Source organism: Bacillus sp. BHET2, assembly GCF_005938125.1.
Taxonomy (GTDB): domain Bacteria; phylum Bacillota; class Bacilli; order Bacillales; family Bacillaceae_B; genus Rossellomorea.
Genome location: NZ_VCQN01000001.1, coordinates 1,554,456 through 1,611,793 on the forward strand (window position 1 = coordinate 1,554,456; position 57,338 = coordinate 1,611,793).

The 57,338-nt window shown below is 39.7% G+C and carries 65 protein-coding genes, 1 tRNA gene and 1 riboswitch (2 of these 67 cut by a window edge); of the genes, 22 read left to right on the plus strand and 44 right to left on the minus strand.

What is annotated here, in order from left to right; translation table 11 throughout:
* A protein-coding gene (locus tag FGG79_RS07900; RefSeq protein WP_240794217.1) for a peptide MFS transporter crosses the window boundary here: on the plus strand, positions 1-227 show its 3' portion. It extends 1,165 nt beyond the left edge of the window; 227 of the gene's 1,392 nt are visible here — the last part of the coding sequence; its start codon lies beyond the left edge, outside the window; its stop codon occupies positions 225-227.
* A gap of 69 nt (positions 228-296) precedes the next feature.
* On the opposite strand, the gene FGG79_RS07905 is transcribed toward FGG79_RS07900, so the two are convergent.
* Positions 297-1,109, minus strand: a complete 813-nt coding sequence (locus tag FGG79_RS07905) for a YihY/virulence factor BrkB family protein (RefSeq protein WP_138777163.1) — start codon at positions 1,107-1,109, stop codon at positions 297-299.
* A 162-nt stretch (positions 1,110-1,271) separates the two neighbouring features.
* Positions 1,272-1,820 (minus strand): GNAT family N-acetyltransferase, encoded by a 549-nt coding sequence (locus FGG79_RS07910; protein ID WP_138777164.1) that lies wholly within the window; start codon positions 1,818-1,820, stop codon positions 1,272-1,274.
* A 217-nt stretch (positions 1,821-2,037) separates the two neighbouring features.
* On the opposite strand from FGG79_RS07910, the gene kynA reads away from it, so the two are divergent.
* The 3 genes from kynA (at position 2,038) to FGG79_RS07925 (ending at position 3,874) form a co-directional block, all read left to right on the plus strand.
* Positions 2,038-2,877 carry a tryptophan 2,3-dioxygenase gene (gene kynA / locus FGG79_RS07915; RefSeq protein ID WP_138777165.1) on the plus strand — a complete coding sequence of 280 codons (840 nt, stop codon included), beginning with the start codon at positions 2,038-2,040 and terminating at the stop codon, positions 2,875-2,877.
* 245 nt (positions 2,878-3,122) lie between these two features.
* A complete protein-coding gene (locus tag FGG79_RS07920; protein ID WP_034763568.1) occupies positions 3,123-3,323 on the plus strand; it encodes a cold-shock protein in 201 nt (66 codons plus the stop codon).
* Between the two features lie 107 nt (positions 3,324-3,430).
* Positions 3,431-3,874 (plus strand): SACOL1771 family peroxiredoxin, encoded by a 444-nt coding sequence (locus FGG79_RS07925; protein ID WP_138777166.1) that lies wholly within the window; start codon positions 3,431-3,433, stop codon positions 3,872-3,874.
* A gap of 54 nt (positions 3,875-3,928) precedes the next feature.
* Here FGG79_RS07925 and FGG79_RS07930 read toward each other — a convergent pair whose 3' ends face one another.
* Complete coding sequence (locus FGG79_RS07930; RefSeq protein ID WP_138777167.1) at positions 3,929-4,258, minus strand: DUF3243 domain-containing protein; 330 nt, start codon at positions 4,256-4,258, stop codon at positions 3,929-3,931.
* Positions 4,259-4,441: 183 nt separating this feature from the next.
* On the opposite strand from FGG79_RS07930, the gene FGG79_RS07935 reads away from it, so the two are divergent.
* The gene (locus FGG79_RS07935) at positions 4,442-5,170 is read left to right on the plus strand and encodes an SDR family oxidoreductase (protein WP_138777168.1); all 729 of its coding nucleotides are present in this window, start codon (positions 4,442-4,444) and stop codon (positions 5,168-5,170) included.
* Between the two features lie 301 nt (positions 5,171-5,471).
* On the opposite strand, the gene FGG79_RS07940 is transcribed toward FGG79_RS07935, so the two are convergent.
* The 3 genes from FGG79_RS07940 to FGG79_RS07950 all read right to left on the minus strand — a co-directional run bounded on the left by FGG79_RS07940 (position 5,472) and on the right by FGG79_RS07950 (position 9,671).
* Entirely contained in the window at positions 5,472-6,509 is a 1,038-nt protein-coding gene (locus FGG79_RS07940; protein WP_138777169.1) for a ribonucleotide-diphosphate reductase subunit beta, read from the minus strand.
* 16 nt (positions 6,510-6,525) lie between these two features.
* Positions 6,526-8,772 carry a ribonucleoside-diphosphate reductase subunit alpha gene (locus FGG79_RS07945; protein WP_240794218.1) on the minus strand — a complete coding sequence of 749 codons (2,247 nt, stop codon included), beginning with the start codon at positions 8,770-8,772 and terminating at the stop codon, positions 6,526-6,528.
* Positions 8,773-8,917: 145 nt separating this feature from the next.
* Positions 8,918-9,099, minus strand: a riboswitch (cobalamin riboswitch).
* A 161-nt stretch (positions 9,100-9,260) separates the two neighbouring features.
* Positions 9,261-9,671 carry a VOC family protein gene (locus FGG79_RS07950; RefSeq protein ID WP_240794219.1) on the minus strand — a complete coding sequence of 137 codons (411 nt, stop codon included), beginning with the start codon at positions 9,669-9,671 and terminating at the stop codon, positions 9,261-9,263.
* A gap of 529 nt (positions 9,672-10,200) precedes the next feature.
* Here FGG79_RS07950 and FGG79_RS07955 point away from each other — a divergent pair.
* Together FGG79_RS07955 and FGG79_RS21710 are read left to right on the plus strand one after the other, a co-directional pair.
* Positions 10,201-10,974: a SurA N-terminal domain-containing protein gene (locus tag FGG79_RS07955; RefSeq protein WP_138777172.1), complete on the plus strand. Its 774-nt coding sequence runs from the start codon at positions 10,201-10,203 to the stop codon at positions 10,972-10,974.
* Positions 10,975-11,103: 129 nt separating this feature from the next.
* Positions 11,104-11,280, plus strand: a complete 177-nt coding sequence (locus tag FGG79_RS21710; protein WP_171050835.1) for a hypothetical protein — start codon at positions 11,104-11,106, stop codon at positions 11,278-11,280.
* Between the two features lie 46 nt (positions 11,281-11,326).
* Here FGG79_RS21710 and gndA read toward each other — a convergent pair whose 3' ends face one another.
* The gene (gndA, locus tag FGG79_RS07960) at positions 11,327-12,739 is read right to left on the minus strand and encodes an NADP-dependent phosphogluconate dehydrogenase (RefSeq protein ID WP_138777173.1); all 1,413 of its coding nucleotides are present in this window, start codon (positions 12,737-12,739) and stop codon (positions 11,327-11,329) included.
* Positions 12,740-12,896: 157 nt separating this feature from the next.
* Here gndA and FGG79_RS07965 point away from each other — a divergent pair, with 157 nt between their 5' ends.
* The gene (locus FGG79_RS07965) at positions 12,897-13,757 is read left to right on the plus strand and encodes a MurR/RpiR family transcriptional regulator (protein ID WP_138777174.1); all 861 of its coding nucleotides are present in this window, start codon (positions 12,897-12,899) and stop codon (positions 13,755-13,757) included.
* A gap of 120 nt (positions 13,758-13,877) precedes the next feature.
* Positions 13,878-14,804 (plus strand): nucleoside hydrolase, encoded by a 927-nt coding sequence (locus tag FGG79_RS07970; RefSeq protein ID WP_138777175.1) that lies wholly within the window; start codon positions 13,878-13,880, stop codon positions 14,802-14,804.
* Between the two features lie 137 nt (positions 14,805-14,941).
* Here the strand turns inward: FGG79_RS07970 and FGG79_RS07975 are convergent, their stop codons facing one another.
* Positions 14,942-15,142 (minus strand): cold-shock protein, encoded by a 201-nt coding sequence (locus tag FGG79_RS07975; protein ID WP_034763533.1) that lies wholly within the window; start codon positions 15,140-15,142, stop codon positions 14,942-14,944.
* Between the two features lie 339 nt (positions 15,143-15,481).
* Here FGG79_RS07975 and FGG79_RS21715 point away from each other — a divergent pair, with 339 nt between their 5' ends.
* Complete coding sequence (locus tag FGG79_RS21715; protein WP_167562135.1) at positions 15,482-15,655, plus strand: hypothetical protein; 174 nt, start codon at positions 15,482-15,484, stop codon at positions 15,653-15,655.
* A 189-nt stretch (positions 15,656-15,844) separates the two neighbouring features.
* On the opposite strand, the gene FGG79_RS07980 is transcribed toward FGG79_RS21715, so the two are convergent.
* Positions 15,845-15,916, minus strand: a tRNA-Val gene (locus FGG79_RS07980).
* A 146-nt stretch (positions 15,917-16,062) separates the two neighbouring features.
* Between FGG79_RS07980 and FGG79_RS07985 the strand changes: the two genes are divergently transcribed.
* Positions 16,063-16,287 (plus strand): hypothetical protein, encoded by a 225-nt coding sequence (locus FGG79_RS07985; protein ID WP_138777176.1) that lies wholly within the window; start codon positions 16,063-16,065, stop codon positions 16,285-16,287.
* A gap of 52 nt (positions 16,288-16,339) precedes the next feature.
* Here the strand turns inward: FGG79_RS07985 and FGG79_RS07990 are convergent, their stop codons facing one another.
* The 4 genes from FGG79_RS07990 to FGG79_RS08005 all read right to left on the minus strand — a co-directional run bounded on the left by FGG79_RS07990 (position 16,340) and on the right by FGG79_RS08005 (position 20,809).
* Positions 16,340-18,325, minus strand: coding sequence for a TRAP transporter permease (locus FGG79_RS07990; RefSeq protein WP_138777177.1), 1,986 nt, complete (start codon positions 18,323-18,325; stop codon positions 16,340-16,342).
* Entirely contained in the window at positions 18,312-18,833 is a 522-nt protein-coding gene (locus FGG79_RS07995; protein WP_138777178.1) for a DUF1850 domain-containing protein, read from the minus strand. Before FGG79_RS07995 ends, FGG79_RS07990 begins: the two co-directional genes overlap by 14 nt.
* A 121-nt stretch (positions 18,834-18,954) precedes the next feature.
* Positions 18,955-19,950: a TAXI family TRAP transporter solute-binding subunit gene (locus FGG79_RS08000; protein WP_138777179.1), complete on the minus strand. Its 996-nt coding sequence runs from the start codon at positions 19,948-19,950 to the stop codon at positions 18,955-18,957.
* Positions 19,951-20,254: 304 nt separating this feature from the next.
* On the minus strand, positions 20,255-20,809 hold the full coding sequence (locus FGG79_RS08005) for a phosphatidylglycerophosphatase A family protein (protein ID WP_138777180.1): 555 nt from the start codon (positions 20,807-20,809) through the stop codon (positions 20,255-20,257).
* Between the two features lie 153 nt (positions 20,810-20,962).
* Between FGG79_RS08005 and FGG79_RS08010 the strand changes: the two genes are divergently transcribed.
* The 4 genes from FGG79_RS08010 (at position 20,963) to FGG79_RS08025 (ending at position 23,585) form a co-directional block, all read left to right on the plus strand.
* A complete protein-coding gene (locus FGG79_RS08010) occupies positions 20,963-21,688 on the plus strand; it encodes an alpha/beta hydrolase (RefSeq protein WP_138777181.1) in 726 nt (241 codons plus the stop codon).
* A 160-nt stretch (positions 21,689-21,848) separates the two neighbouring features.
* A complete protein-coding gene (locus FGG79_RS08015; protein ID WP_138777182.1) occupies positions 21,849-22,373 on the plus strand; it encodes a YjcG family protein in 525 nt (174 codons plus the stop codon).
* Entirely contained in the window at positions 22,370-22,792 is a 423-nt protein-coding gene (locus FGG79_RS08020; RefSeq protein WP_138777183.1) for a GNAT family N-acetyltransferase, read from the plus strand. Before FGG79_RS08015 ends, FGG79_RS08020 begins: the two co-directional genes overlap by 4 nt.
* A 115-nt stretch (positions 22,793-22,907) precedes the next feature.
* The gene (locus FGG79_RS08025; RefSeq protein WP_138777184.1) at positions 22,908-23,585 is read left to right on the plus strand and encodes a DUF421 domain-containing protein; all 678 of its coding nucleotides are present in this window, start codon (positions 22,908-22,910) and stop codon (positions 23,583-23,585) included.
* Here the strand turns inward: FGG79_RS08025 and FGG79_RS08030 are convergent.
* The 10 genes from FGG79_RS08030 to FGG79_RS08075 form a co-directional block, all read right to left on the minus strand.
* Positions 23,576-24,475, minus strand: coding sequence for an MBL fold metallo-hydrolase (locus tag FGG79_RS08030; RefSeq protein WP_138777185.1), 900 nt, complete (start codon positions 24,473-24,475; stop codon positions 23,576-23,578). The genes FGG79_RS08025 and FGG79_RS08030 overlap by 10 nt on opposite strands.
* A gap of 27 nt (positions 24,476-24,502) precedes the next feature.
* Entirely contained in the window at positions 24,503-24,781 is a 279-nt protein-coding gene (locus FGG79_RS08035) for a hypothetical protein (RefSeq protein ID WP_138777186.1), read from the minus strand.
* Between the two features lie 244 nt (positions 24,782-25,025).
* Positions 25,026-25,286: a sporulation-specific transcription regulator SpoVIF gene (gene spoVIF / locus FGG79_RS08040; RefSeq protein WP_138777187.1), complete on the minus strand. Its 261-nt coding sequence runs from the start codon at positions 25,284-25,286 to the stop codon at positions 25,026-25,028.
* A 182-nt stretch (positions 25,287-25,468) separates the two neighbouring features.
* Positions 25,469-25,594 carry a YjcZ family sporulation protein gene (locus tag FGG79_RS08045; protein WP_138777188.1) on the minus strand — a complete coding sequence of 42 codons (126 nt, stop codon included), beginning with the start codon at positions 25,592-25,594 and terminating at the stop codon, positions 25,469-25,471.
* 79 nt (positions 25,595-25,673) lie between these two features.
* Entirely contained in the window at positions 25,674-26,366 is a 693-nt protein-coding gene (locus tag FGG79_RS08050) for a DUF421 domain-containing protein (RefSeq protein WP_138777189.1), read from the minus strand.
* 15 nt (positions 26,367-26,381) lie between these two features.
* Positions 26,382-26,738: a stage V sporulation protein AE gene (gene spoVAE / locus FGG79_RS08055; protein ID WP_138777190.1), complete on the minus strand. Its 357-nt coding sequence runs from the start codon at positions 26,736-26,738 to the stop codon at positions 26,382-26,384.
* Between the two features lie 20 nt (positions 26,739-26,758).
* A complete protein-coding gene (gene spoVAD / locus FGG79_RS08060) occupies positions 26,759-27,775 on the minus strand; it encodes a stage V sporulation protein AD (RefSeq protein WP_138777191.1) in 1,017 nt (338 codons plus the stop codon).
* Positions 27,775-28,245 carry a stage V sporulation protein AC gene (gene spoVAC, locus FGG79_RS08065; RefSeq protein ID WP_138777192.1) on the minus strand — a complete coding sequence of 157 codons (471 nt, stop codon included), beginning with the start codon at positions 28,243-28,245 and terminating at the stop codon, positions 27,775-27,777. Before spoVAC ends, spoVAD begins: the two co-directional genes overlap by 1 nt.
* Before the next feature lie 12 nt (positions 28,246-28,257).
* The gene (locus tag FGG79_RS08070) at positions 28,258-28,725 is read right to left on the minus strand and encodes a sporulation protein (protein WP_138777193.1); all 468 of its coding nucleotides are present in this window, start codon (positions 28,723-28,725) and stop codon (positions 28,258-28,260) included.
* Between the two features lie 262 nt (positions 28,726-28,987).
* Positions 28,988-29,344 (minus strand): DUF1360 domain-containing protein, encoded by a 357-nt coding sequence (locus FGG79_RS08075; RefSeq protein WP_138777194.1) that lies wholly within the window; start codon positions 29,342-29,344, stop codon positions 28,988-28,990.
* A gap of 134 nt (positions 29,345-29,478) precedes the next feature.
* Between FGG79_RS08075 and FGG79_RS08080 the strand changes: the two genes are divergently transcribed.
* A complete protein-coding gene (locus tag FGG79_RS08080; protein ID WP_138777195.1) occupies positions 29,479-29,973 on the plus strand; it encodes a CotY/CotZ family spore coat protein in 495 nt (164 codons plus the stop codon).
* A 50-nt stretch (positions 29,974-30,023) separates the two neighbouring features.
* On the opposite strand, the gene FGG79_RS08085 is transcribed toward FGG79_RS08080, so the two are convergent.
* The 5 genes from FGG79_RS08085 to mgtE form a co-directional block, all read right to left on the minus strand.
* Entirely contained in the window at positions 30,024-30,557 is a 534-nt protein-coding gene (locus tag FGG79_RS08085; RefSeq protein WP_171050836.1) for a CotO family spore coat protein, read from the minus strand.
* A 140-nt stretch (positions 30,558-30,697) separates the two neighbouring features.
* Positions 30,698-31,474, minus strand: a complete 777-nt coding sequence (gene fabI, locus FGG79_RS08090) for an enoyl-ACP reductase FabI (protein WP_138777197.1) — start codon at positions 31,472-31,474, stop codon at positions 30,698-30,700.
* An 80-nt stretch (positions 31,475-31,554) separates the two neighbouring features.
* On the minus strand, positions 31,555-32,040 hold the full coding sequence (locus tag FGG79_RS08095) for a DinB family protein (protein WP_138777198.1): 486 nt from the start codon (positions 32,038-32,040) through the stop codon (positions 31,555-31,557).
* 118 nt (positions 32,041-32,158) lie between these two features.
* On the minus strand, positions 32,159-34,021 hold the full coding sequence (locus FGG79_RS08100; RefSeq protein ID WP_138777199.1) for a monovalent cation:proton antiporter family protein: 1,863 nt from the start codon (positions 34,019-34,021) through the stop codon (positions 32,159-32,161).
* A gap of 21 nt (positions 34,022-34,042) precedes the next feature.
* A complete protein-coding gene (gene mgtE, locus FGG79_RS08105) occupies positions 34,043-35,386 on the minus strand; it encodes a magnesium transporter (RefSeq protein ID WP_138777669.1) in 1,344 nt (447 codons plus the stop codon).
* A 495-nt stretch (positions 35,387-35,881) separates the two neighbouring features.
* Between mgtE and prpE the strand changes: the two genes are divergently transcribed.
* Positions 35,882-36,619: a bis(5'-nucleosyl)-tetraphosphatase PrpE gene (gene prpE / locus FGG79_RS08110; protein WP_138777200.1), complete on the plus strand. Its 738-nt coding sequence runs from the start codon at positions 35,882-35,884 to the stop codon at positions 36,617-36,619.
* Positions 36,620-36,677: 58 nt separating this feature from the next.
* On the opposite strand, the gene FGG79_RS08115 is transcribed toward prpE, so the two are convergent.
* The 4 genes from FGG79_RS08115 to FGG79_RS08130 form a co-directional block, all read right to left on the minus strand.
* Positions 36,678-37,517, minus strand: a complete 840-nt coding sequence (locus tag FGG79_RS08115) for an RluA family pseudouridine synthase (RefSeq protein WP_240794220.1) — start codon at positions 37,515-37,517, stop codon at positions 36,678-36,680.
* Between the two features lie 75 nt (positions 37,518-37,592).
* A complete protein-coding gene (locus FGG79_RS08120) occupies positions 37,593-38,390 on the minus strand; it encodes an NAD kinase (RefSeq protein WP_138777202.1) in 798 nt (265 codons plus the stop codon).
* Between the two features lie 18 nt (positions 38,391-38,408).
* Complete coding sequence (gene yjbM, locus FGG79_RS08125) at positions 38,409-39,071, minus strand: GTP diphosphokinase (protein ID WP_138777203.1); 663 nt, start codon at positions 39,069-39,071, stop codon at positions 38,409-38,411.
* 26 nt (positions 39,072-39,097) lie between these two features.
* A complete protein-coding gene (locus FGG79_RS08130) occupies positions 39,098-39,472 on the minus strand; it encodes a UPF0738 family protein (RefSeq protein ID WP_138777204.1) in 375 nt (124 codons plus the stop codon).
* A gap of 128 nt (positions 39,473-39,600) precedes the next feature.
* Here FGG79_RS08130 and FGG79_RS08135 point away from each other — a divergent pair, with 128 nt between their 5' ends.
* The 4 genes from FGG79_RS08135 to FGG79_RS08150 all read left to right on the plus strand — a co-directional run bounded on the left by FGG79_RS08135 (position 39,601) and on the right by FGG79_RS08150 (position 42,974).
* A complete protein-coding gene (locus tag FGG79_RS08135) occupies positions 39,601-40,182 on the plus strand; it encodes a CYTH domain-containing protein (RefSeq protein ID WP_138777205.1) in 582 nt (193 codons plus the stop codon).
* A gap of 570 nt (positions 40,183-40,752) precedes the next feature.
* Complete coding sequence (locus FGG79_RS08140; protein ID WP_138777206.1) at positions 40,753-41,394, plus strand: lytic transglycosylase domain-containing protein; 642 nt, start codon at positions 40,753-40,755, stop codon at positions 41,392-41,394.
* A gap of 319 nt (positions 41,395-41,713) precedes the next feature.
* Positions 41,714-42,115, plus strand: coding sequence for a globin domain-containing protein (locus tag FGG79_RS08145; protein ID WP_138777207.1), 402 nt, complete (start codon positions 41,714-41,716; stop codon positions 42,113-42,115).
* Positions 42,108-42,974, plus strand: coding sequence for a ClpXP adapter SpxH family protein (locus tag FGG79_RS08150; protein WP_240794221.1), 867 nt, complete (start codon positions 42,108-42,110; stop codon positions 42,972-42,974). The genes FGG79_RS08145 and FGG79_RS08150 overlap by 8 nt, the downstream gene beginning before the upstream one ends.
* 574 nt (positions 42,975-43,548) lie before the next feature.
* Here the strand turns inward: FGG79_RS08150 and pepF are convergent.
* The 6 genes from pepF to FGG79_RS08185 all read right to left on the minus strand — a co-directional run bounded on the left by pepF (position 43,549) and on the right by FGG79_RS08185 (position 50,681).
* Entirely contained in the window at positions 43,549-45,372 is a 1,824-nt protein-coding gene (gene pepF, locus FGG79_RS08160; RefSeq protein WP_138777209.1) for an oligoendopeptidase F, read from the minus strand.
* Between the two features lie 88 nt (positions 45,373-45,460).
* Complete coding sequence (locus tag FGG79_RS08165; protein WP_171050838.1) at positions 45,461-46,645, minus strand: competence protein CoiA; 1,185 nt, start codon at positions 46,643-46,645, stop codon at positions 45,461-45,463.
* A gap of 88 nt (positions 46,646-46,733) precedes the next feature.
* Positions 46,734-48,239, minus strand: a complete 1,506-nt coding sequence (gene cls, locus FGG79_RS08170) for a cardiolipin synthase (protein WP_138777211.1) — start codon at positions 48,237-48,239, stop codon at positions 46,734-46,736.
* 147 nt (positions 48,240-48,386) lie between these two features.
* A complete protein-coding gene (mecA, locus tag FGG79_RS08175; protein WP_138777212.1) occupies positions 48,387-49,058 on the minus strand; it encodes an adaptor protein MecA in 672 nt (223 codons plus the stop codon).
* Between the two features lie 352 nt (positions 49,059-49,410).
* Complete coding sequence (gene spxA / locus FGG79_RS08180; protein ID WP_138777213.1) at positions 49,411-49,806, minus strand: transcriptional regulator SpxA; 396 nt, start codon at positions 49,804-49,806, stop codon at positions 49,411-49,413.
* A 302-nt stretch (positions 49,807-50,108) separates the two neighbouring features.
* The gene (locus FGG79_RS08185; RefSeq protein ID WP_138777214.1) at positions 50,109-50,681 is read right to left on the minus strand and encodes a GNAT family N-acetyltransferase; all 573 of its coding nucleotides are present in this window, start codon (positions 50,679-50,681) and stop codon (positions 50,109-50,111) included.
* A gap of 293 nt (positions 50,682-50,974) precedes the next feature.
* Here FGG79_RS08185 and FGG79_RS08190 point away from each other — a divergent pair, with 293 nt between their 5' ends.
* On the plus strand, positions 50,975-51,202 hold the full coding sequence (locus FGG79_RS08190) for a hypothetical protein (protein WP_138777215.1): 228 nt from the start codon (positions 50,975-50,977) through the stop codon (positions 51,200-51,202).
* A 421-nt stretch (positions 51,203-51,623) separates the two neighbouring features.
* Here the strand turns inward: FGG79_RS08190 and FGG79_RS08195 are convergent, their stop codons facing one another.
* From FGG79_RS08195 to FGG79_RS08220, 6 genes are all read right to left on the minus strand, one after another.
* Positions 51,624-52,820, minus strand: coding sequence for a putative glycoside hydrolase (locus FGG79_RS08195; RefSeq protein ID WP_481747270.1), 1,197 nt, complete (start codon positions 52,818-52,820; stop codon positions 51,624-51,626).
* 236 nt (positions 52,821-53,056) lie between these two features.
* Positions 53,057-53,992, minus strand: a complete 936-nt coding sequence (locus FGG79_RS08200) for an ABC transporter ATP-binding protein (RefSeq protein ID WP_138777216.1) — start codon at positions 53,990-53,992, stop codon at positions 53,057-53,059.
* A complete protein-coding gene (locus FGG79_RS08205; RefSeq protein WP_481747257.1) occupies positions 53,992-55,062 on the minus strand; it encodes an ABC transporter ATP-binding protein in 1,071 nt (356 codons plus the stop codon). The genes FGG79_RS08200 and FGG79_RS08205 overlap by 1 nt, the downstream gene beginning before the upstream one ends.
* A gap of 19 nt (positions 55,063-55,081) precedes the next feature.
* The gene (gene opp3C / locus FGG79_RS08210) at positions 55,082-56,107 is read right to left on the minus strand and encodes an oligopeptide ABC transporter permease (RefSeq protein WP_138777218.1); all 1,026 of its coding nucleotides are present in this window, start codon (positions 56,105-56,107) and stop codon (positions 55,082-55,084) included.
* Positions 56,107-57,036, minus strand: a complete 930-nt coding sequence (opp3b, locus tag FGG79_RS08215) for an oligopeptide ABC transporter permease (RefSeq protein ID WP_138777219.1) — start codon at positions 57,034-57,036, stop codon at positions 56,107-56,109. Before opp3b ends, opp3C begins: the two co-directional genes overlap by 1 nt.
* A gap of 171 nt (positions 57,037-57,207) precedes the next feature.
* Positions 57,208-57,338, minus strand: partial view of a peptide ABC transporter substrate-binding protein gene (locus tag FGG79_RS08220; RefSeq protein ID WP_138777220.1) — the 3' portion only. The gene runs 1,522 nt beyond the window's last position; 131 of the gene's 1,653 nt are visible here — the last part of the coding sequence; its start codon lies beyond the right edge, outside the window; it ends in the stop codon at positions 57,208-57,210.

Genomic DNA, 57,338 nt, shown 5'->3' on the forward strand with positions numbered 1-57,338 from the left:
TCAGTAAGGTTGCTCCTGTGAAAATCGCCTCCCTCCTAATGGGGGTTTGGATGGCTGCTATTGGAGTAGCTAGTTTACTTGCGGGGCAACTTGCTTCCCTTACTGCCACACTTGGGTATTTAGAAATATTCGCTGTCATTGGGACAACTGCGATTATCCTTGGCTTTGTCTTGCTTGCCATATCGAAGAAACTGGTCGTTATGATGAGGGAAGAAAACCACTTATAAGGCCACTTACATTTGGACCAAATCGTTTATAATAATAAAAAATCGCTTGGCTCAACCGCCAAGCGATTTTTATTTCAGCTTTTTCTCCGCTATACTTCCATTTAACAGTCCACCAATCAATAGGATCGTGGAAGATATATAAAACCAGACCACCAACGTAATAACACTTCCAAGCTGACCATAAAATTGAGAGTAGTCGTTTAATTTAACATATGTACCATACAACCACGATACACCCTGCCATCCAAAGGTAGCAACCAGGGCACCAGGAAGGACATGAAGAAACGATATCCTTTTACTCGGGACGACCATATACAGAAAGACAAAGAGAACGAGCATAAAGATCGAACTCAGCCCCCATTTCCCGATAACCCAAGCCTGACTCCATTCTCCATTAATCTTTCCTTCCGTGAATCGCGCATGATGAATGTACTCTTCAACAAGTGGAACAATAAGGGAAAAAGATATAAGGACCATAAATCCTACGGTCAATAAAAGATCATACAGCAATGCGATTAAAAATGGTTTCTTCCGTTCAATTTTATATGCCTGATTTAATGAGCGAACCATCGATTGAACCGCCATTGACGCTAGCCAGAAGGTGAAGAAAATCGAAATGGATAAGACATCTCCCCTTTGGTCATAAAGGATGCGTTCTATATTGTTTTGAATAATGGCGTACGATTTATCCGGAGCAAAGGGTTTGATTAAAAGTAATACATTGGTTTCTGAAATAGGCAAGTAGCTGATCAGTGAAAACACAAAAATTAAAAACGGAAAAATCGATAATAATAAATAATAAGCCAATTGTGCAGAGTGATCAAAGAACCTCTCCCGGAAAAACCGAACCGTGACCACCTTGCAATGATGTAAAATTTTCATATGAGTAGACTCCTATATAGGAAAAGATATTACTATTTTCCCCACTTCCTTCCAGTTCAACCCCTTTGGAACCGTTTAGATTACTGAGAACCTTTACGAGTGCTTCCAAACGGTACTTAGAAATGTAAGTATTCTCCATTCATATACGTGTTTGTCGCTTTCCTAATGATCATTTCTCCATTCATTTTCTAATAATCCATATATCAGCGAATCTCTCCATCCATCTTTCATTTTCAAGTGATGGCGGATTTCTCCCTCCAATGTCATCCCCATCTTTGTCAACACCCTTTGGGAGGAAAGGTTTTCTGGATCGCATGTCGCTTGGATCCTGTGTAAATTGAGGACAGAAAATCCTCTTTCAACCATGGCCCCTCCTACCTGTGTCCCTATCCCTTTTCCCCAATAATCCGGATGAAGAATATAGCCGACCTCCCCTGAACGATGAACAAAACTCTTAATGATAATTTCCCCAGCACCAACTACTCGATCGCTTCGCTCATCGACTACCACCTGAACAAATCGGGTTTGAGGAGTCACTTTTTCATCCTTCAATACGCCCTCTACATATTCGAGCGTATCTAGTTCTGTATTTGGTCCCCAAATCTGGTACTGTGATACCTTTTCTTCCACAGCATATTGATGAATATCCTTCCAATCTTTTTTCTTTATGCTACGTAAATATAAATGGGTGGAAAGATAGATTTTTTCCACATACCTCACCTCACATGCAATATAAATTGGTTTTATTTTAACATAATTTTCTAGATAAAATGGTATCTATCAAATATCATTCACTGCTTTTATGCTGTACAAAAGAACAGGTTGTTTGTGAATAAAGGTATTCCCTTCCCCTTTAAAGAATTGAATAACAAGGGATATTTTCATAACCGCTCTGTATCCAAACAGACGAAAGAAAGGGAGAAGCAAAATGGTAAACAAGAAGGACACGATGGGAAATGAAGATGTATATACGGACTTTATCAATAGAATGACTTATGGTGAATACCTTGGATTAGATACTTTATTGGACAGCCAGAAACGATTATCCGGTCATCATGATGAAATGCTTTTTATCATCATCCATCAAGTAAGTGAACTTTGGATGAAATTAATCCTCCATGAACTCAAGGAGGGGATTTCATCGATTCAAAGAGGAGAGCTTTCTCAAGCATTTAAAATGCTTGCCCGAGTTTCAAAGATCCAATCACAAATCATTCATGCCTGGGACGTATTATCCACACTTACTCCATCAGAATATGTGCAATTCAGGGACAGCCTGGGTCAAGCTTCAGGGTTTCAATCATATCAATACAGGATGATTGAATTTGCATTGGGTTATAAGACCAAGCATGTTCTGGAAATTTATAAAAAGGATCCCGAGTTATCTGTTCAACTGAATGAAGCATTTAAAGCCCCTTCCTTATATGATGTTTCCATCCAGGCTTTAAAGAGTGCTGGGTTGCCAATTCAAGAAGAAGTGCTTCATCGTGATTATAATGAACCGTACACGGAAAATCAGTCTGTACTGGAAGCTTGGACGACTGTTTATCAGAATCCCGAGAAATATTGGGACCTATACGAATTAGCGGAAAAATTAATCGATATCGAAGATTGGCTACAGCAGTGGCGTTTCCGTCATATGAAAACCGTGGAACGGATTATTGGTCATAAGATGGGTACCGGTGGTTCTAGTGGTGTGGGTTATTTAAAAAAAGTGCTTGATCATCGTTTCTTTCCGGAATTGTGGAATGTTCGAACCGCTCTTTAAACCCTTTTATATCAGGTTTTTTAGTCGTAAATAGAAGGGACTAAATCTTCACATATGGATCAGCCTATTTTCATTTCAGCCTCTCCTCGAAGGTTGCCTTTTCGAATGTTACCTGATATTATGTAAGAGAATTATTTTTGTTCGGAATGGAAGGATAGACAAAGTTTTTTAAGCTTTTCGCCTTGAAGTTACATGAGCAAGAATAGTAATACAATTGTGTGGAGAACACACGAGGAGGTAACAATATGTTAGAAGGTACAGTTAAATGGTTTAACGCAGAAAAAGGTTTCGGATTCATCGAGCGCGAAGGTGGAGACGACGTGTTCGTACACTTCTCAGCTATTCAAGGCGAAGGATTCAAAACTTTAGAAGAAGGTCAAAAAGTTTCATTTGAAATCGTTCAAGGAAACCGTGGCGACCAAGCTGCCAACGTTACTAAAGCATAATTCATGCCATCCCAAAAGACTCTACTCTGTAGAGTCTTTTTTCTTTGCCTTCGTTTAAAAATGTGTTTACAATTACCATAACACGCTTTAGAGGAGGCTTACCTGTTATGGCTAGACATTCGTTTCATATAACGACGGATTGGCCCGGGCTTAGGAATGATGTAGGTACCTTAAGTTCAGAGAATTTCCATACAGAAATCTCGATTCCGCCTGAAATGGCTGGTCCCGGAGTTGGTACCAATCCTGATGAAATGCTCTTGGGAGCGGCTGCGACCTGTTATATCATCACACTAGCTGCCATGCTCGAGCGAAGTCATATCGAGAAAAAAGACTTGACCATGACATCAGAAGGGATAGTGGAAGTTGAAAATGGAATCATTACCTACAAAGAGATCATTCATCGCCCTGTCCTCACATTGGATATTACCGCCACTGAAAAGGATATCAACCTTACGAAGAAATTACTGTTGAAAGCAGAGCAATCATGCATGATAACCCGTGCCCTCAAGGGCAATGTGACTGTTAGAGTAGATCCAGAAATACATATGTAAGAATCAAAACAAAGGGCATCCAAACCGGATGCCCTTTCTCTCATAAGATCCCAATCAGGATTCTGAATGTACTAGCTTCACCAGCATATGAGAAAGCATATGCTGCTCCTCCTTGGTACCCGCTTTCCATAATTCACTTAGCAACTTTTCTTCCCGGTTCTTTGGTTCTTCATGAGCGGCAAGGTAATCCCCTACCTTCTGCGCTGCCTTCGCCTGAAGTTCTTCATTCATCCCAAGTTTATCAGCCAATGAAGCTTTATTACCTAAGTATTGTTTGAAGTGATCAAAGTTTGAAAGAATATCTTCTTTCTTGTCCTGAGACATATTGCCTAACGTGTTGTCTACCTTTGATCCAATTTTTTCTTCTGTCGAATGCTTTGTCATTTAGAAACCTCTCCTTTTCTTAATCTAATATGTATATTCCCAAAAGATGAATCATCAAACATTTTTATTTCATTTATTTGGTAAATGGTCCACAACTCTCTGTCGCCAGTTTAAAACAGTTGCTGAGTGTGTAAACAGAATAGAAGAATGCGATTTACACACTCTAAAGGAGGACGAATTTATATGAAAGTAGCAATCATTACAGGAGCAAGTAGCGGAATCGGCCAAGCCACAGCAAAGGAGCTGGCTTCTAAAGGAATGACCGTAATGCTTGCGGCAAGACGAGAAGAACGGTTAAAAGAATTAAAGAATGAAATAGAAAAAATGGGCGGAACAGCACACTATCAAATTACAGATGTGACAAGCGCAGAAGAAATGGAACAACTGGCCAAGAAGACCGTCGAAGTCGCTGGACGCATTGATATATTGATAAACAATGCCGGACTCATGCCCCTCTCATTACTCAATAAAAGAAAAGTTAAAGAATGGGATCAGATGGTTGATGTAAATATTAAAGGAGTACTCTACGGTATATCCGCTGTCCTCCCCTATATGGAAGAGCAAAAGTCGGGACACATCATTAATATTTCATCCGTAGCAGGCCACAAAGTCATGCCAGGAAGTTCAGTCTATAGCGGAACGAAATACGCCGTCCGTGCAATAACTGAAGGGTTGAGACAAGAAATGAACGCTTCTCACAATATTCGTACGACGATCATCTGTCCAGGAGCGGTCGCGACAGAACTAACTGAAACGATTACAGATGAAGATATACTATCCGCATTCAATGAACGGAAAATGAAGCCACTAGATAGCGAAAACATCGCGAAATCCATTTCTTACGCTGTGGACCAACCTGACCATGTAGATGTCAATGAAATCGTCGTTCGACCGACACAACAGGATATGTAAACGACTAGGAGGGACTAGTATGAATACTGAATGAAGTAGTCATTAAACAGTCTACAAACTTGTAACTTGAGGACTTTTATTCGCAAGCATTTTGAAAAAGCGGGACTTCCTAAAGAATTATTAAATGTGGTCGGGTAGCCGTTCAACACAAGCGAAGAGATTATTGTCCTTTTATTGAAAAAAGATAACATAAAAAGCGAGTCGTCACGACTCGCTTTTTATTATTCGTTCGTTTCCATTCAAGTTATGTCCTAATAACAGCGAAAACATCCTTTTATCAACAAGAGGGTATTCATAGAATTCACAGTTCATCAAACCCGTTCGCATCCGATGTTTTCGTATATTGCCTTGATTTTTGTTCAAAGAAATCGGTCTTCCCCATATCCACTTCTTGATAGGCAATTATCCATTTAAGGGGATTCGTTTTATATCCTTGAAATGGCTCTTCAAAACCCAATTGCTTGGACCGTTTATTTGCCATGAATTTAATGTAATCTTCAAGATCGCTCATCAAAAGTCCTTCTACGTGGGATCCAATGATTTCTCTCCCCCACTCTATTTCGAGCATAGCCGCCTGTTTGAACGTTTCCCTTCCGAAGTTATACAACTCTTCCGTTCGATGCGACGGGTTCTCACTAAGAACTTCTTTGAAAATCTTTTCAAACAAACCAACATGCAATTGTTCATCCCGATTGATATAATTGATCATCGTACTTGTGGCAACCATTTTTTGATTTCTGGCTAAATTGTAGAAAAAGGCGAAACCAGAATAAAAAAACAGTCCTTCTAAAACCACATCATAAATCATTGACCTTAATAAATTCTCAACATTTGGAGATTCCACAAATCCCTTATATCCATTTGTTATAAATTCATTTCGCTTCTGAAGGATAGGATCATTCTTCCAGAAATCAAACACTTCATCCTGCTTTTTCTTCGAAACGATGCTCGATAATACATAACTGTAAGAGTGATTATGCACAACCTCTTGTTGCGCCAGTATAATCATCAAAGCATTTAGACTTGAGTCTGTCAGATAGTCCGCCACTTTACCTGCATAATCAGTCTGGACACTGTCAAGGAGAGCCAATAAGCCGATGATTTTCAAAAAGGATTCTTGCTCCTGGACTGAAAGTGTCGGGAATTGTTTGATATCCTTGGCCATATTGATTTCAAAGGGTGTCCAGAAATTCCCAAGCATTCTTTTATATTTCGGGTATGCCCATGAAAAACGCACATCGTCCCAGTTTAATATATTAGAGCTTTCTCCATTAATAATCCCTGTCGATTTATTCGGTGCTGTCGGGTCTACAAGTATACGTTGCTTTAATTCATTCATTTTCCCTTATCTCCTTCTAGCTGTGGCAGCTTTCACATTCTTCAAAATTGGATATAGACGTCGATCTCACATAATAGGTAGTTTTCAAACCAGACTTCCAAGCATCTATATGAAGCTCTAGTAAATCTTTTGCTTTAATATCATTTCTTACATAGAGGTTAAAGGAAATACCCTGATCGATATGCCGTTGTCTCTTCTCGTTCTGTTCCACACTCCAGTGCTGATCCACATTATACGCCGTTTTATAATACCAGGTCGTCTTCGGAGATAGATCAGGAGCAGTCACAGGAATCTTATAGTCTTTCTTTTCTTCCGAATACTCAAGCCTGAAGATCGGGTCGATACTCGCAGAGGAACCGGCAATTAGAGAAGTAGAGGAGTTCGGTGCAACGGCCATTAAATAACCATTCCGAATTCCTTTTGAAGAGACAGCACTCCGTAATTCATCCCAACGCCAACTAGAATAATTCCGTTTGGTAAAATACTCTCCCGTTGACCAATCCGAACCGTCAAAATAAGGATATGCCCCCTTCTCTTCGCCCAATTCTTGGCTAGCTTTTATCGTGTAATATGCCATTTCTTCATAAAGGGAGTCACAATAATCGACTGCCTCTTTCGACTCCCACTTCAAACCTTTTAAGGCAAGAAGATGATGCCATCCGAATGTGCCCAGTCCGATCCCCCTGTAACGTTGATTGGTAATCTGCGCCTGAAGAACGGGAAGATCATTTAAATCAATCACATTATCCAGCAATCTCACTCCGATGGATACCACCCGTTGCAACTCATCATCCATCACGGTTTTAGCTAATGATATGGAAGCGAGATTACATACGACGTAATCTCCCGGAGATTTATACGTAATGATTTTCCCGTTTTTAATTACCTCTTCTTCCAGAATGGTTGCGCTCATATTTTGAGCAATCTCCGTACACAGATTACTGCAATAAATTATCCCCTTATGTTGATTGGCATTTAATCGATTGACCGTGTCGCGATAAAACATATACGGTGTGCCCGTTTCGAGCTGGGAAATCATGATCCGCTTGAAAATCTCAATTGCTGGCACCACTTTCCTTGAAAGAACCTGTTGATTTACACACTCCCAGTACTTGTCGCGAAACGAGCCACCACCTTTGAATTCATCATAATAATCTTCCAAGGAATAGCCCATGACTACCTTCACTTCATGAGGATCGAATAAGTACCAGTCCCCCCGATTTTCCACTTGTTCCATAAATAAATCCGGTAAACAGACTCCAGTGAAAAGGTCATGAGTCCGCTGTCTTTCATCCCCATTGTTTAATCGTGTATCAAGAAAAGGGAAAATATCTTTATGCCACACATCTAAATAAACGGCGATCGCACCTTGACGCTGACCTAATTGATCGACGGATACCGCTGTATTATTTAATTGCTTCATCCAGGGGATAACACCGGAACTGACACCCTTAAAGCCTTTAATATTACTCCCCCTGCTCCGCACCTTCCCTAAATAGATGCCAAGTCCCCCACCGTTTTTACTCAGTGTGGAAACGTCGGTGTTGCTGTCATAAATGCTTCTTAAATCGTCGGCAACCGTATCGATAAAGCAACTGGATAACTGACCATGGCTTTTCCCTGCATTCGCAAACGTCGGGGTTGCAACAGTCATATACAAATTGGATAAGACCCAGTATGCCTCTTCTATCAGTTCGATTCTCTTCTCCCTTGGTTCGTTCCTCATAAGGGTCATGCTGATAATCATAAACCGTTCCTGAGGTAACTCAAGGATTCTCCCTTCATGAGACTTCGCTAAATATCTCTCAGATAATGTGACAATGCCTATATAAGTAAAGAGATGATCCCTTGTTGAATCCATAATCGATCCCAAATAATCGATTTCCTCTTTACTGTAAGAACCAAGTAACTCAGGAGTATATAATTGTAAATCAGTTATCCCTTTAATATGCTCATAGAATGACCCGTAAAGCTTGTCTTCGGACACTCCCCTCGTCACAGCCATTGTCCCATATAGATGCTTTATATATAGATTTGAAGCTACATATGTCCAATCCGGCTCAAGTGCCGTGACCCGTTCAACAGCGGTTAGAATCATGAAATGATACAACTTCTCCTTGGTTGAATCTGGTTGTTGAACTGAAAATAATCGGATTTTCTCATTGAATTCATTGAAACACAGTTGAGGAAATTGTTTATGCAGATTTTTCAAAATCTGTTCTGTTTCCTCTTTGTTGTGATGACGATTTGCTACGATTGACATCCTTATTCCTCCCATTTTTTACAACGGGGAGGGAGTTCAAAAAAGCCCATCCTTCAAGAAGGATGGGCTTAAGACATTACGGAGATATGTGAACAGGCGAAAGCCTATTCCTATCCTCGCTTATCCTCCCAATTCCCGAAGAAGATAACACGTGATAAATAAGGCAGGTCTCCTGACTCGTGCTTTCAACCTACTCTAAGGCCTTCCCATCATAATTGACAGTGGCAGTTCCTTATTTCGTCAACACTTACAGTTGCGGGGACAGCTCCGGATTCACACCGGATTCCCTTTTAAGTCTCAATCGACACCCTATTCACAGGTTATAATCAATATGTAGTTAATTTTAAAATTCAAAACACAAAATATTGTGTTCCGTTCTATCATAAACGATTCAAAATGGATTTACAAGTAAATCCATTAACCATTTACCAGAATCCCTATTCTAACATTTTGAAGTCAATACCTGCTAGGAATTTCATATGAACATGTTAGACATGATAGGCTTTTTTGAACTGTGGACTTAGTTCACTCCACACATCGAAAAGGTTTCCATCACAGTCTGAGAAAACAAAGTTCCTTCCACCATGGCCTCTATTTTCCATCTCCCCCACCTCTACCTCATTACTCATAAATTGTTCTCTCAACTCTACTAATTCACTAATTCCGTCAACTTCAAATGTGATTGAAAATCGTTTATTATGATGCCTATCCATGAAATTACTGCTTTCTCCTTCTAATGATTTTACTAAAAAGATACTCTGATGGGCTAAATCCAAGATTGCCTTATCACTATCTTGGAAATTCAGTTCTGCGTTTAATTTTTCCTGGTACCATGTACTCGATCTCGAAACATCGCTTACTGGAATATACGTGGACCCGACTCTTATTAATTGTTTCAATTTCTCTCCCCCTATTCATTTAATCTGTAACTAATTCAACAAAACGAAAAAAATCCCTTTCTAAAATATGCTTATAATTATTAATTTCCATGAAAGGGAAAGGAGATGGCCATATAGCACAACCAAATGGACACTAGTCCGTCCTCACATCCCAAAACATAAGTTGAGAGATGATTAATTACTCTTTATAATTCGAGTAGAAGGTTGTTTGACAGTATTCTTTGGTCCCCAATATCTTTTACGGGTTGTTTAAATGGAGGGTGAATTCTATTTAAACAACCTCTTTTTTTATGAGATATTTATGTAATAAATTTTCTTGCCCTCTTCATATTCCCATGAGCTGTTTCCTTTATTATAATCGCATACATAATGATGAAATGAAGGGTGATCTAGTGACCTTCTCTGTTTCAGCCTTATTACAATCAATACTTTTTAGCCTAAATACTTTCTTTTTACGCGTTTATCCTTTAAAATGCGCATTAAGTGATTTTTTTACACAATCACACTTTAGTTCTGAAAGGAGTCTATTATGAAGAAACTATTAACGACTTTACTATTAGTATTATTGACAATTGGACTAGCCGCTTGCGGTTCAGATGAGGAGAGCCAAAAACAAGCTGACAATAAAGCGAAAACAGAAGACAATGATAAGCAGTCCCAAGAAGAGCAAGCGAAGAAAATGGAAGAAATGCAAAAGAAAATGGATGAACAAAAGGTTCAGAAAGATAAAATTGTTGCCATTGTGAACGACGAAAAAATCAAAGGTGATGATTTTAACACAGTCTTATCTCAATCTCAAATGCAGTATCAGCAAATGGGTCAAGATCCAACAAGCAAAGATGCGGCAAAGAAGATTAAAGACCAAACCATGGATAGCTTAGTTGGGCAAACTCTTCTAATGCAGCAGGCCGACGAAAAAGGCTACAAAGCAACTGAAGATGAAATCAATAAACAACTTGAAGAAGTGAAAAAGCAATATGAAGATGAAAAGAAATTTGAAGCGGCAATGAAAAAAGCTGGATTTACGATGGATGAATTGAAAACCCAAATTGCTGAAAATATTAAATACACAAATTATGTTGAAAAAGAAATTAAAGTTGAAGATGTAACTGAAGACGAGATGAAAAAGTACTTTGATCAGTACGCAAGCCAACAAGGTCAGGATCAATCAAAGGATGCACCAAAATTTGAGGACGTAAAACCTCAGATCAAAACTCAATTAGAACAGCAGAAAAAACAGGAAAAACTTGTGCAACATGTAGAAGATTTAAAGAAAAATGCGAAAATTGACGTGAAAATCTAACTTAAGTAGTAAAGAGAGCCACCTAATCCATTAGGTGGCTCTCTTTCGTTCTATTTACAGTAATTTGTTTTTTCTTTAGCTTCAAAGGGTACAGTACATCAACTGCTTATGATGAAAGGATGAAACCAATTGGCGAAAGAATCTAATGATAATCCGGAACAACTCAATGGAGACCAAGAGAGCATCCTCGATCAGCATGAAAGTGAACAAAACGTTGATGCCATACCACTTGAAGATTTAAAGAAAGAACAGCATGAAGAAAAGAATAAACACCATACTAAAGATGAATCTTCAAGCCAGGAATAATATGAAAATCAAACGCCCTGTGCAATGGCACAGGGCGTTTGATTTGTTATTTTGAGAGCCAATCTGTGTGGAATGTGCCTTCTTTGTCTATACGTTGATACGTATGGGCGCCGAAATAGTCCCGTTGTGCTTGTAACAGATTGGCTGGCAGCGACTCAGAACGATAGCTATCGTAATAGGCTAATGCACTGGCAAGACCTGGTACAGGAATACCCAGTTTAATGGCCGTTGCCACTACTTCTCTTGCTTCATCCTGATAATTCTCTACAATCTCCTTAAAATATGGATCAAGGAGTAAATTTGTTAAGGAAGGATCACGATCATAGGCATTCTTGATTTCCTCAAGGAATCCTGCACGGATAATACATCCACCTCTGAATATCATGGAAATTTCACCAGGTTTTAGGTTCCATTTATACTCGTCAGATGCAGATTGAAGTTGTGCAAACCCTTGTGCATACGAACAAATTTTGCTTAGGTAGAGTGCTTTTCGGATCATCTCGATGAATTCTTCTTTGTTGCCAGAGAAGTCTTTATTCTTTGGTCCTCTTAATAGTTTACTGGCTTTTACCCGTTCTTCTTTCATGGCAGAAATGAAGCGAGCAAAAACAGATTCAGTAATGATCGATAAAGGTACTCCTAATTCAAGTGAGCTTATGCTTGTCCACTTACCGGTCCCTTTTTGACCTGCAGTATCTAATATGACTTCAACAAGCGGTTTACCTGTTTCTTCATCCACCTTCGTGAAAATGTCCGCTGTGATTTCAATCAAGTAGCTATCGAGTTCGCCTTCATTCCATTCTTTGAAAATTTTATGAAGTTCTAATGCACTTAATCCCAACACATTCTTCATTAAATAATAGGCTTCACAAATAAGCTGCATATCACTGTATTCGATTCCATTATGTACCATTTTAACATAATGACCAGATCCGTCAGGACCGATATATGTACTGCATGCATCCCCCTTTACCTTTGCGGCAATAGCTGTTAAGAAAGGCTCTACCAGGTCGTATGCATCTTTCTGGCCACTCGGCATAATAGCTGGTCCGTATAGAGCACCTTCTTCTCCCCCAGAAACTCCGGCACCGATGAAGTTGATTCCCTTCTCGTCGAGCTCCTTATTGCGACGGACAGTGTCTTCAAAGTACGCATTTCCACCATCAATCAGGATATCCCCTTTATCGAGATGAGGAAGCAGGGATTCAATTGCTTTGTCGGTTATATCACCTGCAGGAACCATAATTAAAATTTTCCTTGGTGTTTCTAAAGATTGAACGAACTCCTTTACGTCATGGGTACCTATCATTTGCTTATCTTGATGCCCTTTCAGTACTTCTCTTACTTTTTCATCCGAAACATCATATATCGAAACCGAATAGCCTCTGCTCTCAAAGTTTAAAGCAAGACTCTTCCCCATCACTCCGACGCCGACTACTCCTATTTGTTGTTTTGTCATAACAATCATTCCTTTCTATCCGAATAAAAATATCTTTTCTCGATTATTATTATAATACGAAATAAATTTCCATGGTGGGTTTTTATGAAATAATATTTTTTTATTTAATGAAGTGGGTTAAAATTATTTTCATAACCGTCTTATAGGAGGAACTTTCATGATAAAGGACGAAAAATCTCAGACCTGCTTACCACGAATCCGATCCCATTACACACAATTCAGTCAGAAAGAAAAGATGATTGCAGATTTTATTATTGCTAATCCTGAAAAAATTATCCATTCTACCATTAGTGGAATAGCAGAAGATCTTGGAATTGCAGATGCTACTGTTTTCCGTTTCTGTAAACGCATGGGCTTTAAGGGCTACCAGGCTATGAAGATTTCATTAGCTTCCGATCTTGTTACACCCATTAAGGATATACATGAAAGCATTCATGAGCAGGACTCTGAAGGAGTTATCGCCCAAAAAGTGTTTCGCTCCAATATTAGGACACTGGAGGACTCATTGGGAATCTTGAACGAGGAAACCTTCACGAGAGCTGTGCAAGCGATGTTGATTGCAGGAAGAGTCGAATTTTACGGGACAGGCGGATCAGGATTTGTTGCCATGGATGCCCATCATAAGTTCCTTAGAACAGGTATGACGACTGCAGCCTACAATGATCCCCATATGCAGCTCCTCTCAGCTTCCCAACTGACAAATGAAGATGTGATTGTGTTCATATCCCATTCAGGTGCTAATAAAGATTTATTAGAGGTGTTGGATGTGGCGAAGAAGAATCAAATAAACACAATTGCCGTTACCCATTTCGCTAAGACTCCTTTAAGTAAACTAGTTGATATTCCTTTATACACGCTATCTCAGGAAACTGATTACCGTTCTGAAGCCCTTGCTTCTAGAATCAGCCAACTGAGCATAGTGGACGCTCTTTACGTTAACATCATGATGAAAAGAAAAGATCAATCAAAGGCCTCCCTGCAAAAAATGCGTGACGCGATCTCTATTAAAAGAATTTAAATTCTGTCTTTTGATTCTTTATTTAATAGCTTTCTTTGAATTCTGGATATGAATGATACAAAGCATAAAAATCTTTTCCATACATATATTGGAACAAATCGAACCCGAGGGGATAAGGTCATGAAGAACATACTTCTTTTTGCAGATCCAGGAATCGATGACTCCATTGCAATTATGTACGCACTCTTACACCCTGATATTCACTTAATCGGCATCGTATCTGGGTATGGGAACGTAGATAAAAGTCAGGCAACCGACAATGTTGCCTATTTGCTTCATCTGGCGAATAAAGAAAATATCCCGATCATCGGAGGCGCCACCCGTTCCTGTACAGGGGAATTTCCCCTTTACTATCCTGAAATTCACGGAAAGGACGGGTTAGGACCGTTACGACCACCTGATACCATCAAAGGAGAACTTTTAAACTTCTCGGAAATTTTTCAGCTGGTTGAAAAATATGAAGATATCGTGGTAGTCGACGTTGGTAGAAATACATCCTTGGCAGTAGCATTCATTTTAGATGATAAATTCGCTGATAAAATCAAGGATTTTTATATTATGGGTGGTGCCTTCTTAGTTCCGGGCAACGTTTCAAAAGTTGCGGAAGCGAACTTTTTTGGCGATCCCGTCTCCAGTCATTTTGTCATGAGCATCGTAAAGAATGTGACGTGCGTCCCTTTAAATGTGACCAATCAAGCGCTCATTACAAAAAAGCAAATCCTGGAGATTCAGAAAGCTTCCTCGAACCCTTTGGTCAAAATCCTTGATAAAGTATACGATTACTATTTTGAGGCCTATCAAAAGCTCGTTCCAGGTATCAAGGGAGCTCCTCTTCACGATGTACTGTCCTTATCCCTCGTCATGAACCCAAATTTGGGCAGTTATTTAATAAGAGATGTGGTTGTAAGTAATCTTGGAGAAGCCCGTGGTGAATCAATTGCAGACTTCCGTGTCGGTTCAGAAAATAACCATTCCACTACTAAAATCTACATGTCGCTTGATTACCCTGCATTCATAGAAGATTTCGTAAGGATAATGAGCAAGTAGAGGGACGGACCATGAATGGTCCGTCCCTCTACTTACATTCCATGTTTCATGCATCATTTTCCTTATCGGACTCTGATATGAGCATATAAAAAAAACAGACTCACGAATGAGTCTGTTTTTGAATGTGTAAAGTTAGATTATGCTTTACGTACGTTAGCTGCTTGTGGTCCACGAGCACCTTGTTCAACGTCGAAAGATACTTCTTGACCTTCGTCAAGAGACTTGAAACCTTCACCTTGAATCGCTGAGAAGTGTACGAATACGTCGTCTCCACCTTCTACTTCGATGAATCCGAAACCTTTTTCTGCGTTAAACCATTTTACTTTACCATTTTCCATGTTTGTTGCCTCCTAAAGTGCGTTACACACAATGTATTACTATTCTTGCGATATCAGGTGAAAACCAAATCTTGTTCTTCCCTCGTATACCGGACAAAAATAATTCTTCTATAGAATAACAGGTATAGTACAAATAAGCAAGTTCTTGAAGAAGAAGTTTTAAAAGTCAGACCTCTAACAGGCAGACACCACTTAATACCCTTCCCTTGTTTCCTGGCCTCCATTCTTCCATATAGTCCATTGGAAGGATTCAGATGCTTTATAAACAATATCATTCATGAGATTCTAAATTGAAGGGAAAACTATGTTATAATGAGTAAATATGAAAGGGAGTGCCCAATGAAGTCCACAAAAAATCGGTTTAGTAATGGTTCCATGGTGACGATAAAAGAAACAGGCGAAACAGTGACAATATTAAAATGGCAATACGTTAAAAACATGAAGCGATACTCTTACATCGTAAAAGAGCATCCTGGCACGTTTTATTTTGAAGAAGAATTAGAGGTCAACTAAAGCCGCAATCATACTTTTTTAAAAAAATATGGTTTTGACAAGGACTCTTACCTCATGAACCGGAGTCCTTTTTCATATTTCTAAAAACGCTACGATAATAGATCAATACATGTGCCTTTTCTTCTCTTCCCATGGAAATGCCAATGAAAAAAGCCTGCATCTAGAAAGATGCAGGCTTTTTTCTATGTATGACCTGTGAGGGATTCGAACCCACGACCCCTTCCCTGTCAAGGAAGTGCTCTCCCACTGAGCTAACAAGTCGCAATGGAAGGTATATATTCTATTATATTCAGTAATATGAGAATGTCAATGGTTTTCTTGAATTATCCTCCTCATTTTAGCATCCAAGTATGAAGGAACATTCGTTCGCATATACTGTGAGTACATTGGATGAGAGGAGCTTTACGATGGATACATGTCTACTGCGTTCTTTAATGGATCAACGCCCTATCGAGATCATTTATATGACTTCTAAAATGAAATGTACGAAAAGAAGAATCCTTGTGAAAAAAGTGGAGAAAGAATATATTATGGCCTACTGCTTTTTAAGAGAAGATATAAGAAGGTTCAACATACAAGATATATTAGCTTCTTCACTTCTCCTTCCTCATCAAGATCGTACGATATCCTAACATTTCTATTCTATGAAAGAGGCTGGACTCTAACGGTCCAGCCTCTTTTATTTTATGCTGTTACTCTTGTTGGAGTTTTATCTTCTCTCTTAATAAAGAATTGGAGCGCAAGCATCACACCGAATAACACTATCCCGATTACATCTGACATACCTTCTGGATAAATCAGAAGTAGACCTGCAGCTACACAGAGGAACCGTTCAATGACAAATACTCTTCTATACCAATATCCGATCATTCCGGCACCAATGGCCATCATACCGGTAATTGCCGTAAAAATCACCCAAATTAATCTGGGAATCGTCGTATCAATCATTAACAGTTCAGGGGACAGTACAAACATATACGGAATGATAAAGGCGGCAATGGCTAATTTAGCCGAATTAACACCTGTCCGTATCGGTTCTCCCCCAGATACCCCCGCGGCGGCAAAAGCAGCCAGCGCAACTGGTGGTGTGATATCAGCAATGATCCCGAAATAAAATACGAAAAGGTGAGCAGCTAATTCAGGTGCCCCTAACAGGATAATCGCAGGAGCAGCAATTGTGGATGTAATAACATAGTTCGCAGTCGTCGGAGACCCCATGCCAAGAACAATCGACGCAATCATAGTGAACACTAACGTTAGGATCAATTTAGCCTGCGCAGAATTTGTAAGGTCAGCAGCAAGATCAACTAAACCATTCGCAAGGGTTAATCCTAAGCCAGTTTTGGTCACCACCCCGACAATGATTCCGGCTGCAGCAGTTGCCACTGCTACAGATAGAGCAGTTCTGGCCCCATCTACCAATGCATCCACTGCATCTTTGAATCCGATTCTTGTATCTTTTCTTATCGCACTAATGGCAATTGTCGCAACGATTGACCAAAGTGCAGCACGCATGACGCTCATTCCACTTACCAACAAAATGATAACAGTGAGGATGGGAAGCAGAAGATATATCTTCTTTAGTACTTCTTTACGATTAGGCATTTCCTCATCTGATAATCCCCGAAGACCAATACGTTTGGCTTCAAAATGAGTCATGATCCAAATCCCTGTAAAATATAGGAGTGCAGGGATCGTAGCCGCTTTAGCAATATCCCAATACGATATCCCGCCGATAAATTCAACCATAAGGAATGCAGCAGCCCCCATGATCGGCGGCATAAGCTGACCTCCTGTAGAGGCAGCTGCTTCCACTCCACCGGCAAATTCTTTCCGATATCCAAGCTTTTTCATCATCGGGATCGTAAAGGAACCTGAAGTTACAACGTTCGCTACCGAACTCCCACTAATTGTCCCTTGAAGGGCACTTGAGAAAATCGCTACCTTGGCAGGACCTCCGACACGCTTACCTGCGATCGACACCGCCAAATCATTAAAATATTGGCCGACACCTGTCTTGACGAGGAAAGCTCCGAATAGTAAGAACAAGAAAATGAAGGTGGCTGAAACATATAACGGTGTTCCAAGGATCCCTTCACTAGTAAAGAACATCGTCTTTACGATATCATCCCAGTCGTATCCTCTGTGAGCAAGAAAACCTGGCATTAATCTGCCATAGTACATATAGAGAATGAAAGCAGAGGCAATGATCGTGATCGGTAAACCAACTGCACGACGTGTGGCCTCCAACACTAAAATCATAGCAGCGAAACCAACATAGAAGTCCAGTGAGGTCATTAACCCCACTCTATTTACAATGTCGTCCTGCATAATCGGCCAGTAAGCACCAACGCCGATCGAAATGATAGATAATACGACATCATACCAGGCGATTTTTTCCTTCTTTAAATTCTTCTTTCGCGCTGGAAATAATAGAAATACCAAGGAAAGGGCAAATCCTAAGTGAATGGATAATAATAATTGCCTAGGTATAAATTGAAAGATGGATGCTACTAATTGAAATAATGAAAAAGCTAACAGCCCAAAGAATATAACCCACTTAAAAATTCCATTATGAAATTTTCTAGTAGAGGATTCAGGATCGTATTTCTCTAGTAACTCTTGTTGTTGCTCTGCAGTCAATGATTCAAATTCTTTATCTTTCTCCAACTACAGTCACTCCTTTCCATTGATCATAAAGTGATTGTTTCTTCACTTGAACCCGAACGACAGACCCTTTATCGAAATAGTCAGCTAATGGATACTCTTTCTCATCAATGACGAGACGGTGATTGGCTACCACTTGTCCGATTCGAATATCAATGTATGGAAACAATTTATTCATATTAGAAATTCTATATTTGCCTTCCTTTGTTACTTCAAAGATTTCATTTCCTTCTGCATTGGCCGGCATACCAATCGCAGTATCTTCATAAAGTAATTCGGTTTGTTGAATTTGATCTGTTGGTGTTTGTTGATAAAACTCCTCTACTTCAGATAAATGAATAGAGTGAGTGTAACGAACTGAAAACGAATGGTTTTCGGGGAGACCGAAGAGAACCGACTCTCCATCTGTACTCCTCGGTTCTATTACCAAATACGTATGAAATGGTATAAAGAGAATGCCGAGAAGAACAACAATTAGGAGAATTGCCCCTACGAATGTAAATTTCTTCATAAACCGATGCCCACCATTCCACTAATTTTACCTCATTGATTTAAGTGAATTAGCTTAAACCAAAACAAAAGAATAGACCGTTGTAAGCGGCCTATCCCTTCGTCCATCTGCTGGTGTAAAACTATTCCATTGAAATTCCTTTTTCATCAAAGTATTTCTTTGCACCAGGATGTAATTCAATTCCCATACCTTTTAATCCATCTTCAGCTTTGATTATTTCACCTTTTGCATGGGTAATTTTATCTGTGTTTTCAAAGATGGCTTTTGTTACATCGTAAATGACATCTTCTGGAATGTCAGCATTTGTTACTAACATCGCACGAACCGCCACAGTCGTAACTGCATCGTCGACTTTACTGTAAGTACCTGCTGGAATTTCTTCCTTAGAGTAGTATGGATACTTCTCGATCAACTCATTGATCTTACCAGACTCAACTGGTACGATCGTGATATCCTCAGTCGCAGCCAATCCTTCAACGGCGCCTGTTGGAGTACCTGAAGTAATGAATGCAGCGTCGATTGTACCATCCTGAATACCCGTCGTTGAATCATCAAATGAAAGGTTACGAGCTTGTAAATCTTCCAATTTAATTCCATGAACTTCTAAGATTTGCTTTGCGTTAAGTAATGTTCCTGATCCGGCTTCACCGACAGAAACAACTTTGCCTTTTAAATCTTCAACAGATTTAATGCCAGAATCTTTCGTTGTAACGATTTGAATCGTTTCAGGATACAGAGTTGCAATTCCTCTTGCATTTTCTACTTTATTATCGCTGAACATCTCAGTTCCTTCCGATGCATAAGACGCGATATCCGTTTGTGTAAAAGCGATTTCAGTCTTGCCATCTTTAATGGCTGCCATATTTTCAGCAGACGCCCCTGAAGTGGAAGCCGATGATTTGATTCCAGTTTCATCTTTAATAATATTAGCGAATGTGCCGCCTAACGGGTAATATGTACCCCCTGTTCCACCTGTTGCAATTCCGATGAAGTCAACCTCTTTATTATCTTCACCATCAGATGATGATCCTCCACCTGATCCGCCGCCACATGCAGCAAGAATGACAGATAGAACTAGAAGTAGTGCAGTACCTAGAAATAAACTGCGTTTTTTCATATTCTAATTCCCCCTATACAATTTTATACTTTAACGAAATAATTGTAACACAGTCTGTAACAATTTTGTCAAATCAAATACATAAAATGTTAACAATTTTCATAAAAAACCTGCAATAGGTTTAACAGGCCCCTGACACAGCTTACTTCTATCCTTACAACATTTTATCACATGTATATAAAATGTATAAACCGCTTTCACACTATGGCTCTTTGTTACATACATGACGTATGTTTGTCCACATCAAAAGGACTGAAGAGGAAACCCTTCTCTTCAGTCCAACTGTTATATATCAGATTGATTATTATCCTATTAATTCTTCATCTTCCAATTTCAGCTTTTCTTCTTCAGACAGGTTCTCTTCTCTGTCCCTCATGGTATGGGCAATTCTTGAAGAAGCATTTGCTGCAATACTTGCAACAATATCATCCAGGAATGTGTGGACACCCGTCCCATTTTTCGTATCTAGTTCACGAATGATCCCAATCTTATTCTTATCAAGATGACCAAAAGTTGTCACCGCTATGCTTCCGTATCCCAGGGCTGCGCCAAGTGCTATCGTTTCATCCACTCCAAAAAGACCTTCATCTGTCTCCACAATGGTTTGAAGAGGTTCAGAAAGTTTTTTCTCTTCAGCAAGCTGATCTAATTCCACGCCTACAAGGATGGCATGTTGTATCTCTCTTTTTAACAAGACTTTATTCACGCTGTCCACACAATCTTCCATTGTCAACTCTTGATTATATGGAAACTGCATTTCATAGACGATTTCTGCGATATCCTCTATTAATACGCCTCTATCTTTAAGCCTTTTTAATGCAGCCTTAGTCACATCTTTTGAATGTACTGGTTTATTCATTTCGGGTACCCCTTTCTTGTCAATCGCTTTATGTAAGTAAATTATAACATTCTTTTGAATTTTCGTATTGCAATCCGCTTTAGGGAAATCTATATGAGAATATGATACAATCTTCCTGTAACCGCTAACACTGAAATATAGGAGGACTTTGTCATGACAACCGCAAGAGGGACCGTTACCGAATTAAACCTCTTTAGTAAAGAACTAAATGAAGAGATTAAGATGCTCGTTTATTTACCGGCAACTTTTTCTCCCCTATATAAATATTCGCTCTTGATTACACAAGATGGTAAGGATTATTTCCAACTTGGGAGAATACCTCGCCTTGCAGACGAGCTTCTTGAGAATAGAGAAATCGAAAACATGATTATTGTCGGAGTACCATACAAAGACGTTGAAGATCGAAGACGAAAATATCATCCACACGGTGAAGAAAATGATTCTTACATCCGCTTTTTAGCACATGAATTGGTGCCATATCTGGATGAGCATTATCCAACCTATCACATGGGAATGGGACGGGCACTTGCGGGAGATTCTTTAGGTGCAACCGTGTCACTAATGACCGCACTAAAATATCCAAACACCTTTGGAAAGGTTCTTCTTCAATCTCCATTTGTCAATGAAAAGGTGTTAGAGGCCGTAGATAACCTTAAACAACCTCACCTATTGAGCATTTACCATATCATCGGTAAGCAGGAAACCGAAGTAAAGACGACAGATGGACAAGTTAAAGACTTCTTAAAACCAAACCGGCAGCTTCATGAACTTTTCGATCAAAAGGGATTCTCATCTTTCTATGATGAATTCGATGGTGATCATACCTGGAAGCATTGGCAACCAGATTTAAAACGTGCATTAAAGATGATGTTCAGCTAAGAACAGGGGAGGCGGACTTCACTCTCCCTCCCGTTAAATCAATGTCAAGTTCTTAATTAAACGTCCGTTTCCTCTTTCGTTCGCCCTATATTAAATTTTTGAAAAATTTGCTATACTAGTAGTATGACAAAGATAGTGAAAAAGAGGAGGATTGAAGAAAATGAATTATGGTATAGTCATTTTCCCATCGAAAAAGCTTCAAGATATCGCGAACTCTTATAGGAAACGTTATGATCCTCATTATGCATTGGTTCCGCCTCATTTGACCTTAAAAAACGTCTTTAGTGCAGATGATGATCAAATTAAAGATATTGCCACTAAACTAACAGCAATCTCAAAAAAATACGACCCCTTCAATCTTAAAGTATATAAAGTAAGCTCTTTCCAACCTGTAAACAACGTAATTTATTTCAAGGTAGAGTCAAAACCCGAGCTACAAGGTCTTCACGATGACATGCATAACCAGAACTTCATGGGCGATGAGCCTGAATTTGCCTTCGTTCCTCACATTACGATCGCCCAGAAGCTTTCGAATGATGAGCACTCGGATATTTTTGGATCCCTGAGCATGCTTGGAATCAACCATGAAGAAACAATCGACCGCTTCCACTTACTTTATCAATTAGAAAATGGCTCTTGGACCGTTTACGAAACATTCCGTTTAGGAAAGGATAATAAGTTGTGAATGTAGAAGTTGCCAAGACAGAAAAGCAGATTCAAGACGTCTTTAACATTCGAAAAAAGGTATTTGTTGAAGAACAACAGGTTCCTCTTGAAGAGGAAATCGATGAACACGAAAATGCTTCAACACATTTCGTCCTTTATGATCAAAACCATCCGGTAGGAGCCGGCCGCTTCCGTATCCTTGATGGAGTAGGCAAAGTTGAACGGATTTGTGTCCTTAAAACGGTCAGAGGAAAAGGAGCAGGACGGAAATTAATGGTTGCGATAGAAGAATACGCGCAGCAACAGTCCTTATCTCAATTAAAATTAAACGCTCAAACCTATGCTATCCCTTTTTATGAAGGGCTAGGATATGAAGTGACGTCGAATGAATTTTTGGACGCGGGTATCCCTCATAAATCAATGAATAAGGTCATCTAAAAAGAACAGGATTCTAGTTTTCGAACTAGATACCCTGTTCTTTTTTTGTTGCACCAATCGTATATTCATCTCTCAACTCGTCGATAATGGTACGTGTATGAAAAGGGGGATCCTCATGGAAATCAAGTCCATTGCCATTGAACTGATTGTTGGTTATTTCGCTTTGCTCATTTTGACCAAAATCCTTGGAAAAACACAGATCACTCAAATCTCCGCCTTTGACTTCATATCTGCATTAATACTTGGTGAACTTGTGGGAAACTCCCTGTATGACGAAAAAATAACGGTCATTCCAATCCTAGCCGCCATTACGATTTGGGGAAGTTTGATTTTCTTCACCGAATACATTACTCAAAAATCAAGGCGATTTCGACATATTCTTGAAGGAACTCCTTCATTGATTATTAATAAAGGTAGGATTAGCTATGAGGAGCTCAAGAAGAACCATCTGGATTTGAATCAGCTTCAGCATCTTCTCCGTGCAAAGGATATTTTTTCGGTTAGGGAATGTGAATATGCCCTACTTGAATCTAACGGTACGTTGAGTGTTATCAGAAAACCTCTTTATGACATGGTACAGCGACAGGATCTGCAATTACCATTCAAATCTGCGACACTTCCTCTTTCTTTAATCGTTGATGGAGAAATTGTTTATGATAATTTGACTCTGGCCGAACGAGAAGAGGCCTGGCTCTTGGATGAAATCAAAAAACAAGGCTTCCAATCCTCCAAGGACGTACTCTATGCCGAGTGGGAAGATGGAAAAACCATTTTGGTTCAAGGCTATGAATGAGGGATGATAACCAGCTGGTTATCTTGAATCGTAAATGATAGTAGCTTGCTTCGTTCCAGACTGGTAAGGTATGCCGTTACGGATGTTCTGAACAAGAGCCACTGTCCAATGTTCGATACAATTATATTATGTAAATCCAAATATTCTTTCAGAATTTGTTCGAGGGATTTCCCTCCTGGATTCAATGTTACCAATTTCAAGAGAGAATTTAACCTCACTTTGTGAAGTTCAATATTCTCCTTTACGGTACGATGAATATTTTCTTCAAATTCACCATGACCTGGTATCGCTCCTTTGCATGAAATGTGAAGGAGTTTTTCCAATGATTCCAATGTTTGATCCGCATCCACAATGAATGGAATGATATGCTTCTTCAACACTTCGAGTCCAAAATAACTGTCGGCTGCAAATAAAATCTCATCCACCAGAATCCCTACCTGCCCGTATGAATGTCCTGGTAAATCAATGACCTCCAAAGAGAACGGCCCAACTCTGCACTCCCCTGTTCTTATTTCTTCAACCATATCCACAGCCTTGCCTTCAAGAAACTTATTTCGCAAATCATTGATTGGCATAGACCCATTGAACAAATATATAGGTTCCAACAAAGGGTTCTCCATGATGGCTTTTTCAACTTTGGGTGCAAACAAGGGTATTCCAAATTTTTCTTTGAGGTAGTGCGCCCCCCCAAAATGATCTGCATGGGCGTGGGTGACCACACAATAATTCAAGGGAAGTCCTTCCTGTGTCAGTATTCTCGTTACTTTCTTCGAAGTTGAAGCATCCAGCCCACTATCAATGAGAAGTCCTTTTCCATCTTTTACACAATATCCAATCGTAACAGCGCCGGTAAATGCAAAACAATGTTCAGTGAATTTCTTAAGTTTCAAGTCGATACCCCCAAATGAATCGGTTCACTAAACATATTCGTTAAAGAGTTTTCCTTTTCCTGTTAGCTGAGCTAATAAGTTCGAAGGAATAGGTTGTTGACTAAGTTCCTGGTATGAAGATCCCTTATTGCCTGTTGGATGGGTAAGATAGCTTGATTCCGATTCCTCGGAATGAGATTGTAATTTATTTTTCAACGGTTGAACAGGTTGAATGGGGAAAAAGCTGAACGGGTGTTTTTCTACTTTCAATTCTCTTTCTTGATATTGTTTATATTGATGGTGGGGAATTGGAGCAATGTATCCCATAATTATTACCTCCTTGGTTTTAGTTACCCATTACGGTCCTTTTGAAAACTTATTGAAGGTGTTTTGGTTTTCATAATTGTGGAGAGCTTGAGGTTTTGTGCAAAGTTGCAGACTGGCAACCTATTCGGTGCATCTGTGAAGAATTTACATTTTTTCAGACGATAAAAAAAGAAAGAAGAATTAACATAAAATACGTGTCGGCACGCATTTTTATGTCCATCCTTCTTTAATTTTTTGAAAATTCTTATTTCTTACCTTTGTTTAACATATTGGAAATGGTCCCAAAATCCAATTGCTTTCCGTCATTTATGATTGATTGGACGATTTTATCTTCCATTTCTTTATTCACAGGTTTATTGGCAATTTTGGATACCCGTTTGATGACGCTTCTAACCGTTGCCTCATCTTTGAAGTTTGCATTTTGTAATGAGTTCGCAAGCTCTAACACTTCGTTCATGTTTACGCCTGTCTTCTTCTCTAAATTCTTAAAAAAGTTATTATTCATTTTCATCACGCCTCCTTTTAACTATAAGCATCATATGTAAAAAACCAAGGAGCGTGATTCATTATCAACTTTTTCATTATATTATCAATTCCTTGCCTTTTACTCTCCTTTTCATCCCTTCCCTTTTAAAAACAAAAAGACAAAATCCCTCCAATTTAGGATTCTGCCTTTTGTACCCCTTTCTAACAGAAGCTAGCTCCAACAATAATTAATAGAATGAAAAGCACAACGATTAATACAAACGTTGAACCATAACCGCCGCCGCCGCCATATCCGCAGCCACCGTAACCACCATATCCATAAGGCATTTAATATCACCTCTCTTTTACCTTTAGTCTCTTATAACATATGTATAGAGAGCGGATTGCGTATGGGCTTTTGAATAAATTATTGTGTGTTTGTCCAATTGTAAAGGTCGAAGGTCAGGTTTCCTTCACAATCTAATTGAGCAAGAAAGATGGATTCTACTTTCAATTCCCTTCTATTTATTTCCTTTACTAACCATGCCAAAGGAAATCCAACTTCTGTCAGGGCTTTGTGATCTATTTTCCCATCTGTAATCACTGCCTGAGGCGGCGTGGATTTTTGTGAGCTATTAAATACATCCTCATGAATGATCGGCCTTTTTTCCTTTTTTAATAAAACACTTAGATCCCCATTGGTATCTAGTGAAGCAAACTCTACATCGGATACACGAAAGACGTCTTTTTTACGCAATTGTTCCAATAGCTCATCAACAGAATATTTTTCTTTTTTCAATGCCAGTTCATCGATATTTCCATCTTTGATGAATACAGTCGGCTGCCCTTCTGCAAATCTCCTGAATCGGATGCTTTTCAGGGATAGAAAAGAAAATAACAGGGGGAATGTAAACCATAGAAGGATACTCATCAGTCCTTCACTCAAGGGGAGCCCAAGGTCCATAGAGAGAGTCCCTGCAATGCTCCCTACAGTGATTCCTGTAATGTACTCAAAAAAAGATAATTTAGAAAGTTGTTTCTTTCCTAATAATTTGGTTATGGCAAATAGTGAAAGTAAAATGAACAGACTTCTCAATGCTACCTGTAAGTATTCAGGCACAAGATTTCACCTCTATTATCCCTTTGGTTTAAAAATGAGCGCTCCTATAAAACCGAATATGATGGCAGAAGATATCCCTGAGCTTGTAACCTCAAACATTCCGGTAAGGACCCCGACAACCCCATGCTCTTGCGCTTCCTGCATAGCTCCATTTACCAGTGCATTCCCGAAACTTGTAATCGGGATGGTAGCACCTGCACCGGCAAAATCAATGAGTGGCTCATATAAGCCAAATCCAGAAAGCACGGATCCTGAAACAACCAATAAGCTTAATGTATGAGCAGGTGTTAGTTTCGCAACATCAAACAGCAATTGACCAATTACACAGATGATACCTCCTATCGTGAATGCCCAAAAAAACATGGCTAACACATGGTTTCCTCCTTTCCCACTTACAAATATTCAATAGATACGGCATGAGCGATACACGGGATCGATTCTCCCTGTTGAAATGTCAACGGGGACAATAGTGCTCCTGTCGCAATGACTAATATGCGTTTATATTTGCCTTTTTTCATTTCATTGAGGAGATGTCCGTAGAGAACAGTAGCTGAACAGCCGGGTCCACTGGCACCCGATTGGACCGGCTGATGATCGCCGTAAATCAGCATCCCGCAATCTTGAAACTGCTGTTCTAATAATTCATATCCTTTTTCCTTTAACATCGCATAAGCCGCCTGCCTTCCTATCTTAGCAAGATCTCCTGTAACGATGAGATCGTAATATGAAGGGTCCCTCCCGAGGTCCTGAAAATGACCAATAATTGTATCGACTGCAGCCGGTGCCATGGCTCCTCCCATATTGAAAGGGTCCTTCAATCCCATATCCATTACTTTCCCAATCGTTGCTGACGTGATTCTTGGTGTAGGCATGATAACGGATGACCCTTCTCCAATGACAGCATATCCTGCCCCTGTGACCGTCCATTGTGCGGTTGGCGGCTTTTGGCCGCCATATTCTGTAGGATAGCGAAACTGTTTCTCAGTAGCAGCATTATGACTTGAAGCACCTGTTACAACGTGATGAGCACCTTGATAATTGACTAGGAATGCTGAAAGGGCAAGTCCTTCCATGGAAGTTGAGCATGCCCCGAACAAGCCGAAATAAGGAATGCCATTCGTTCTGGCCGCAAAGCTTGAAGGGGTAATTTGATTAATCAGATCACCAGTTAAGAAAAACTGAATGTCACTTTTTTCTAATTTCTGTTTTTCCAATGCGATTTGAACAGCATCTTCAATTAGTGTACGATTGGCTTTTTCATACGTCTCTTGCCCCATCCATAAATCATCGTAGAACTGATCAAAATCGGCTGACAAGTCACCTTTTTTCTCAAATGGACCACCAACGACGCCGGTTGAGAGGATGGCAGGATGTGCCGGAAATACCCAAGACCTTAAACCTTTAAGCATTAAATCACCCCCCATTGAATTAAGAGCGTCTTGATTAAAGCTACAACGAAGGCAGAAAAAACACCGAACACAATAACTGAACCAGCCAATTTAAAGATGTTCCCGCCGACTCCGAGAACAAGACCTTCTGTTCTATGCTCAATGGCAGCAGAAATCACTGCATTCCCGAATCCAGTGACAGGTACAGCACTTCCTGCACCACCAAATTGGCCAATGCGGTCGTACATACCGAATCCTGTCAGAAGCATCGCAAGAAAGACCATCGTCGCAACAGTTGGATTTCCTGCTGTCTGCTCTGTGAAATTGAAATAGTAAATATACATATAGGTGACGGCCTGACCGATTAGACAGATAAAACCTCCAACAAAAAATGCCTTGATTACATTCTTCAGTAATGGCCGCTTTGTTTCATACTGTTTTTCTAATTGCTCATATTTTTTTTGTTCAGGTGTTTTTTGTGATCTCCCCACCAAACATTCCTCCTAGGTTTTTTCCTTTTGAAGTTTCACAATTTCCTTGAACTTGGTTTCAGCATCTTTCTTAGAAATAGAACCTTTTTTCAGTTTTTCTTTTAAGCGAATGGTTTCTAGAAAAATTTTATAGTCGCTTGATAAAATGAAATTCTCACCAGGATACTTATTTTCTAAAAAAGCATCCATTTTTTTTTCAATTTCCTTCATTTTGAACCTGTGTAAATGTTTCACTTTATATACGACAAGCGTTTCTTCCTTATCTTGAATGACTGCTACATCATAGAGCTCTTTCATTTTCGAAATTTCCTGTTTGATGGCGTGGCCGTAGCTATCCGTTTCAGGATTGTCCACTAATTCAATGGGAGGAGGATTGGTTTTCTTCATAAGTGCAATCTTACTATCACTTCCATCTTCCTTATTTGCACATCCTATTAAAACAAATAAAGCTAACGAAATGATTATTCGAATATTGTTCATGGCATATCCCTCTTTTATTTGTACTCATCCTTTATTTTTTTCATAAAGTTATTTTTTATGAAAAAAAGACTGCCCAATTTGAGCAGTCCTAACTTTTCTTCACTTTCGACCCGCAACCGCATCCTTTTTTCTTTGTGGATGAGCCGGCTTGTTTCTTTGTATTTGTAGAGGCTTTCTTCACTTCTTGTTTCCTCCTTTATCATCATTCCCTTCCAGTATATGTGAATAATTCCGAGCTTGTTTCCACTAATTACCTAATGAATTAATCCGTTTTCCAACTTTGTACAGCTGCTTCAAAAATGGCAGCAATACCAGCAACTGCCAAAAGGGTGATGAGAGGCATAAAATAAAATGGTAAAAAGAAATACCCTCCGTAAAGAAAAATAGAAACCCAAATTCCAGTACACCAATAACAAGACAATAATTCACCAATAAAACCGACCAATCCACCTTTCTTAGGCGAAAGATAGACCGCCTCTTCACCATCATCTTCGACCACAACATGCTCATCAAAAAATGGGGCTCTTAGAAATTCAGTTATTTTATCAAAGACTATAAGATGGGTTAAACGGAAAATGGCCAACCCTAACGTAATAAGTTCAACCAATGCAAGCTGCAATGAAATGACTCCCTTCGATTTTCAAATTATACAAGCCCAAATTTTCAAAAGAGGGCAGATGTCCGTTACCTAATTGCCTACCTGACAATATGTTAGTAATGTAAATGAAATTCATTTTAAGGAGGAACTTCTATATGGGTTGCGGAAGAGATAAAGACAAAAGTTCAAAAGATCGTGGTTGCGTATGTCAAGCCGTCCGTGCTATTAAAGATATCCAAGACGAAGCAAATCAAGAGTGTAACGATTGTAAAAACGATTGTTTCCTTGAGCCACTAGGTTCAATGGTGAGTCCTACTAATCGATTGAACACTCGTATTTTCAAGTTATATCTTAAAAACGGTGAGACTTTTAAAGCGCACATCAAAGGATGTCCTTGGAAATCACCATTTTTCCGGGTGAAAGAAGTATTCGATAACTGCTGTGCTACGCTTCAAGTGTTAAAGCCTGACTATGCTGAAGGTACTGGTTCTAGATCAGGATCAGGTTCTGGTTCTGGCTCTGAAATGGAGACTATGGGCAATAATACAGAGTGGGTATTTACAGGCGAATGTATCACAGTTGACCTGGATTGCTTCTGTGCGATTCAATGTATCAAAGACGTACACGTATTCCTTGAATGCGAAGACTAATATCCAAGTTCATATGAAAAGCCAGCCGGGTATCCCGCCTGGCTCCTTTTTTATTGCAGTCCAATCATTTTGATTGTTTGAAGTGTATTTTTCCTCATTCTAACCTCTTCACCATTAAAGCTTTTAACGGTTATTTCATCTCCTTCATCGTCTTGGATGACACCCTTTACAGAAACCTCTCCATTTGAAAACTCACATGGAAATGGCACTTTGCCGGAAATACTTGCAGAAATGTAGTCTAATTTCTCCTCAATAGTCAAATCTCTGAAGGGTTTTAGTTTTCGGAATGAGGCAGTCGCTGTCTTTCTCTGAGTCTCGAGAGTGGTTGATTGAACAGCTCTATGTCCTGAATCTTCAACCCCTGTCTCCTGATCAGGGTTTTTCAGCTCATCTAGGTAGTTATCATTTTGTTGCTCACGCACTGTAGTTTTGTTATCGATAACAATCTGTGTTTCCCCTTGTTTTGGTTGAAGCTTATTTTTGGAAGAGCGATACGTTACTTGCATGTTTCCTTTAACGTCTTCCAATCTTGGCTGATTTATATAGAGCAAAGGTTCTTTCCCTGCTTTTTTCTCTGTGTTCACACTTGACACCTCCTAATTGTTCCCCACTTTTATATGTATGCGAATAGCGCCTAGGAGTTTCAATTATTAATGGATTTTTATGAATTCTTTCTATACAAAAACGACTGCAAGAATAGAATCTCGCAGTCGCCAACTATTTATTATCCTAATATGTGATATCCTGAATCTACATGTAGATTCTCACCAGTAATTCCTCTTGAGTAATCACTGAATAAGAATACAGCCGTATCTCCTACTTCTTCTTGAGTTGTATTCCGTCGAAGAGGGGCACGCTCTTCAATTTCTTTCAGGATGCTGTTGAAGTCACCAACGCCTTTTGCAGAAAGCGTGCGGATCGGTCCGGCAGAAATGGCATTGACACGAATATTATGTTTACCGAGGTCATTCGCAAGATATTTTACACTGGCTTCAAGGGAAGCTTTCGCTACACCCATGACATTGTAGTTTTGCATGACTCTTTCTCCGCCAAGATAGGTCATTGAAACGATGCTTCCACCCTCTGTCATCAGATCCTTCGCAACTTTTGCCACAGCAGTCAAGGAATATGAGCTGATATTGTGAGCGAGCAGGAAACCGTCTCTTGTTGTATTCATATAATCTCCTGCAAGTTCTTCTTTATTGGCAAATGCTATACAGTGAGCCAGGCCATGAATAACGCCGACTTCCTCTTTGATTGTTGCGAAGCATTTTTCAATGTCCTCATCACTTGTCACATCGCATGGAAGAACGATCGAATTTTCTCCACCTTCCAGTGTGCCGGCAAGATCCCTAACCCCTTTTTCAAAACGTTCCCCTGCATATGTAAAGATCAAACGGGCACCCGATTGATGTAAGGAACGGGCGATTCCCCATGCAATACTTCGTTTATTCGCAACTCCCATCACGACATATGTTTTACCTTTTAATGAAAGAGTCATTATTATCCTCCTAATTAATACATGTTATTAGTACCTACTACTAATTCTACAGCAATCCCTAGAAAAAGAAAAGAAAATTCCTATCGCATTCTATTTTCCACCTCTTCGACTTGCAGGAGATGCCTCTGTTCATGTTTACCAAGAAGCTCCAGCACTTGCCAAATCGGCATCTCTCCAAAGCGATGATGGTGCATCGAACGATTCTTCAGTCGTTCTTTCGTGTGCTTTTCTAAAAAACGTGTTGTGAATGATCGGGATTCTTCCAATGCCTTCAATAAATCTTCCTTGCTTTGAGGATCTTCTGTGGGTTCGATCGGAGCCTTCAATTTCTGTGTGGGATCATCAAAAACGGTTAAATCCACTCTTTCATTACTTCCACCAGACCCATTCTCAGCTGAATCAAGAGCCAAAGTCATAAAACGCGTTTCCGCTCCCGCAAGATGAAGTACGATCTGAGCAATGCTCCATTCCCCCTCTGAAGGCCGGCGGTTCAATTTTTCCCATGATAAATCCATAAAGCTTGCCTTAATTTTCTCCCTGATCTCTAACACTTTCGTATCCCACATGATGAAAACCTCCTTATTAATTTTTTCTCTCTTATTAGATATTTGTTGGTGAAAGGCCGGATTCCTCTTTATAAATAAAACTTCCCAAGAAAAAGTTCTTGGGAAGTCGAGGTATATCTTAGCAGTACTCACAGAATTCAAGTTCTCGTTTGAGTTCGTCTACATATTCTTTAGAGCCTGTGACGATTAATCGGTCATTCATGTGAAGCTCTGTGTCCCCATGTGGAACAATGGAATCTTTGCCTCTGAAGATCCGCACGAAAATGACATCTCCCGTAAATGGAAACTTACGCAATGTCATGCCTTCAAATTGGCTGTTAAGCATGCGAATTTCATATAGGGACGTTTCTTGGTTTGTCAGGATATTCATGACAGACGGCGATTCGATGAGAGCTCGTAACAATGCCTTCGTGGATAAGAAGACAGAATAGACTTCTATTTCTTGCTCACGGAGGGTTTCATGAAGGTCGGGGCTCTCCACCCTAACGATTACACGATTAACTCCATATTCTTTGGCCGTAACAGCCAATGTTGCATTCACTTCTTCATCACCTGTCGAAATCACGATAATATCTGATTCGAAGATATTCTCTTCTTCAAGTGTATTCAGTTCATAATTATCGATTTCATTGATTGTAAAGAGTGAGTCAGCAATGCTTCGTTCCGATTTATCCTGCTTGGTATGATACAGAACTGGCTCATACAGAGAAGATTGAAGCTCTCTTGAAACCGGCATTGTTAATTGATTGGCTCCTAAGAACGTTATTTTAAGTTTCTTCTCTTTGGCACTCTCTCTCGGGAAGAGCTTTTTAAAGAAGATAGGTGTGATGATACATGTAATGACCGCAACTAAAATGAGGGTACCACTCATTTGTGGGGTGATCATTTCGATTCTTTCTGCGATTTTCGCAGCGGCGATCACCAATGATAATGTCGATGTAAGTAAAAATGCTGATGCAATCGTGGTTTTCGTATCATACCAGAATTTCAATAAATAAACCGGAATGATTTTGGAAATCAGGAATGCTATTAACAATAACGGAATGAGCAGGAGCATCTTCTTATCACTAAGTAGCGATCCAAGATCGAGCTCGACACCGACCATCACGAAGAAAATCGGAATTAAAAACCCATATCCAAACGAATCAAGCTTATGAACCATTTCCTGGTTCGGTGCAAGCAATGATACGAGCACGCCTGCAAGGAAGGCCCCTAGAATATTTTCCGCTCCAACCGTCTCTGAAACTGCCACCAGTAAAATAATTAACGTAAAGACGGCACGTGTACCGATTTGAACGGTTCCTGTAGATAAGCTCTTGATGAATGGGTTGTTCTTCAACCTCTTAGCAAGGAAGTATAAAAGCACTCCAACCCCGAAAAGGATTAATAGTAGCCACATATTTCCATGCCCCTCTCCATAGAGGGAGACGAATACGGCTAATAAAATCATGGTCGCAAGATCTGCAATCACTGCCACCAATAGGATAATCTGTCCGATGGCACTTTTCATAATATGGGCTTCCTTCAATGTAGGAACCACTACTCCGAGTGAAATCGTCGAAATGATCAACGTCATCAGGAATGCATTATCAATAAGACCAAACAGGACAAATAGATACGATAGTCCAAGGGACACTAAGAAAATACCTATGAAAATGATGATTGCTAATTTCAACCGGTTCGGCTCTTCTTTCCCATTCGGCATAATCTCTTTCTTCTTTTTCCCACCTGAGAACGCTGTGAAATCAATTTCTAGCCCGCTTAAAAACATTAGGAAAATAAAGCCCAGGGTAGATAAAGTCTCAAGCCACATATCCTGATGAACGAGATTAAACCCGCTATTACCAATAACCAATCCCATGATGATTTCCGCAATCACAACAGGGATAAAATTCAGCTTAAGTCGATGTAGCAAAATGGGAGTCAAAAAAGCGACTAGGATTACAATGACCAGTGATGCAACGGATGCATGCTGTTCCATTTATTCCTCCCCCTCTTCTCTCTATATTAGGTAATTCATAAAAAGTGTCGCTAATCCAAAATAAATTAGGATACTTATAATATCATTGATCGTTGTAATAAAAGGGCCAGAAGCAACGGCTGGATCTACTTTTAGCTTGTGCATTAATAAGGGGACTAATGTGCCTGCAAGCGTGGCGACAAATAATGAGACCAACACCGAAATCCCCACAAGCAGTCCAAGGAAGAATTCACCTTTCCATACATAAACGACGATACTGACCACAATTCCGCATGTCGTACCTGTGATAAGTCCTGTACCCGCTTCCCGTATGACAAGGGACATCTTGTTTTCCTTTTCCAAATCCCCTGTTGCAATCCCTCTCACTGCTACCGCCAGTGCCTGAGTCCCTGTGTTCCCGGCCATCCCTGCAATCAAGGGAATAAACACTGCAAGAATCGCTACTTTATCTAATGTATCTTCAAATCGTCCAATCAGGCTTGCCGTAAACATTCCGAGGAATAATAAGGCGATTAGCCAGGGAAGACGCTTTTTAGCTGCATTCACAGGACTCCGATCGATTGAATCCAAATCGGCAATACCGGCAAGTTTTGAGTAGTCATCAGAAGCCTCTTCTTCCATAACGTCCATGATGTCATCCACCGTTATGATTCCGAGAAGATGATGTTGAAAATCGACTACAGGCAGAGCGAGAAAGTCATAATCTTTCATTTGTCTGGCAATGGCTTCCTGATCCTCGCTGACGCCAACAGCCATTACACGATCGCTCATAATTTCACCGATCATGACATCATCATGGCTAATGATCAAATCCCTTAAAGAAATAACTCCTACAAGTTTCTTATCATCATCCACTACATATATGTAGTAAATCGTTTCGGCGTTCGGTGCTTCATTCTTCAATATATACATGGCAGATCGCACTGTCTGATTTTTTGAAATGGCTACAAACTCCGTGGTCATGATACTTCCTGCAGTATATTCCTCATAATGCAATAATTCTTTGATTTCTTTAGCTGATTCATCATCCATTATGGTCAGATAACTGACGACTTGATCTTTGTCCAGTTCATTTAAGACATCAACCGCGTCATCGGCGTACATATTAGAAAGCATTTCTGCAGCGTATGTAGGGTTCATCTCGGCTAGAATCCCCTGATAGTCCTCTTCATCGATATCTAGGCTTTCAAAGAGCTCCGCCATTTCCTCCGGAGAAAGATAGTGATAGAGACGATTTCGTAATCCTTCATCTATTTTAGAGAAAAATTTCGCTTGGTCATAAGAGTGTAAATGGACAAATTCAGAACGAAATAAATCGAGATCTTCTTCTTGAAGGGCTCTAATGAGAAGGTCTTCATCGTACATTTCTTTATCCTGCCTTTCTCTTTCCTTTTCTTGATCTTGAGTTACTTCAGACATCATATACACCCTCCTTCTATTCTTGAATTGTATATAGTCGTAATAATACTAGCAAATCTTGAAGAGAATGTCTCTTTTGAATTCATTTTTTATGTACGTATTTTGCTTGATTTTTTCGTATAAATCACTCTGCCAAAAGTCTGTTGGTTTAGAGCTCCCATCACCTTCAGCAGGGAAGAGAGACTATTCGTTTTCATACAGCTTTACCTTTTAAGCCAGAGACATGGTGAATAAAAACACTCTCCTGATGAAAGACTGAATCATTAATATGTCATAAAATACGGGAAAAGAAAAGAAAAAAGGCACGGTCCTACTCGAAAAGCATCTTGGACGTTAGATCAAAAACTTAACGTTGTATTTTATTTACTTTAATACATGAGTGTTATCTTCATTGGGACAATCGTCTATAAATAATTCCTGGAACAAGAAAGAAGGGGTAGGATGAAAATTGATATCATCGGTGATGTTCACGGTTGTTACAAAGAGCTTAAAAAATTGACGATGAAGCTGGGGTACAATTGGGCTAGCGGCTTACCAATTCATCCAAAAGGAAGAAAGCTTGGATTTGTAGGTGATTTAACTGACCGGGGACATCACTCACTTAAAACCTTGTCCACTGTTTCCTCACTTTATCAAGAGGACTCTGTCTATTATGTCCCAGGTAACCACTGCAATAAGCTCTATCGCTATTTCATAGGAAACAACGTTAAAATCCTTCACGGTTTGGAAACAACCGTAGCGGAACTCAGCGCACTACCAACAAGTGTAAGACACCGCTACAGAGATATGTTTATCGAGCTATATGAACAAGCCCCTCTATACCATGTATTGGATGATGGGAAACTTATTATAGCCCATGCAGGGATTAAACAAGAATTGATTGGCGATAACAATAAGCGCGTAAAAACATTTGTGCTATATGGGGACATTACTGGTGAGAAGAATGATGACGGTACGCCGGTTCGAAAAGACTGGGCACTGGACTATAATGGGATGGCATGGATTGTATACGGTCACACCCCTGTGAAAGAGGCGAGAATTGTCAATAAGACTGTGAACATCGATACAGGAGCGGTGTTTGGTGGTAAGCTCACTGCATTGAGATACCCTGAAATCGAATTGGTTAGCGTGACCTCTGAAATGCCTTTAGTGGAGGAGAAGTTTCGGGTATTGGAGTGAGCGAATGATTTCCATACAAAAAGAGATCCTTTTCAACTAACCGAAAAGGATCTCTTTTTTATTGGCTATCAAGCAAAATCCGCATATCTGAAGGCATCTCAGACTCCAGATAAATCCATTCCTTTTTAATAGGATGAAAAAAGGAAAGCTGCTTACAGTGTAGTGCTTGTCTGCCAATCAGCTCTGCACTGCCACCATACAGGTCGTCTCCTGCCAAGGGATGCCCTAAGGATGACATATGAACACGGATTTGATGGGTTCTTCCCGTTTCCAAACTCAACTCGATATGGGCAAAATCAGAAAACTGCTTCACCGTCTTATAATAAGTAAGGGCATATTTTCCGCCTGCTTGCACTTCTCTTTCGATGATACTATCAGGTTTCCTGCCGATCGGTTCCTCGATCGAATCTTCTCCCCTGTCCAGTATCCCTTCAACAAAGGCTTCATATTTCCTCTTGATTTCCCGTCCCTTCTGTTGAAGGCTGAATAAATGATGGACGTGTCGATACTTTCCTATTAAAACGAGTCCAGATGTGTCTTTATCCAACCGTGTTACGATATGAACGGTTGATGGAATATCACTCTTACGATAATATCCCAAAATCGCGTTAGCTAGGCTTCCTCTAGGCTCATGTTTCGTGGGAATCGTCTTCATTCCCCAGGGTTTGTCTACTACGAGCACATCATCATCTTCATAAATGATCGATAGATTGGCCTCATCTTCCACCAGGGTTTCACTCCCATTTTCTTTCGGGAAACGCACCTCGAGGATATCCCCTTCTGAAAGGGGGTATCGTACATTCTCTTCTTTTCCATTCACTGTGATGGATCCACCATCAAATTTCACTGCAGTTAGGGTGCGCTTTGAGATATGCTCATCGATTAAGAATTCTCTCATCAGCTTCCCCTCGTATAGGCACGGAATAATCCATTTCAGCAAATAGCCTTTCATACCGTAATGCCTGACCTCTCCTTATTCATCAGCAACAAAGGAATCATGCACCCTTTTCCAAAACGGGAAAGGACGGAAGCGGGCAAACCGGATTTTTTCATCAGCCACACGATATTGAATACTTTTCACATCTTTATGAAGGAGGGATAGATGGTCGATGGTAACCAAAAAATCAGGACCATTTACCGGCTTCAGCATGCATGTATGATGGGCAGGTAAAATCAGTGGTGATCCGATGGTTCGGAATACACGATTATTAATGGAGGCCATCTCAGCGAATTGGATTGCAGGTAAAGACGGATGAATGATCGCGCCACCAAGTGCCTTGTTATAAGCCGTACTGCCTGAAGGAGTCGAAAGACACAATCCATCACCCCTAAAGCGTTCAAAGTGCTGTCCCCTGATTTCCACATCCATGACTAGAGTGCCTTCTACGCTTTTGACCGTTGATTCATTTAGAGCTAAATAACGTGTTTCCTTTCCACCATGCTGATAGCGAATGATGGTTTCAAGTAAGGGATATTCGATGATTTGATAAGGCGTTTTTGCAATGGCAATGACTAACTTCTCAATCTCTTCTGGTACCCAGTCTGCATAGAAACCCAGGTGGCCAGTATGTACCCCCACAAAGGCCGTTTTATCCAGCCGGGAGCTGTATCGATGAAAGGCATAGAGGAGGGTACCGTCTCCCCCAACGGAAATGACAATATCAGGTTGATCGTCATCGTAGACCAGATTGAAATCCTGAAGATACGTTCTCATTTTGTGCATTAATGTATTGGACTTCGAATCACCTTTAGATGTTATCGCGAACTTCATTCGTTTACCCCCTTCAAGTCACTGCTGATTTCGTTGATCCTTTGAACTTTTTCCTCGCTGATCTTTTTCCTTTTTGTTTGTGAATATGACTTGGGCTTCCTGAATTTCTTCTCTAATCAAGCTCATCTCTTCATCAAGTCGGAAAGCTGCCTCCGCAGCACTCTGAAGACGAAAACGAATTTGTTCAGGAATTTGACCACTGTACTTATAATTCAAAGAATGTTCAATTGTTGCCCAAAAATTCATTGAAAGAGTACGGATTTGAATTTCTACCAGTAAATTCTTTTCACCGTATATCGTTTGCACCGGATAGTCGATGACCACATGATAAGAACGGTATCCGCTTTGTTTCTTACACGTAACATAATCTCTTTCCTCAATAATGGTAAAATCCTTACGGGCACGAAGTTTTTCCACAACAACATGAATATCCTCAACAAATTGACACATCATCCTCAATCCTGCTATATCCTGTAATTCTGCTCCTAAATCTGCTAGTTTGATGCCTTTTTGATTCGCTTTATCCAGTATACTCGCAATTGGCTTTACCCTGCCGGTTACGAATTCAATGGGAGAATGGGTGTTATGGAGTTCATATTCTCCTCTCATCCCTTTAAGCTTAATCTTCAATTCATCTACCGCTTGCTTGTAGGGAGCTAAAAATTGTTCCCAGTGATTCATTCTCCTCACCTCTTTACGTCACGCGCCTATTTTTCAAGAAACACGCTCTCTACCTTTTTAACCATTTCGTCACCGTAGTTACCATTTCCTTCTATATTATCAACAAGATAGTCAAGCTCTTCTATGAATTGATCCAGTTCCAAAGAATACTCATCACTTTTAGCAATGACAGCAGCCTTTTCCTTTAAAGCTTTCTTCAGTTCAGACCAGATAGACTCATTAAGATATAGGTAAACATATTCTTCTTCGTTTTCTGCAAGGTAGACGAACGCATAGTTATCAGAATCTGCAATGATTTGACCGGCTGCACTCGTTCCTTGTAAAAGGTCCGCTTGGTCCGTATGTAGGTATAATGTACCATCTTCATATGTAGTGTGTTGAAATTGAACTATTTTCCTCATGATATTCTTCATCCTTCCATTAAACAATCAGTATCATTTTAACATAAGACAACCATTTCATCTAAACATTGAAGTTCCCTTTTATTAAAGAGATAATAGAAGAAGGATGAAAGGAAAGGATGCTTGAAATGACACAAGAAATCGAAATTGAATTCAAGAATCTAGTAACCCAAGATGAATTTTCACAATTAATCTCTCATTTCCGCATTAAAGATGAGGACTTCACCTCTCAAGATAATCACTATTTTGATACACCAGACTATCTACTAAAAGACAATCAGTCAGCCCTAAGAATCCGCCATAAAAGTGGGACCTATACGCTAACGTTAAAAACTCCCTTAAAAGAAGATCTTTTAGAAACGAATCAGCAATTATCGAAGCAGGAAGCTGACTCGCTTTTAAGCGGATGTGTATTTCCTGAGGGTGAAGTCAAAAATGTCCTTCACTCCATGAATATCTCCACTCAATCCCTTCAATACTTCGGGACACTTACGACGAGCAGAGCTGAAATCAATTATAAAGAAGGACTTCTTGTTTTCGACAGAAGCTCTTACTTGCAAAGACAAGACTGTGAGCTTGAGTATGAAGTGAAAGAACGTCAATCAGGCGAAAAGATATTCCGATCCCTATTGGAGCAGCTAAATATCCCACTACGGAAAACGGATAATAAAATCAAACGCTTCTACACGGAAAAATTAAAACAGGATTGATTTTTACCGATATATAAGAAGAATCCATGTTTTCAAAAAGCTCTTTTCGCAAAGATTGTTGTTATCTAACATAGCAAATGCTAAGGCTCTGTCTATGAGTGAATGCGGTAGATGGTGAGGGGAACGGCTTCGCATTCCGGCGGACGAACGGCCAAGCCTCCTCGCATTCGCTGCGGGGTCTTGTCTCGCCCGTTTTTCCGCAGGAGTCTACGCCGTTCCCCTCACCATCTAAAGAGATTTCGTGACAGAGCTTACTAGTGAAAAAAACGAATGATATAGTATTTTACTATTCCAGATAAAATTGACCACTGTATAGGTTGATAAACTGATGTTTTTTAGACGTGTATGGCAGTAGGTTAGATCTCATACTTTGTAAGTTGATTGTAGCGGAAGGTGCTCGACTCCGACGGGAATAGCGGGAAAGTTGAGACCCCACAGGGCAAAGCCCGAGGAGGCTCAACTCACGCCCCGCGGAAAGCGAGCACCTGCAGCGGAAATCAACTAGCACTCGCTACCTTCAATAGCAACAACGTTTACGAAAAGAGCCTTTCAAAAAGAGGAGTTAATTTTATGAATGTTCAGCAGTTAAAAACGATGATGGAGTTGCAAGCCCTTACTAGCTTGGGGTCTATATCTTCTGTTCAACAATCCACTGGAAAGTCCAGTGATTTATTTCAACAGCTATTAAATCAGGCACTCTACACGGACCAAAATAATGGAAATATGAATCAATCACTAGGAGCGGTTCGAGAAGCACTAGCTTCTAAATCAGCATTTTCAGTCATACAACCTATTCATGGACTCACCACCATGAACCAGCCAAACCGGAAAGCGCCTCAGGAAATCGATGCCATTATCTCACGTGCATCAGATCATTATGGAATCCCCCAAAAGCTGATACAAGCAGTTATAAAGCAGGAATCCAACTTCAATCCTGACGCGGTCAGTCCCGCTGGCGCATCAGGACTGATGCAGCTCATGCCAAGTACGGCAAGGGGACTCGGTGTGAATAACATCTTTGATCCGGAAGAAAATGTATTCGCAGGAACCAAATACTTAAAGCAAATGCTTGATAAATATAATGGAGACGTACACATGGCTCTCGCAGCCTACAACGCAGGACCAGGGAATGTTGATAAATACAATGGAATCCCACCGTTTAAGGAAACGACAGCATATGTAAAGAAAGTGACAGATCGCTATTTTGCATAACCCCTAACTTCCATTTGACGGTAAGTAAGAGAAATGCCTGTGATTTCAAAACGAATCACAGGCATTTTTCTATTCATTATTCCCATCTACCACATATAAGTTTTCTTCGCGCACCACTAGAGGTGAAAAAAAAATAGGATGATAGACCCATTCTATACTCAATAAGAAATCCACCATATTTTTATGAAAACAGGATAGACATGTGAAAGAAGGCTACACTAATTTAGGAATAATACGTTGGTGCAAGCCGATTTGTTTGAGATAAAGATGAATGCTTGCTAGAATGAAAATACAATCTAAGGAAAAAGGAGTCATTCTTATGGTCGAGAAACCAAAAATGCCTTATAATCTTATCGGCGAAAAGAAACTCTCCATGCTCGTAGAAGCTTTTTATAATAGAGTATCAAATCATCCGGAATTAGCACCCATTTTCCCCGATGATTTAACCGAGACAGCTCGTAAACAAAAACAATTCCTAACCCAATATTTAGGTGGTCCGGCTCTTTACACAGAGGAACATGGACACCCTATGCTGCGTGCAAGGCACCTCCCCTTTCCCATTACAGAGGAACGGGCAAAGGCTTGGTTAAGCTGTATGCATGAAGCGATGGATGAAGTCGATCTAGAGGGTCCAGTAAGAGATGACTTTTTTCACAGACTGGTATTAACCGCTCATCACATGGTGAATACAGAAAATCCAAAGGGGTATGGCATTGACTAGAACCAATAGTTGGCATCACCTTAAAGGGTGTGGACATGACAAGAAACCTCTGGAAATTTATATGTTTGTTGACCCTCTTTGCCCGGAATGTTGGGCGCTGGAACCGATATTAAAGAAATTGCACATTGAATACGGACAATACTTTCGGATCCGCTATATTTTAAGTGGACAGCTCTCATCCTTGAATCTTGCAACAAAACGAAAACAGGAAGATTTAGCACTACAATGGGATAAGACAGCTAGCCGCTCAGGAATGTCATGCGATGGAAGCTTATGGATTGATAATCCTATTGATTCACCGTACCTTGCATCATTTGCCATTAAAGCAGCAGAGCTACAAGGAAAACATTCTGGAATTCGTTTCTTACGCTTTTTACAAGAACGATTATTTTTACAAAAACAAGATATATCCGATTTCGAGGTATTAAAGGAATGTGCCCGTGCCGCCAAACTTGATTTGCCTGAATTTATGAACGACATAAATTCTTCCTCGGCTTCTAAAGCCTTTCAATGTGATGTTAAGATCACATCTGAGATGGAGGTAGATGAAATCCCGACATTAGTCTTTTTCAACGAGAACATTGAAGATGAAGGGTTGAAGATTACAGGATTGTATTCCTATGAGGTCTACGTTCATATTATTGAGGAAATGCTCGCAGAAAAGCCAGAAAAACAGCCCTTGCCTCCACTGGAAGTATTTATGAAGTATTACCGGGTTGTGGCTTCGAAGGAAATAGCCGTGGTGTACGATTTATCTATAGAAGAAGTCGAGAAGCAAATGAAAAAATGGACGCTTCAGCAAAAAGTTAAAAAGCTACCAGCTAAGCATGGAACGTTTTGGAAATATATGAACCAATAATTATTTCACTATAATAAAATGCCGTATAAATCAAGAAAAACCGATGTTGTTTCCAACATCGGTTTTTCAATACGAACAAAGGGGATGGGAGAAATTTTTCACGGTCAAACAAAGGGGTATATGTTTGCTTGTGATCAACTTCACACTGATAATATATCACTTATGCACTTGTATTGGCAAGTTGTTTGTATGTTATTTCACAATATTGTCAAAATCAATACATGTTCTCTGCCAGTCCTTCATATACATGGTAATAAGACTACCAATGGAGGGAAATCACTATGACATTAAAGATAAAGTATGGAATCCTCCTCCTATTAATCCTGATCAGTTTCTTTATTAACATCCTCGGCCTTATGCACCTAATTCCAATTTATATAACATCCCCTGTCCTGTTCCTCTCACTCCTGCTTTTCTTCCATTCCCTAGGAAACCGTAATCGCTTTAGAGGATTTAATTCCATGAAATGATTGCCGGACCTATTATTTCAAGAGGAATGATTTCATAAATAAACAACACCCTGTCTTGAGGCTAATGCCTCGAGACAGGGTGTTGTTCTTGTTCTCAGTAGTCATTACTGAAGCTTTTCCAACAATTCTTCCATTTCATTCAACTTTTCCTCAAATACTTTACATGCGTCTTCCACAGGTTTGGTGGTTGTCACATCCACACCCGCCTTTTTCAATACTTCAATCGGATAGTCGGAGCTTCCTGCTTTCAAGAAGTCGATGTAACGTTCCACTGCAGGCTCTCCCTCTTCAAGGATTTGTTGACTGAGGGCAGTTGCAGCAGAGAATCCCGTTGCATATTGGTAAACATAATAATTGTAATAAAAGTGAGGAATGCGTGCCCACTCCAATCCAATCTCTTCATCAATCGAAATGTCATCCCCGAAATATTTTTTATTCAATGCATAGTACTCTTTTGTTAGGAATTCAGAGGTAAGTGCCTCTCCTTCTTGTGCCTTCTTATGAATTAAGTGTTCGAATTCAGCAAACATGGTTTGACGGAAAACCGTGCCTCTGAAACCTTCCAAATAATGATTTAAGAGGTACAAACGTTTTTTCTCGTCATCGATTGTGTTCAATAAATAATCATTCAATAACGCTTCATTACATGTAGATGCTACCTCAGCAACAAAGATGGAATAATGCCCATACGTATAAGGCTGTGCTTGCCTCGTATAGAAGCTGTGTACACTATGCCCGAATTCATGAGCCAAAGTAAATAGATTATTGACATTATCCTGCCAGTTCATAAGGATATACGGGTTTGTGCCGTATGCTCCGGAAGAGTAAGCACCGCTTCTTTTACCTTTGTTTTCAACTACGTCCACCCAGCGATTTCCAAATCCTTCTTTCAGCACATTTGCATATTCATCACCAAGGGGCTTTAGCCCGTCAAGGATCATATTCTGAGCTTCGTCATAGCTAATGTCCATTTTCACTTCTTTTACAAGTGGGGTATAAAGATCGTACATGTGAACCTCATCCAACCCCAGGACTTTTTTACGAAGCTTTACATATCGCTGAAGCAAATGAAGGTTCTTGTTGACCGTTTCTACCAAATTATCATATACTTCTTCCGGAATATTGTTATTAGATAACGCTGCGTGCCTTGCTGAGTCATAATGTCTTACATTTGCAATAAAGTTATCTTTTTTCACAGCACCGCTCAATGTAGAAGCAAATGTATTTTCAAACTGTCCATACGTTTCGTATACCTTTTTAAATGCTTCTTCACGGACACGGCGATCACTGCTCTCGAGGAATCGGATAAAACGACCATGAGTAATATCAACTTCTTCACCATTCTCATCTTGAATGCTTGGAAACTCAAGGTCTGCATTATTCAGCATACCGAATGTATTACTAGCTGCACTGAACACCTCAGATGCTTGTGCAAGTAATGCCTCTTGTTCAGCAGAGAGAACATGTGGACGTTCTAGGTTGATTTCCTCCAAAGCGTGCTTATACTGTTGCAGCTCTGCTTTCTCCTCAAGGAATCCTTGAAGCTTCTTCTCATCAATGGATAGTACTTCAGGAACCAAGTAAGCGAATTTGCTTCCTAATTGGGTATAAAGGCTTTTGGCCCGGTCATCCAGTCCTTGATAATATGAATTGGTCGTGTCCTGGTCATAGCGCATATGAGAATATGTATATACCTTCCCCATACGTTCCATTATTTCATCTTGGAAGGCGAATGCTTTGTAAAGCTGATCTGAACTTTCCGCCAGTGTCCCTTTAAATTCGTCTGCCCGAGCTGTTAACTCCTTAATTTCTTTATATTCTTTTTCCCACGCTTCATCACTTTCAAATATATCTTCCAATCTCCACGTTAATTTCTCCTCTACCTCTTTTCTTCCAGGTAGACTTTTTACAGCTGTATCTTTTGACATATACATCCTCCATTCTGAAATCTACAGAAAATTCCTTATAGTTACATTCTCTCTTATCTAAGAATTTCCTGCAACAAAACAATCTTGGTTATACCTTTTTTAATATATGCTTCCATTTAGAAATAAGCTCATGCTGGTGCAGTTCGAACTCAGGAAAACTATCCGGACATTTCCAAGGAACGGAAACACTGTACTCACCACACCTCTTCCTCTCTACCACGTTGAACTCTTCTAATAGATCCAAATACCCTGATACGTTTCGCTTAATCACTTCATCAACTTCTATAAAAGGAAGCGATCTAAGTTCAATATCTCCACGATCGATTCTTCTATTTACCACCCTAATCACCTCTTCCTCTGTGAAAAATAGGTTCTTCTTCAAATAGTCCATCCATATATAGTATTGCCATTCAACAACGTGATTCTTTATATGAATACTATGAGGAATGACCGGTAACCCGACAAAAAGCGGGAGATACAACAGCGTATCGCCTTCCTCGTATACTGCCCGTAAAAAGGAATCCTGTTTCGCCTTGTAATATTGAAGTTTGTTATAAATCCACTTCGTACGGTATTGATTCCATTTTTCTAATCGATATGGGTGATTGACAGCAAAATGGGGAATGAATAGCGGAAGGGTGAGTTGGTCGATAGGTATTGGAATAGGATAGGAGCAAATAAAGGCTGAGGTTGAAGTCGGGATAAGATGGGTGAACAATTGGAAGCTTCTTTTTTCAGGAAGAAAATGAAGCAAAAAATAGTGTAACTGGGGAGAGTACCGGATAAAAGCCTGTTGAAATGAAGATAAGGATAGAAGCTCTTTGTGCTTTACTTCTTGAGTTAGAATCCAAAACGGAGTAATATGACGCTTATGATATCCCTGGGTTCGGGAAATGAGATCTGAAATGGGGATAGTGGAACACTGGATTTCCATAGCAATCTCTTGCGACTCCGTTTTTACATATAGATCAGCGATTTGCTTAAGCTCATTGATATAGTGCTCAACCTGTACATCATTATATAGAAAGCTTAACCTCTCATATAAGAGTTGCTTACTATGAAGGTGTCTCGGTGATTCTTGTCGATAAATGTCGCAATCAGAATCCGAGAAATGTGCGAAATGCGGAACATTCTTAATTCCTATTCGCAAGTTTACTTCACCCGAGCAGTGTGGACAGCGAAAAGAACGACCTTTTCCCTTAAACTCCTTTAATTCCTCTCTTGAATAATGAATCGTGGTAATTACTTTCTGATTTAATAAAGCTGATAACATAGAACACCTCCTCCTGTAATCATTCGCCATAAATACAGAAATTCCTGCAAAAAAAGCCTTCAAGTGATTTACCACTTGAAGACTCATATTATAGTAATGGAGACATCAACCGAGAAGTGGATTCCAATATTCTATAGCCAAGATGTCTCTTCTGGAATTCTTCCAATTGTAATTCTTTAGAGTCCTCTAAATCATGAAGATATTCTTTAACGATGCTGGATGTACTTTCTGTTTTATATAAAAATGCATTCACTTCAAAATTTAAATGAAAGCTCCTCATATCCATATTAGAGGTTCCAATCGAAGCCATTTCTTCATCAACAATCACAATTTTACTATGCATGAATCCCTTTTGATATTCGAAAATTTGTGCTCCAGCTTCTAGAAGGTCAGGAAAATAAGATCTTGAGGCATGGAAAACAATACGTTTATCCGGCTTATGAGGTACCAACAGCTTTACATCCACTCCACTTAGTGCAGCAATCTTTAATGCTGAAAAAATATCTTCATCCGGAATGAAATAAGGAGAAGCTACCCATACACTTTTTTTAGCAGACGTGATCATTGAAAAGAAAATATTCTTCAATACACTCAATTCATTGTCAGGTCCGCCTGCAATCATCTGTACTCCACCATCATTTGCATTTTCAAGTGGATCGGGACTTAAATATCCAGGCGTCAAGAAGTCATCGTTGGTCATATAATACCAGTCTTGAAGAAAGATTAATTGCAGGGTCCTTACCGCTTCTCCCCTGACAAAGAGATGGGTGTCTCTCCAAAAACCGAAATGAGGATTCTTACCTAAATACTCATCTCCAATATTAAGGCCCCCGACAAATCCTATACTCCCGTCGATAACAATGATCTTCCGATGATTTCTAAAGTTGAATTTATTATTCAGTACAGGGATCTTAACAGGTCCAAAGGGAACAACCTCGATTCCTGCCTCCTTCATCTCTGCGATATAACCCTTAGATAATTGCCAAGCTCCCACCGCATCATAAAGGAAGCGAATTTTCACCCCATCATTGGCTCTTTCAATAAGAATGTCTTTAATCTGATTTCCAATATCATCATGACGAACAATGTAGTATTCCAAATGAATATGATGTTTGGCCGTTTTTAACCATTTCAGTATTTCACCAAATGTTTCTTGTCCATTGGTCAACAGTTTCGTTTCACTAGAGAAAGATATAGCACTATTTCCAATACGCTGGGCAAGCTGAAAATGTTTTTCCTGAAACAATCCAAACATATCTGCGTTGATATCCTTAGGGCCTGGTTCATATTTATGATAGGTTTCTTTATCCAATATGTACTTCTTCTTGTACATCTTCTCCTTGCGATAATTCCGGCCAAATAATAAATAAAAAATGAATCCCAGGAAAGGAAATGCTCCTAACACGACCAACCAAGTCAATGTTTGAGTCGGATGACGATTCTCAAAGAATATGAGAAATCCAATGACAATGACGGAGAATGTAAAGACGATACTGATATACTTCACCATGCCAGATAGGTACTGATCAAAATAGAAAATATAACTTAATGCAAGAACAGCAATAAATAGGAGGACCCTCACTGTATTTTTCATACGTTTAACACCTTCCACTGGCTTAATGATTCCATGAAAATAAAGCCCTGATAATCATGCTACCTTTTTAACAAATATCCAAAAAGGAGGAAACAGGGAAATAAATATAAAAAAATACCGATTTCTGAATGAAACCGGTATTGATTCTTACGAAAAGTGTTTACTCAACGTGTCAAAAACATGTTCGGATATTACCACTTTTCCATACTCTTCAAGTCGATGAACGGTCATTCGGGACTCATCGGCATATTCAAGCAATATACTTAGCATATTGTCGATATCTTCTTCTGCAAAATGTTCTTCTGAAAATTTAACATAAATAAAATATCTATTTTCAAATGCTAGCAGCTTTGTTTCTAAATGCTCCAAAGGCATGTCTTTCATTCGATGAGAAAGGGCAATCGCATCCTCAAAGTCATTGAACTTCAACGTGAAATCAAGCGACACCTCTGCATCCTCATCTTGGTCTTGCTTAATTTGAAAATGCTGATCGAGAAGATCCTCTATTCGTTCATCAACAGGAAGTTCCTTCAGCTTATCCTCTGGAATAGGAAGTTCAAATCGCTGACCATCTTTTGAAACTTGAGCTCTGGTAACTAGTACTTCCAGTCCTTTATCTAACGCCTGCACCTGGATCCATAGCGGACCTTCAATTCCAAACTCTTCTTCTTGATGAACCTCATCCATCATATCCCAGAAAAGTTCTTCACTTCTTTCCCGATTATACCAGATTTCTTCACGGTCGAAGCCGCGATCTTCTATATCTCCGTATGATATATAGAACTTAACGGTATTTTCATTTATACGTTCGATTTCCAATTAACACCTCTCCCTTCTTGCTTGATGTTGGTGAAGGGACTACACCCTCTGAGCGAAAACACTCTAATGCTGGTGAAGATAGAAGATACATTTAAGTTAGTTTGTACCTTGTACTCCTATTTTATGATAAAACCGTAGAAAATGGAATTAAATGAACACCCATTTTTTCTTTACAAATCCTCTAAGGTGTTTTTGACATTTTAGCGAATATTCGCAGAAAATTCAAGTGATAATACTTACTCTAATATAAAAGGGGTTGACCCGAAAGGATACGCAACGTTCCTTAAAGGGTCAGCCCCTTTTACTTATATATTCTCACACGTTAAAAATATGCTGAGAATCTAAGAATACTTTAGTTTACCATTCTTTGAGCTTCCATAAGCTGGAAAGTACGAACTTTTCTCGGAAGGAAACGTCTGATTTCATCCTCATTGTATCCAACCTGAAGACGTTTCTCATCTAAGATGATTGGGCGTCTTAAAAGTCCTGGATTTTTTTGAATAAGCTCGAAAAGCTCTTGAAGTGGTAATGTTTCTAAGTCTACATTAAGTTTTTGAAACGTTTTTGATCGAGTCGAAATGATCTCATCTGTTCCATCCTCGGTCATGCGCAGGATTTCTTTGATTTCATCAATACTTAATGGCTCAGAAAATACGTTACGCTCTGTATATGGAATCTCATGCTCTTCTAACCAAGCTTTTGCCTTACGACAAGATGTACAACTAGGTGAAGTGAATAATGTAACCACGAATCATTCACACTCCCTTAAGGATTTTTTTATAAGATAGAGTATTTTATTTAAACATAAACTGTTAATTAAAATTAGTTTAAATAAGAAATCTCTATTATGTATTATACATGAATTACTGTCCCTTGAACATAGTTTTAACCAATTTGTCAAATTTCCTATACATAGGTTTAACATACGTTAAATAATCTCTTTCTATTAAGGGTTTACCCGTTACATTTTTACTTTAAACATGATATCAAACATTTCTATTTTTTCATTTAGAAAACCTTATTGCGAATAGACAATAAGGTTTTCTAGGTTTAGAGGTTTTTCAAAACATCCTCATCGCGATCATTATCTTGCTTTAATACTTCTTCAACAGGCTGGTAAGACGCACCATAAAACTTCTGATCCTTGTACGTATGAATTAACTCATATGTTTTCTTCATGGAGTTGAAAATTAGATCTTCAGATTCATGATTTGGAGCCCAATAAAGAATTTCCATTTCATTAATTTCGTTTGTAGCAAGTGAACGACGGGCATAGCCGATACTGACAGCATGTTCAAAGCCTTCACGCTTATAGAACTTTAAGCGTTTCTCCGTATCAGTGTCATCATAATCCACAGGTTCAACTTCCAAGATGATGGCTTTCTTCTTTTCTTTTAATTGATTGAGTAATTTATGCCCTAATCCCTGTCCTCTGGCATCCTTCGAAACAAATAAATAATCAATAAAGATAAAGTCATCGAGTTCAACATACATAAGGACGTGATGAGGTCCCTCATCTTTATGATAGATGTCGCTTCTCTCTTTAAGCAGAGTTTCGAGATGTTCTTTTGATTTCATTTCCTCTACAGGGAAATACTGATTTAACTTTTCATACCAGTGCATGGATCTACTCCTTTAAGTGAATTTTTAAATGACATTGACTAACGAGATACCATTATGTTTCTCAGAAAAAAAATGTTTATGTTAGATGTTAGTCCTATCCGTGGGATAATAATACGGAATCATGAGCTGAACTGCCCATGAAGAGGGTGATGTGGTTGAAAGCGGTTAATCTTACCAATATATTAATGATAACAATATTTCAGTCTTTTTTCAAATGGTAAGCTAAGCAAACCACTTTGAGGGAAGGTATTTATCTTACACCAAAAGGCTCTGTCTATGAGTGAGTGCGATAGATGGTGAAGAGAACGGCTTCGCTTTCCGGCGGACGAACGGCCAAGCCTCCTCAGCTGCGCTTCCGGGGTCTCGGCACGCCCGTTTTTCCGCAGGAGTCTACGCCGTTCACCTCACCATCTACAAGAGATGTCGTGACAGAGCTTACTAGTGAAAAAACGAATGAAATGGTATCTTACTACTCAAGCTACCATCAACTACTGTACACGTTGAAAAATGATGTTTTCTAGCCGTGTGCGACAGTAGATTAATCCTCCATACCTAGAAAGTTGATTTCCGCTGCAGGTGCTCGACTCCTGCGGGAATTGCGGGAAAGTTGAGACCCCGCAGGGCAAAAAGGAAGCCACTGAAAAAGTAGTCATTTTATAAAAATGCTGTTTTTTAGGGGGTCAAATATGTCTCCCTACCAGTCTATCGTCGCTTAGAAGCGAATCTGGAGCCTCGTTTTTTAAACATCATTTTTTATCTTTAAAATGCTGGACTTTTTCAGTGGCCTCGCAAAAAGCCCGAGGAGGCTCAACTCACGCCCCGCGGAAAGCGAGCAACTGCAGCGGAAATCAACCACCACTCGCTACTTCAATAGCAACAAAGTTTTCGAAAAGAGCCCACAAAAAAAGACTGACCTGTCATTTTTCAGGTCAGTCTTTTCTATTATGGAGTGTAGTCTACACCTTCTGTATATGAATTACCAGCATCCCATAGAAGGAATTCGTTAATTCCTTGATCATTTAATGCTTTAATCTGAGCTTCTACTTCTGCTTTACCATATACTTTATAATTCCCGCTCCCAAGCCAAGAAGCTGTGAAGTCTTGCAGCCATGGTCTGGATATTGGCTTGTTCTTTAATTCGGCTATTTTCGCTTTCTCCACCTTGGAATATTCAGTCACTAATTCATAAGGTTGCATATCAGGTTTCGCTATTCCGAAGTAAGGGGTCCAATGGCTCGGATAAATCATCGATGAAATAACATCTACGTTTTCTGATATCTTCGAGAAATTCTGACCGATGCCTGGCGCTTCCGGAAGTGTTGCCGTGTAACCGAAAATATCGACAGACACTTTCACCCCATATGGTTCAAGTTTTTTATGGGCATACTCAACAAAATCTGTGACGGCATGGACACGCTTTTGCACATTATCAATATCTTCCTTGGCATATTCCCCACCATCATACTTCAACTCGTCATCACGTTTCTCGAATCCTTCAGGGAATCGAACGTAGTCAAATTGGATTTCCTGGAAACCCATTTTTGCTGCTTCAATGGCAATCCCTACATTGTAATCCCATACTTCTTTAAGGAATGGATTTACGAAGGAATCACCCCCGCCGTTTGACCAAACTTGATCACCGTCTTTAAAGGATAAGTCCGGTCTTTGGTTCGCTAAGATAGTATCTTTAAATACAACAACCCTAGCGATAGGGTAGATTTTCTTTTCTTCTAATATTTTCAACATCGCTTTGGGGTCTTTTATATATGGTTGGCCCACCTTCGCATATGGAGAGGACTCTTCCGGTTTATATGTAACATTCCCTACATCATCTTTCACATCAATGACCATCGCGTTTAAATCCGTATCGTCCATTAACTTTGTAAGAGTTTCGAACCTGGCTCCACCAGCTGAATGTGCAGTAACATACACCCCTCTTACAGCATCAGGATACTCAAAGTTCAGTCCTGAATCATAGACAAACCGTGGTAGTGTGTTTGTTATTTCCTTTTTATTCATGGAAAGCGTTCTCTTCTCATGAGTTTTGACCTTCCCTTCAGCAGCACTTGCCGAATATGACGGCCCGAAGCACATTGTGACTAAACATAAAGATGTCGCTACCTTACTCCATTTCAAAATTAACCTCTCCTCTATTAAATAAGCTATCTAGTAAATTATGTAACTCCTTACTCTATTCTACCAAGGAAATAACTTGAAAGAAAAGGGATAATCCACCTAATCTGTCGAAATTTCCGAGGAAATTAATAATCTTCAATATATAGTATGATTTTCTTCATAAAAAAGAATAAATGTCTAAAATATTTATGTTCTCAATGGAAAAAGCTCCCCTCATCGAAGGAAGCTTTTTTCGTTTTCTAGTTTTTGTATTGTGCTTTATACTGTGCGAATTCTTTCTCTGAACAATAGACGAAATGTCCAGGAACGACTTCACGCATTTCAAGATTATCATCTTCTGTATAATTGTGAACAGAAGGATTATACTCTTTTCTTCTACGTGTACGCTCATACTCTGGATCCGGTAAAGGAATTGCTGATAAAAGCGATTGAGTGTAAGGGTGAAGCGGGTTTTTGTATAGGGCCTCACTTGTTGTCAATTCAACCAGCTTACCGTAATACATAACGCCGATACGATCACTAATATATTTTACCATGGAAAGATCATGGGCAATAAACAAGTAAGTTAACCCTTTCTCTTTTTGAAGCTCCTGCATCAGATTCACAACCTGTGCTTGAATGGAAACGTCAAGGGCAGAAATCGGCTCATCGGCAATGATAAAATCAGGGTCAACCGCTAAAGCACGGGCAATCCCAATTCTCTGACGTTGTCCGCCAGAGAATTCATGTGGGTAACGACCTGCGTGTTCTTTGTTCAAACCAACCGTTTCAAGCAGCTCATGTACCTTATTAATACGCTCTTGTTTTGAAGTAGCTAACCCATGGATATCGATTCCTTCTGCAATGATATCGGCTACTTTCATACGGGGATTTAAACTTGCATAAGGATCCTGGAAAATCATTTGCATTTTACGATTGAATTTTTTCAATTGAGAACGAGACTTTTTACCATGCACGTCTTCCCCGTTAAAGAGTACTTGACCGTCAGTCGCATCATATAACCGAATAATCGTACGACCAGTCGTTGATTTACCACAGCCCGATTCTCCAACTAGACCAAGGGTTTCCCCTTTATAAATATCAAAACTGATATCATCAACCGCTTTAACCATATTCGGTTTACCAGGGTTAAAGTATTGTTTTAAATTTTTGATTTCTAATAATTTTTCAGCCATTATATACGAACCCCCTCAACAAGTACCGGCTCTTTATAATTCGCAGGCATTTGTCTTTGTCTAACTTTCACTGCTTCTGGAGGCTCAACTTGTGGAGCACTCGGATGCATTAACCATGACTTCACATAGTGAGTGTCTGAAACCTGATAATAAGGCGGTTCTTGCTCAAAGTCCACTTTTAATGCATATTCACTCCGAAGAGCGAATGCATCTCCTTTAGGAGGATTCAAAAGGTCAGGCGGAGTACCAGGGATAGCCACAAGCTCCTGTTCCCCTTCAGTATCCGTAGTTGGCATAGAGCCAATCAATCCCCACGTATAAGGATGGCGTGGATCGTAGAAAATTTCATCTACTGTTCCTGTTTCCACGATTTGTCCACCATACATAACAGCTACACGATCTGCTACATTTGCAACAACCCCAAGGTCATGAGTAATGAAAATGATCGATGTTTCAATTTTATTCTGCAAATCCTTCATCAATTCAAGGATTTGAGCCTGAATGGTTACATCCAATGCGGTTGTCGGCTCATCGGCAATCAAAATTTTAGGATTACAAGCAAGTGCAATCGCAATAACGACACGTTGACGCTGACCACCGGAAAATTGGTGTGGGTATTGTTTAAAACGTGTTTCCGGGCTAGGAAGGCCCACTAATTTAAGTAATTCTATCGCACGTTTTTTCGCATCATTCTTACTCATGTTTTGGTGCTTGACCAACGGTTCCATAATTTGCTTACCAATGGTCATTGTCGGGTTTAAAGAGGTCATCGGATCTTGGAAGATCATTGAGATATCTTTACCACGAATCTTTTGCATATCTTTCTCAGGAAGCTTCGCTAAATCTTTGCCTTCAAAAAGGATTTCTCCACCCTTTATAAATCCTGGAGGGTTTGGAATTAATCTCATAAGTGCTTTGGTCGTAACCGATTTACCAGAACCGGATTCACCTACAATCGCTAACGTTTCACCTTTATCTAAATGGAAATCTACACCGCGGACAGCCTGAACTTCTCCTCCATGCGTATTGAAGGAGACATGTAGATCTTTCACTTCTAAAATTTTTGACATATTTAATATCTCCCTTCGATTACTTTCGCATTTTCGGATCTAGTGCGTCACGAAGTCCATCAGCCATTAAGTTAAAACTCAGGATGACTAATGAAATGACCGCAGATGGTACTAACATCATGTGAGGGAATGATTGAATAGATTTATATCCATCATTCACTAATGATCCTAGTGATGCTCTTGGTGGAGCAATCCCCAATCCGATAAAACTCAAGAATGCTTCAGTATAGATCGCAGCTGGGACTGTAAACATAGTAGTGATGATAACAGGGCCCATAACGTTCGGAAGTAAGTGTTTAAAGATTAGTCTATTACTAGTTGCCCCTAGAGTTCTAGAAGCCAGAACAAACTCCTGATTCTTTAACTGTAGCACTTGACCGCGTACAATACGCGCCATGCCAGTCCAACCGGTTATGACCATTGCCATCGTAATTGAGAATATCCCAGGTTCAAATATTAAGATAAAGAGGATAACTACAATCAAGTTTGGAATCCCCACTAAAATTTCAATGATACGCTGCATGACGTCGTCGACTTTTCCACCATAATATGCAGAAATCCCACCATAAGAAATACCGATCAAGAAATCAATAATCGCTGCAAGAATACCAATGTATAGTGAAATGCGTGTACCACTCCAAGTACGAGTCCAAAGGTCACGCCCTAAATCATCCGTACCAAACCAGTATGTGTCCTTAATTTGTCTAGCTTCATATACATCAAAACCATCTGCATCTTTACCGTCAAATGGAAGCCAACCGATCCCTGAAAGCGCTTCAATTTTTGGAGGCAGCTTTGCATGCCTGATTTCTTGATCACTAAACTTATAATCATTCATCATGGGGCCGAATATAGCAAAGAATATTATGATTGCAGTGATAATCATCCCTAAAAGGGCACCTTTATTCTTGCGTAACCGAATCCATGAATCCTGCCAAAAATTTAGACTTGGACGTGAAATTTTTTCTGCTTCATCTCCACTCGCCTGTTGAGGTTGGAAGAGGTCTGGACTGAGTTGCTCTAACTTCTTTTTGTTTGATTCCATTATTTCTTCCCTCCAGCTAAGCGAATACGTGGATCAATGATTCCATACAGAATATCCACCAAGAAAATTACACCAATGAATAAAGCACTAAAGAAAAGGGTAATTCCCATAATAACCGTGTAGTCATTAGTGTTAATAGACAATACAAATTGTTCCCCGAGTCCAGGAACAGCAAAAATTCGTTCTACAACAAGTGACCCCGTCATTACGGCTACTGTCATAGGTCCAAGGATTGTAACAATAGGTATCATTGCATTCCTTACAGCATGCTTCACAATGGTTCCTGTTTTCGAAATACCTTTTGCAGTTGCTAATAAGATATAGTCAGAATTTAATATCTCAAGCATCTCTGTCCGCATAAAACGGGCAATAGTAGCAACTACACCAACAGTTAGTGCCAATGTCGGAAGAATTGTATGTTTATATTCTCCCCATAGAGCAACTGGTAACCATTCAAGTTTCACACCAACATAATATTGAAGTAATCCAGCAAACACGAATGATGGGATCGATATTCCTAATACAGCCATAAAAGTAGATCCATAATCGAGCCATGTATTGTGTTTGATAGCTGCGATAATACCTACCAGAAGTCCTAAAAACGTACCTAGTACCATTGCTTGAAATCCTAGAAGTGAGGAAGGTCCAATACGATCTCCAAGAATTTGTGTAACTGGACGATTATCATATTGGAAGGACAACCCTAAATCTCCTTTTGCCAGCCCGACCATATAGTTAACATATTGTTCCGGCAGCGGGTCGTTAAGACCATATTTATCCAGGATGATTTGTTGTTGTTCCGGAGACAGCCTTTCTGTGTTTTGCAGTGGAGATCCAGGTAGGAGCTTCATCAGAAAGAACGTGGCGGTTGCAATAATAAGCAAAGTGATGATCATATAGACGATACGTTGAATTGTATATCTGACCATTCTTTAGCCCCCCTTTTTTATCTTTTTTTTCTACATTTTTAATTATAGCTAATTTCGACAAATTTTCAATGTATTTTTACTTTTTCGATAATTATCGACATTCACTGGAAAAGGAGAGCATATGCCTATGCATACGCTCTCCCCTCTAAGGTTTGTTGATTGAGTCAAATACTACTCAATTGAAGCCCATTTATAAGATGCATCTGCACCAAATGAGTGACGTAACAGACCTTTAACATATGGACGCTCTAAGAAAGCAGATCCACGTTGGTACATTGGGCTGATCGCTTGATCATCAAAAA

Bases quoted from the DNA above. Each gene is read 5' to 3' on its own strand.
- FGG79_RS08070 (WP_138777193.1), bottom strand. From the start codon at position 28,725: ATGAACAATATTCGAATAATCATTTCGTTAGCTTTATTTGTTTTAATA.
- FGG79_RS07945 (WP_240794218.1), bottom strand. From the start codon at position 8,772: ATGTCAATCGTAGCAAATCGTCATCACAACAAAGAGGAAACAGAACAG.
- opp3C (WP_138777218.1), bottom strand. From the start codon at position 56,107: ATGGAATCAAACAAAAAGAAGTTAGAGCAACTCAGTCCAGACCTCTTC.
- spoVIF (WP_138777187.1), bottom strand. From the start codon at position 25,286: ATGAATAATAACTTTTTTAAGAATTTAGAGAAGAAGACAGGCGTAAAC.
- fabI (WP_138777197.1), bottom strand. From the start codon at position 31,474: ATGACTCTTTCATTAAAAGGTAAAACATATGTCGTGATGGGAGTTGCG.
- FGG79_RS08130 (WP_138777204.1), bottom strand. From the start codon at position 39,472: ATGAGGAAAATAGTTCAATTTCAACACACTACATATGAAGATGGTACA.
- FGG79_RS08100 (WP_138777199.1), bottom strand. From the start codon at position 34,021: ATGGAACAGCATGCATCCGTTGCATCACTGGTCATTGTAATCCTAGTC.
- mgtE (WP_138777669.1), bottom strand. From the start codon at position 35,386: ATGTACGATGAAGACCTTCTCATTAGAGCCCTTCAAGAAGAAGATCTC.
- FGG79_RS08120 (WP_138777202.1), bottom strand. From the start codon at position 38,390: ATGAAGTTCGCGATAACATCTAAAGGTGATTCGAAGTCCAATACATTA.
- FGG79_RS08140 (WP_138777206.1), top strand. From the start codon at position 40,753: ATGAATGTTCAGCAGTTAAAAACGATGATGGAGTTGCAAGCCCTTACT.
- FGG79_RS08145 (WP_138777207.1), top strand. From the start codon at position 41,714: ATGGTCGAGAAACCAAAAATGCCTTATAATCTTATCGGCGAAAAGAAA.
- FGG79_RS21715 (WP_167562135.1), top strand. From the start codon at position 15,482: ATGAAGTCCACAAAAAATCGGTTTAGTAATGGTTCCATGGTGACGATA.
- gndA (WP_138777173.1), bottom strand. From the start codon at position 12,739: ATGACAAAACAACAAATAGGAGTAGTCGGCGTCGGAGTGATGGGGAAG.
- kynA (WP_138777165.1), top strand. From the start codon at position 2,038: ATGGTAAACAAGAAGGACACGATGGGAAATGAAGATGTATATACGGAC.
- prpE (WP_138777200.1), top strand. From the start codon at position 35,882: ATGAAAATTGATATCATCGGTGATGTTCACGGTTGTTACAAAGAGCTT.
- FGG79_RS07985 (WP_138777176.1), top strand. From the start codon at position 16,063: ATGGATACATGTCTACTGCGTTCTTTAATGGATCAACGCCCTATCGAG.
- FGG79_RS07940 (WP_138777169.1), bottom strand. From the start codon at position 6,509: ATGAATGAATTAAAGCAACGTATACTTGTAGACCCGACAGCACCGAAT.
- FGG79_RS08015 (WP_138777182.1), top strand. From the start codon at position 21,849: ATGAATTATGGTATAGTCATTTTCCCATCGAAAAAGCTTCAAGATATC.
- FGG79_RS08010 (WP_138777181.1), top strand. From the start codon at position 20,963: ATGACAACCGCAAGAGGGACCGTTACCGAATTAAACCTCTTTAGTAAA.
- FGG79_RS08000 (WP_138777179.1), bottom strand. From the start codon at position 19,950: ATGAAAAAACGCAGTTTATTTCTAGGTACTGCACTACTTCTAGTTCTA.
- FGG79_RS08035 (WP_138777186.1), bottom strand. From the start codon at position 24,781: ATGGGATACATTGCTCCAATTCCCCACCATCAATATAAACAATATCAA.
- yjbM (WP_138777203.1), bottom strand. From the start codon at position 39,071: ATGAATCACTGGGAACAATTTTTAGCTCCCTACAAGCAAGCGGTAGAT.
- pepF (WP_138777209.1), bottom strand. From the start codon at position 45,372: ATGTCAAAAGATACAGCTGTAAAAAGTCTACCTGGAAGAAAAGAGGTA.
- spoVAD (WP_138777191.1), bottom strand. From the start codon at position 27,775: ATGCTTAAAGGTTTAAGGTCTTGGGTATTTCCGGCACATCCTGCCATC.
- FGG79_RS07970 (WP_138777175.1), top strand. From the start codon at position 13,878: ATGAAGAACATACTTCTTTTTGCAGATCCAGGAATCGATGACTCCATT.
- FGG79_RS07930 (WP_138777167.1), bottom strand. From the start codon at position 4,258: ATGACAAAGCATTCGACAGAAGAAAAAATTGGATCAAAGGTAGACAAC.
- FGG79_RS07975 (WP_034763533.1), bottom strand. From the start codon at position 15,142: ATGGAAAATGGTAAAGTAAAATGGTTTAACGCAGAAAAAGGTTTCGGA.
- FGG79_RS07920 (WP_034763568.1), top strand. From the start codon at position 3,123: ATGTTAGAAGGTACAGTTAAATGGTTTAACGCAGAAAAAGGTTTCGGA.
- opp3b (WP_138777219.1), bottom strand. From the start codon at position 57,036: ATGGTCAGATATACAATTCAACGTATCGTCTATATGATCATCACTTTG.
- FGG79_RS07965 (WP_138777174.1), top strand. From the start codon at position 12,897: ATGATAAAGGACGAAAAATCTCAGACCTGCTTACCACGAATCCGATCC.
- FGG79_RS07995 (WP_138777178.1), bottom strand. From the start codon at position 18,833: ATGAAGAAATTTACATTCGTAGGGGCAATTCTCCTAATTGTTGTTCTT.
- cls (WP_138777211.1), bottom strand. From the start codon at position 48,239: ATGAAAAATACAGTGAGGGTCCTCCTATTTATTGCTGTTCTTGCATTA.
- FGG79_RS07905 (WP_138777163.1), bottom strand. From the start codon at position 1,109: ATGAAAATTTTACATCATTGCAAGGTGGTCACGGTTCGGTTTTTCCGG.
- FGG79_RS08190 (WP_138777215.1), top strand. From the start codon at position 50,975: ATGGTGAAGAGAACGGCTTCGCTTTCCGGCGGACGAACGGCCAAGCCT.
- FGG79_RS08185 (WP_138777214.1), bottom strand. From the start codon at position 50,681: ATGCACTGGTATGAAAAGTTAAATCAGTATTTCCCTGTAGAGGAAATG.
- FGG79_RS08205 (WP_481747257.1), bottom strand. From the start codon at position 55,062: ATGTCAAAAATTTTAGAAGTGAAAGATCTACATGTCTCCTTCAATACG.
- FGG79_RS07925 (WP_138777166.1), top strand. From the start codon at position 3,431: ATGGCTAGACATTCGTTTCATATAACGACGGATTGGCCCGGGCTTAGG.
- FGG79_RS08005 (WP_138777180.1), bottom strand. From the start codon at position 20,809: ATGAATAAACCAGTACATTCAAAAGATGTGACTAAGGCTGCATTAAAA.
- FGG79_RS08200 (WP_138777216.1), bottom strand. From the start codon at position 53,992: ATGGCTGAAAAATTATTAGAAATCAAAAATTTAAAACAATACTTTAAC.
- FGG79_RS08080 (WP_138777195.1), top strand. From the start codon at position 29,479: ATGGGTTGCGGAAGAGATAAAGACAAAAGTTCAAAAGATCGTGGTTGC.
- FGG79_RS08045 (WP_138777188.1), bottom strand. From the start codon at position 25,594: ATGCCTTATGGATATGGTGGTTACGGTGGCTGCGGATATGGCGGCGGC.
- FGG79_RS07955 (WP_138777172.1), top strand. From the start codon at position 10,201: ATGAAGAAACTATTAACGACTTTACTATTAGTATTATTGACAATTGGA.
- FGG79_RS07935 (WP_138777168.1), top strand. From the start codon at position 4,442: ATGAAAGTAGCAATCATTACAGGAGCAAGTAGCGGAATCGGCCAAGCC.
- FGG79_RS08135 (WP_138777205.1), top strand. From the start codon at position 39,601: ATGACACAAGAAATCGAAATTGAATTCAAGAATCTAGTAACCCAAGAT.
- FGG79_RS08115 (WP_240794220.1), bottom strand. From the start codon at position 37,517: ATGAGAGAATTCTTAATCGATGAGCATATCTCAAAGCGCACCCTAACT.
- FGG79_RS08165 (WP_171050838.1), bottom strand. From the start codon at position 46,645: ATGTTATCAGCTTTATTAAATCAGAAAGTAATTACCACGATTCATTAT.
- FGG79_RS08025 (WP_138777184.1), top strand. From the start codon at position 22,908: ATGGAAATCAAGTCCATTGCCATTGAACTGATTGTTGGTTATTTCGCT.
- FGG79_RS08095 (WP_138777198.1), bottom strand. From the start codon at position 32,040: ATGTGGGATACGAAAGTGTTAGAGATCAGGGAGAAAATTAAGGCAAGC.